The following is a 42,500-nucleotide window of genomic DNA, read 5'->3' on the forward strand; positions in this document are numbered from 1 at the left end:
AAAACACAGGTCTCTGCTAAATCGCAAGATGAAGTATAGGGGCTGACGCCTGCCCGGTGCTGGAAGGTTAAGGGGATGTGTCATCGCAAGAGAAGCACTGAACCGAAGCCCCAGTAAACGGCGGCCGTAACTATAACGGTCCTAAGGTAGCGAAATTCCTTGTCGGGTAAGTTCCGACCCGCACGAAAGGCGTAACGATTTGGGCACTGTCTCAACGAGAGACCCGGTGAAATCATAGTACCTGTGAAGATGCAGGTTACCCGCGACAGGACGGAAAGACCCCATGGAGCTTTACTACAGCCTGATATTGAGGCTTTGTACGCGATGTACAGGATAGGTGGGAGTTTGTGAAGCCGGAGCGCCAGCTTCGGTGGAGACACCCTTGGGATACCACCCTTTGCGTATAGAGTCTCTAACTCGCAGCCGTGATCCGGCTGGAGGACCGTGTCAGGCGGGTAGTTTGACTGGGGCGGTCGCCTCCTAAACAGTAACGGAGGCGCCCAAAGGTTCCCTCAGAATGGTTGGAAATCATTCGAAGAGTGCAAAGGCAGAAGGGAGCTTGACTGCGAGACCTACAAGTCGAGCAGGGACGAAAGTCGGGCTTAGTGATCCGGTGGTTCCGCATGGAAGGGCCATCGCTCAACGGATAAAAGCTACCCTGGGGATAACAGGCTAATTCCCCCAAGAGTCCACATCGACGGGGAGGTTTGGCACCTCGATGTCGGCTCATCGCATCCTGGGGCTGGAGTAGGTCCCAAGGGTTGGGCTGTTCGCCCATTAAAGCGGTACGCGAGCTGGGTTCAGAACGTCGTGAGACAGTTCGGTCCCTATCCGTCGTGGGCGCAGGAAATTTGAGGAGAGCTGTCCTTAGTACGAGAGGACCGGGATGGACGCACCGCTGGTGTACCAGTTGTTCCGCCAGGAGCATCGCTGGGTAGCTACGTGCGGACGGGATAAGTGCTGAAAGCATCTAAGCATGAAGCCCCCTCCGAGATGAGATTTCCCTTTGAGCAATCAAGAAAGACCCCTCAGAGACGATGAGGTAGATAGGTCATGGGTGGAAGCGTGGTGACACGTGGAGCTGAATGATACTAATCGGTCGAGGCTTTGATCTAGTCTACGGTTTGTGTTGATGAATCCTCAGTTTTCAGGGAACAAGCCCTAAAGTCTGGTGGCGATAGCGAGACGGCCACACCCGTTCCCATGCCGAACACGGAAGTTAAGCGTCTCAGCGCCGAAAGTAGTTGGGGGATCTCCCCCTGTGAGGATAGGACGTTGCCAGGCAACAACGCAGTAGACGATCAAGCATATGCTTGATCGTCTTTTTTTCATAGTCAATAGTTAAGGAGGAATAACAGATGGCTCCTTCTCGGAAAAATCCTTTTACATTTCTAGAGACTCTAGAACAGCATGTGAGTGAACATCGCGTATCTTTTCACGTCCCGGGGCATCATAATGGTACCGTGACTGATCATACGTTACCGAGTGCATTTGCCAAGGTGATGCCATATGACCTGACGGAACTGGCACATTTAGATGATTTGCATGACGCTTCTGGGATTATCGATCAAGCTGAAAAAGCATTGGGTAAACTGTATGAAAGTAAAAGTAAGTGGCTCGTCAATGGTTCAACTGTTGGAAATTGGAGCATGCTTGCGGCAACTGTAAAACGTGGTGAGCGAGTATACGTTCAACGAAACTCACATAAGTCGGTGTGGAACGCAATTGAATGGTTAGGGTTAAAACCAATCCTATTGACACCTACAATTGAACGTGGTACAGGAATTCCAACCGTGGTGACATTAGAAACGATTGAACAGGCTTTTCAAGAATTCCCGGGAGGACGAGCCGTCATGTTAACGTCTCCTACGTACTATGGAGACATGGCCGATATTCGTGCGATTTCAAATTATTTGTCTTCACTTGAGATTCCATTACTCGTCGATGAAGCACATGGTGCCCATTTAATTCATCCTAAATTGCTTCAGCGTTCTGCGATTTTTGAGGGAGCGAGTGCAGTTGTACAGTCTGCACATAAAACACTACCTGCATTGACGATGGGAGCTTGGATTCACTATAAAGAAGACATCGATGAAATTCGGTTAAAGCATGCATTATCTTCATTTCAGACATCAAGTCCTTCTTATCTTATTATGGCTTCATTAGACTATGCACGGTCCTATTTAGAAAGTCTAACGGACGAAGCATGGTCTTCTATTCAAAAGAGTCATGCTCATTTTGTACTTGAGCTGAAGCGTGCAGGTTTTACTGTCAAAGTGGGGGACGATTTTACGAAAGTAACTGTCATGACGTATCCGAAAAATGGATTAGTCTTTAGTGAACATCTTGCATCAATCGGAATCGATATTGAATTAGCTGCAGTGGATCATGTGTTATTCTGTTTGCCATTAAGGGAAATAACAAAGCAGGAAATTGAGCATTGGATTAAATTGATTAAAAAGGCAGCTACACATGTCCCGATCATTGATGAGGATGAAACGATTTTTCCTTTCCCTCAAACACAACGTGTATCTGAACTCTATACGTTAGTTGGGAATGAACAAGTGCAACGTTTATCCTTCAAACAAGCAATCGGATTTGTTTCAGCAGAAACGGTGATTCCATATCCACCAGGGATTCCATGGATTCTAAAAGGAGAGCGGATTACTGAGGAAAAAATACGAGTGCTCATGGAATGGATTTCTTTAGGGAGGAAGCTTCAAGCAAGTAAGCATGTTATGATAGAGCAAATTGACGTTATTGTAGAGGAGTTTTAAAAAGTGAGCGGAATGTTTATAACGGTTGAAGGACCAGATGGATCAGGTAAGTCTACGCAACTTCAACTATTAGTCGAGAGTCTAAAACAAAAAGGATATGACATCGTTGTGACCCGTGAACCTGGAGGAACAACTGTGGGAAATCAAATCCGCGAAGTCTTATTATCCCCGGATCATCATGAGATGACACCACGAGTGGAAATGATGCTTTACGCTGCTTCACGAGCACAGAATGTGGAACAAGTGATTCGTCCGGCATTGGAGCGAGGGGCAATCGTTCTGTGTGATCGATTCATCGATGCATCTATTGCTTATCAAGGATACGGTTTACAATATGACCTTGATCAAATCCAATCGCTGAATGAATGGGCAACGAACGGTTTGACACCGGATTTGACTTTCTTGTTTGATTTAAGCCCTGAAAGAGCGAGTGCACGAATGAAAGATCGAGGGCAACTCGATCGGATTGAAAGTCGTGATCAAGCGTTCCATGAGCGTGTTTACGAAGGATTTCAAACGTTACTTAAACAGTACCCAGAACGAATCATCCGAATTGATGCCGATCAATCGATTGAATGTATTCAAGATGAGGTACTCGATTATACAATAGAACGATTACAACAAGGAGGCGTACAACAATGATGAAAATGGTAATTGCAATTGTACATGATAAGGATAGCGCACGTTTGTCTGACGCATTGGTCGAACAAGATTTTCGTGCAACGAAATTAGCTACAACAGGTGGATTTTTAAAAGAGGGGAATACAACGTTTATGATGGGTATTCCACAGGAACGCCTCGATGATTTAATGGATGTGATTCAATCGAACTGTTCGAGTCGTGATCAAATGATTACGCCAATCTCTCCAATGGGAGGACATGCTGATTCGTATATTCCTTACCCAGTCGAAGTACAAGTTGGAGGTGCGACTGTATTCGTCTTGCCGATTGAAGGATTCCATCAGTTTTAATGGGAGTTGGGCATATGCGTTTTCAGGAATTAAATGAGTCGCAAACAGTGGTTGCTCGAATCATTCAAAATTCAATCATTTCGAATAAAGTTGGGCATGCGTACATCTTTTCGGGCGATTATGAACCCTACTTAATTGAAACAGCCACATTGTTTGCGAAAGCCTTGTTTTGTGAATCACCACAGGGAGCAGAACCGTGTGGAGTGTGTCGAAACTGTCGACGCATGGATTCAAAAAACATTGTTGACTATATCGAAGTGGAGCCGGATCGGGCTAGCATCAAAAAAGAACAGATTCAACAATTACTCAGTGACCTATCGTTACGAGGTGCTGAAGGAGATCGCCAAGTGTATGTCATCCATCAAGCTCATAAGATGACGACTCAAGCGGCAAATAGTTTATTGAAGTTCTTTGAAGAACCAGGTGTGGGGAAACTTGCTATTTTGGTGACGACACAACCACAGTTACTTCTTCCGACGATTCGTTCGCGAGCTCAACAACTTGCTTTTCGCCCGATTGACCGCGCGAAGTTAGCACAAACGATGTCAGAAGAATTGTCGTGTACGTACGATTTGGCTTACCTTGCTTTGACCGTTTATCCAAAATGGGATGATGCGAAAGAAGCAGTTGAGCAGGAGTGGTTTGTACAGGCGTATGGGCTAGTGGTACAATTAATTGAAGTATTGACGAAACGACCTCAAGAGTTGCTCTTGTTCGCCCAGGAAAAATGGTTAGGACATTTCAAAGGACGAAATGAGTTACGAGTTGGTCTCGAATTATTCGAACATTGGCTAGAGGAGGCACTTCATTTAAAAGTGCGAGATACGTATACTCCAAAGCTATTTAAGAACGAGGCTGCTTTATATCACGCATTTATTCAGAATCGATCTGTCTCTAAACTCACACATGCAATTGAAAGTGTGCATGCGGCAATTCGACGACTCGAGGCAAACGTCAATCCTCAATTAACTTTCGAACGACTTTCGTTCGATTTGCAGAAAGGATAGAAGCGCGTGCTTGAAGTAGTTGGAGTCCGCTTTAAAGAAGCGGGAAAAATCTATTACTTTTCACCAGGCGATGCAACGCTTAAACGTGGGGAACATGTCATCGTTGAAACGGTACGTGGCATTGAGTATGGCGAAGTCGTCCAAGTCGATAAAAAGCTCGGCGAAGATGAAGTCGTCATGCCGTTGAAGACAATCCTTCGCGTCGCGGACCAAAAGGATGCGGATATCGTACGCGATAATCGACTGGCAGCCGTTGATGCTCACGCCGTCTGTGAAGAAAAAATTCGAGAACATCAATTAGACATGAAGTTAGTCGATGTTGAGTATACATTTGATCGCAATAAAGTGATCTTTTATTTTACTGCCGAGGGTCGCGTCGACTTTCGAGAATTGGTAAAGGACTTGGCTAGCGTGTTTCGGACACGAATCGAACTCCGACAAATCGGTGTTCGTGACGAAGCGAAGCTACTAAGTGGGATTGGACCATGTGGTCGAGTTCTTTGTTGTTCGTCATTTCTTGGGGAGTTTGAACCAGTCTCCATCAAAATGGCCAAAGACCAGAATCTTTCGTTAAATCCGAATAAAATTTCTGGAGTGTGTGGTCGTTTGATGTGCTGTTTAAAATATGAGAATGACACATACGAAGAATTAAAACGCGATTTACCAGACGTCGGCAAGCGAATCAAAATTCCAGAAGGTGATGGTCGTGTAATCGGTCTCAACATTTTGGACCAACTTATTCAAGTTGAACTCCACGATCGGACGCGTGTCGTCACATATACGATTGATGAACTTGTTGAAGTGGGTGCGATTAAACGAAAACCGTCAAAACAGTGATGGGGTGCTGAGCAGTGGAAAGAATGGACAAAAAAGAAGTGATGATGCGTGTAGATGCGATCGAGCAACAGATGCAACTCTTGACGGAGCACTTAGGCGTATTAAAAGAACAGCTCGCCTATTTGCTTGAAGAGAATCAGCATATGTATCTAGAGAATCATCACTTGCGCGAAAAAGTCGAACAATTGGCAGAAGTTGATACGACAAATGGTGATTCACAAATCGCATTGTCTGGAAAAGGGCAGAACAATTTGGCTGCGCTGTATCAAGAAGGATTCCATATTTGTAACCTCCATTACGGACAGGTACGAAAAGATGGGGATTGTCTCTTCTGTTTGTCGATGCTCAATAAACATTAATACGGGGCGATAGATAGGGATTCCCTATCCGTCGCCTTTCTTTTATAGAAGGAGGAAACAATGGTAACGGTAAAGGATGGAGAGCGCCTCGATGATTTGCTTGGACGCCCTGGCAAGATTATTCAAAGTGACGATGTGTTCTCGTTTTCATTAGATGCGGTACTACTGGCGGAATTTGTATGGGTACCGATTCAAAAAGGACAATTGGTCGATTTGTGCGCCGGTACGGGAGCAATCCCACTTTTCTTGTCGTATCGTACAAAAGGAACGATTACAGGTGTAGAGATTCAATCGAAGCTCGTTGATATGGCGAATCGAAGCATGGCGGTCAATCGCCTCGAGAATCGCATTCAAGTTGTAGAGGGGGACGTCAAAGCGGCAGCGGCACAACTCGGGCACGCTCGTTATGATGTGGTCACGTGTAATCCCCCGTATTTTCTAGCAAATGAAACGTCATTGCGGAATCAAAACGAACATCATACCATTGCACGCCATGAGGTGTTGTGCACGCTAGAAGATTGTATTAAAACGGCTAGTCAACTCGTCAAACCAGGAGGGAAAGTGGCGTTCGTGCATCGGCCAGAACGTTTACTCGATATCCTGACATTGATGCGTACCTACCGAATTGAACCGAAGCGAATGCAGCTCGTATATCCGAAAGCTGGACGCGAAGCGAATACGTTATTAATCGAGGGATCGAAAGATGGAAAAGCAGGTCTTAAAATTTTACCACCATTTGTTGTATATGAAGAAGACGATACGTATACGGAAGCGATGCGAGCCATTCTCGATGCCTAAACATTATACGTATATCGTGGAATGTCAGGACGGGACGTATTATACAGGCTATACAACGAACGTGGAAAAGCGAATCATTGCACATAATGCCGGGAAAGGGGCGAAGTATACGAAAGCTCGACTTCCCGTACGACTTCGGTATGTGCAATCGTTCGATACGAAACGGGAGGCCATGCAATACGAATGGTCCATTAAACAATTGACCCGCGCGCAAAAAGAGAAGTTGATGGAGGGGACGACTAATGAATTCACAGAAGAGTTATCAAACTGAACAACCAACATTGTATGTCGTACCAACGCCAATCGGCAATTTGGAAGATATGACATATCGAGCGGTGCGAACGCTTCAAGAAGTGGATTTGATCGCAGCGGAAGACACTCGCCAAACGATGAAGCTTTGTCGCCATTTTGAAATTCCAACAAAACTGATTAGCTATCATGAACACAATAAAGAAGTAAGTGGACCGAGACTGATTGAAGATTTGTTAGCCGGAAAGTCAGTTGCGGTGGTTTCGGATGCTGGAATGCCTGGTATTTCAGATCCGGGGAGTGATCTCGTACGGTTAGCCATCGAGACAAACATTCCAGTGGTCGTCTTACCAGGTGCCAATGCAGCACTTACGGCGTTGGTTGCTTCAGGTCTTCCGACAGAACGTTTCCTCTATTACGGTTTTTTACCACGTAAAAAGAAAGATCGCGTCGATGTCCTCGAGTCGATTCGATATGAGCAGGGTACGATTATTTTCTATGAAGCCCCTCATCGATTAAAGGAGATGTTAACGGCGATTCGACAAGTGTTTGGTAACCGTCAGCTTGTATTAGGTAGAGAGTTAACCAAAACGTTCGAAGAGTTTTTGAGAGGATCAGTCGATGAAGCGTTACAGTGGTGCGAAGGTGAAGTACGCGGAGAGTTCGTCGTTCTTGTGAGCGGTGCGACAGAAGCGGCACCTACGACAATGTGGTGGGAAGCGCTCTCTGTCTATGAACATGTTGTTCATTATATAGAAGAGGGATTGAAGCCAAACGCGGCCATTAAACAGACCGCAAAAGATCGTGGTGAATCACGAAACGATGTCTATGATGCGTATCATCAACTGCACAAAAAAGAGTAAGCAAGGAAATCCTTGCTTACTCTTCGCTGTAGTAGTTTTCGAGCATGTTCTTCAATTCAACGAGAACACGTTGTGCACCTTCTGGTGACAAGATAAGTTTGCCGTCTGCCAATTTGAAGTTATCGTCTGATACTTCACCTGTAACTTGGCAAGTCATGTTTGGCTTATATTTTTTCAAAACGATTTGATCGTTGTCGACGTAAATCTCGAGAGCATCTTTCTCTGCGATCCCAAGTGTACGGCGCAATTCGATTGGAATAACGACACGACCAAGCTCATCAACCTTACGAACAATACCTGTAGATTTCATTTGTGTTTCCTCCTCCAATGGTGTCGAAATCTCATGGTGACATGAATCGTCAAAATTCGACAATGTGACTACAGCAAAAAGCATACTAAACTTTCCAATTGCAGTCAACTGCTTACTATCTGGAAAAGCAATTTTTCGAAATTTGTCGAATCAAGAGCTATATATACCTAAATTTCCCCGATAGTTTGAACTTGAAACAAAGAAAGGGTATTTTTGGAACATTTATGACGAACTAAACGCAAAATAATTCCAAACAATTAGGTTTGGAAATTCTTTTGTCGAACCGTGTATAATGAGAATTGCATATGTCGAAAGGATGGAGAATAAATCATGGCGAAGCCGACTTTTTATATTACAACCCCAATTTATTATCCGAGTGCAAAATTGCATATCGGACACGCATATACCACGGTAGCAGGTGATGCGGTTGCTCGCTACAAACGTTTAAAAGGATTTGACGTCCGCTATTTGACGGGAACGGATGAGCATGGTCAAAAGATTCAAGAAAAGGCGAAAGAAGCAGGCGTGACGCCACAAGCCTTCGTCGATGAAGTTGTCGAAGAAATCAAAGTCCTATGGGACCGTCTTGAGATCTCATACGATGATTACATCCGTACGACAGAAGACCGTCATAAGAAGGTTGTCGAACACGTCTTTGAAACGTTACTTAAAAATGGAGACATTTATCTTGGTGAATACGAAGGATGGTATTCTGTACCAGATGAGACGTATTATACAGAGTCTCAGCTTGTCGATGGAAAAAGTCCTGACAGCGGACATCCGGTCGAGCTCGTGCGCGAAGAGTGCTATTTCTTCCGTCTCAGCAAATATGCGGATCGCTTGATTGAATATTTCGAGTCACATCCTGATTTCATCTTGCCAGAATCTCGTAAGACAGAGATGATCAATAACTTCTTGAAGCCAGGTCTTCAAGATTTAGCGGTATCACGTACGACGTTTGACTGGGGCGTACAAGTCCCATCGAACCCAAAACACGTTGTTTACGTATGGGTCGACGCGCTCACGAACTATATCTCGTCACTCGGGTACGGGACAGACAACGACGAGCTCTTCAATCGCTATTGGCCGGCTGATGTCCATTTAGTCGGAAAGGAAATCGTTCGTTTCCATACGATTATTTGGCCAGCTCTCTTGATGGCGCTTGACCTTCCGTTACCAAAACAAGTGTTTGCGCATGGTTGGTTGCTCATGAAAGACGGGAAGATGTCGAAATCAAAAGGAAACGTGGTGGATCCGATTCCGTTGATTGACCGCTACGGATTGGATTCTGTTCGTTACTACCTTCTTCGTGAAGTACCATTCGGAGCAGACGGTACGTTCACACCGGAAGCGTTCGTCGATCGCTTGAACTTTGATTTAGCGAACGATCTCGGGAACTTATTGAATCGTACCATCGCGATGATTAAAAAGTATTTCGATGGGAATATCCCGGCGTACACCGGAAATGTCACAGCGTTTGATGACGCGTTATTGAGCATGGTGAAAGAAACGACTCGTAAAACAGAAGAAGCCATGGAACACATGGAGTTTTCGGTCGCCCTCACAAACATCTGGCAACTCGTCAGCCGTGCGAATAAATATATTGATGAGACGCAGCCGTGGGTACTCGTGAAAGATGAATCGAAACGCGAAGAACTCGCTTCTGTCATGACACACCTCGCGGGCGTACTTCGTCACGTTGCCATCATGATTCAACCGTTCATGACACGTGCACCGAAAGAAATGTTCCGTCAACTCGGACTCGAAGGGGAAGACATGTCTTGGGAAGCGTTAGAGACGTTTGCCGACTTCAATAACGCTGTCGTGACAGACGGGACACCAATCTTCCCACGTCGTGACGTGAAGGAAGAAGTGGATGCGATCCAAGAAATGATGCGTCAAGCATCGAAAGCGCGGATTGAGGAAACGGAGACAGCGACAGAAGAAGTCGATGAAGACGTTCGTCCTGAAATCACGATCGATGTCTTTGATCAGGTCGAATTCCGTGTCGGTCAAATCGTAGAAGCCGATAAGATCAAAAAAGCGAAAAAACTGTTGAAACTTCAAGTTGATCTCGGGAAAGAGACGCGTCAAATCGTGTCAGGTATTGCTGAATGGTATGCCCCTGAAGATTTAGTTGGCAAGAAAGTGATTGTTGTCGCAAACTTGAAACCAGTCAAGCTCCGTGGAGAATTATCACAAGGAATGATTTTAGCTGCGGACCGTGACGGCAAGTTAGAACTTGCGACAGTCTCGGATCAAATGCCGAACGGTGCCATCGTCAAATAATGAAATGGGGGAGACCACGGTCTCCCTCTCTTTTTCTAAGGAGGAACCAAGATGTTGATTGATACACACACGCACATTAATGCGGAGCAGTTCAATGAAGATGTGGAGGAGACGATTGAGCGGGCAAGAGAAGCCGGCGTTTCTCCGCTACTCGTCGTCGGATTTGATACGCCGACCATCGACCGAGCCATCGAGCTAGCCGAAACACATGAAGACATCTATGCCATCGTCGGATGGCACCCGGTCGATGCGATCGACTGTACGGATGCAGATTTAGAACGGATCGAGACTCTCATGAGTCACCCAAAAGTGATGGCACTCGGTGAAATCGGTCTCGACTATCATTGGGATAAGTCACCGAAAGATGTACAACAGCGCCTATTCCGTCAACAGATTGCCATCGCGAAACGGACAAATATGCCAATCGTCATCCATAACCGCGAAGCAACGGCAGACGTGCTTGATATTTTGGAAGAAGAACATGCGGAGGAAGTCGGCGGGGTCTTCCATAGTTACAGCATGTCAGTAGAACTTCTCCCTCGTTGCCTAGACTTGAACTTCTATATTTCTTTAGGAGGACCGGTCACGTTTAAAAATGCGAAAGTTCCAAAGTTAGTCGCACAAGAAGTACCCTTAGATCGTCTTCTTGTCGAAACCGACTGCCCATACTTGACGCCGACTCCGTTCCGCGGAAAACGAAACGAACCGGCCTATGTGAAGTACGTTGCGGAAGAAATCGCGTCACTTCGAGACATCTCGTATGAGGAGTTGGCAGAAGCGACGACGGTCAACGCGAAGAAACTGTTCCGCCTCCCATGATCAAGCGTGTATTCGCCAGTATAGGCGTGATTGTGACTGCAGCTGTCGCATACGTCATGTTGCAACCTGAACCGATCAAGGTCATCGATGATGGTGTGGTAATTGAGCATGAGACACGGGCTGATTCCGTCCTTGAGGTACTCGAGGAATTGAATATCACATTAGACGAAACGGATTATGTTACTCCGGCATTGAGTGAGGACGTTCCAGAAGATCGACTCATTCGAATCGAACGTTCACATGAGGTTTCGCTTCAAATCGGATACGGACAAACAGAAGTCATTCAAACGAGAGAGCGGACCGTAGAAGATGTCTTATTGCGGTACGGGGTGACTGTACGGGACGGAGATACGGTTTATCCGTCTGTACGCACTGCCGTCACGAATGGGATGACAATTCGCTACCAGCCGGTTGTTGCCGTCAATTTAATCGTCGGGCAAGATGCGTCGACCATCTATACGATGGCAACGGATGTAGCGCAATTACTGAGGGAAGCGAATGTTGACGTGACAGAACGTGACACAGTGCTACCAGACGCATCGACACCGATACGGGATGGCCTGACGATCACGGTCAATACGAATCGTGATGTCGTTCAATACGAGAGTCAATTGATTCCGTACGATATGGTCGAGGAAGAGGATGACACGCTAGAAGAAGGTGTGAAGCAAACCGTGCAGGTCGGAGTTCCTGGACTCGAACGGACAAGGTATGCACTTACTGTGGAAAATGGTACAATTACAAATCGTACGAAAACGGATGTCGAGACGTTACGTAAAGCAATGCCACAGATCATCAAAGTCGGGACGAAAAAGGTCACAGAGCCCGTTACAGAGCCTACGACAGCGGACGAGTCGAGCCCGTTCATCCCGGAAGCTGAAGTCGAGATAGCAGAGCCACCGAAAACGGACGATGTGTTAGATTTCTCATCCGCGAAGCAGTTACTCGTAGAAGCAACAGCTTATACGAACAATCCAGAAGACACGGTGACGTATGACGGACGAGTACTGACAAGAAGCGGTTATGATGTGACGGATACGATTCTCTTCGAGGGTATGCGCATCATTGCCGTCGACCCGGCAATCATTCCTCTCGGTACCCGCGTGTATGTGGAAGGGATTGGCATGGCGATTGCGCTAGATACGGGAAGTGCGATCAAAGGTCAAAAAATCGACATCATGATGGATGAAAAGGAGGAGGCCGTGACGTTTGGTCGCAAGCCGCTTACCATTTGGGTCATTCCAAAGCAGGAAGAAGAGAAAGAAGGAACAGACAATGCGTGAGAAAATACAAGAAATTATCGTCGTAGAAGGTCGTGACGATACGGCGCGGCTTCAGGAAGTGTTTGAGGTCGATACGATTGAAACGAACGGCTCTGCCGTATCCAATCAGACGATTGAACGAATTCGCCGTGCGCAAGAGAAGCGTGGGGTCATCATTTTGACCGATCCGGATTATCCAGGAGACCGTATTCGGGCAATCGTCGAAGAGCGGGTCAAAGGGTGTAAGCATGCCCATCTGCCACGTGCTGAGGCAAAAGGGAAACGTGGGAAAATCGGGGTGGAACATGCGACCCCGGAGTCGCTTCGTCGAGTCTTACGCGCCGTATTTGAACCACGTGTTGAAACGAACCAGCCGATTGTCACGCGAAAAATGGTGTTGGACGCGGATTTAATCGGTGGAGAAGCGGCAGCGAAACGTCGAAAGCGACTCGGTGTATTGCTTCGAATCGGTGAGCCGAATGCGAAACAATTCGTGAAACGAGTCGAGGCGCTCGGCGTCACAGTCGAAGAGTGGGAGCAAGCACTTGCTCAATTAGAGGAGGAACAGGGTTGAAAGATATTGCAACAATCCAACGAACGAAAGCCATTTTAGAGCGACATGGTTTTTCATTTAAAAAATCGCTCGGTCAAAACTTTTTAATCGATTTAAATATTTTAAGTAAGATTGTCGGTGCGGCGGAACTCAGTGAATCGAGTGGTGTCCTCGAAATCGGCCCCGGGATCGGTTCGTTGACTGAACAATCGGCCAAGCGCGCCAAGAAAGTTGTAGCACTTGAGATCGATCAGCGTCTTTTACCGATTCTGGAGGATACGATGTCTCCGTATCCTCACGTGAAAGTTATCCATGGAGATGCTTTAGAATTAAATTTACGTGAGATTGTAGAGCAAGAATTTTTGAAAGAAGGCATTGAAGACATCTCGGTTGTTGCCAACTTACCATACTATGTCACCACACCGATTATCATGCGATTGCTTGAAAGTGGTGTGAAATTCCGCTCGCTCGTGATGATGATTCAAAAAGAAGTGGCAGAACGGATTGGGGCAAAACCTGGGACGAAGGCGTACGGTTCGCTATCGATTGCGATTCAGTATTATGCAGAGGCCGAAGTCAGTTTTGTCGTTCCAAAGAACGTGTTTATTCCGGCGCCGAACGTCGATTCGGCAGTCATTACACTCCGTATGCGCAAAGAGCCGGCGGTGCAGGTGAAAGACGAAGCCTTTTTCTTTGATATCGCACGCGCAAGCTTCGCACAACGCCGTAAAACCATTCTGAACAACTTAACAAACTATATTGGAAAAGAACACAAAGTCGAACTTGAACGCGCGCTTCATGAGGCAGGGATCGATCCGAAACGTCGGGGAGAGACGTTAAGCCTAGAAGAATTCGCACGATTGTCTGACACAATTTTACCACTTAAAAATAGTTGACGACCTTAAAACGAGTCGTTATAATATTAAACTTTATTTTCATATTCAATTATGCTATACTTGTAACAGTGAGGTGAAGCGTATGCCAAAGACGTTACAAGAAATCAGACAGAAACTCGAATCGCATGTTGGTGAACGATTGACGTTGAAAGCAAACGGCGGTCGTAAGAAAGTCGTTACTCGGTTTGGAACGCTCGTTGAGACATATCCTGCGGTGTTCGTTGTGAAATTGGATGAAGACCTGCATAATGTGGAACGTGTCTCGTATAGCTACGCTGATGTCCTAACGGATACAGTTAAAATTGAATTCGGCAATTGATTTATAAATGAGGGGCGGATGCATTGGCAGCTGCTTCTTTTTTTGTGCGCCTGTTTACGGTACAATGTCGAACAGGAGACAAATGGGAAGGGTGAACGTGATGCGCACGATCAGTGTGAAAGCGCCGGCAAAAATTAATTTGACGCTCGATGTCCTCGGAAAGCGTCCGGACGGCTATCATGAAGTAGAAATGGTAATGACGACAGTCGATTTAGCAGACCGCTTAGAGTTGACGATTTTAGATTCGGATGAGATTCGGATTCAATCAGAGCACGCCTATGTGCCGAATGATCATCGGAACTTGGCATATCGTGCAGCAGAGTTGTTGCGGGAGCGTTTTAATATTCAACAAGGTGTGGAGATTGTACTCGATAAACAAATTCCAGTGGCAGCTGGGCTTGCTGGTGGCTCGAGTGATGCAGCGGCGACGCTTCGTGGGATGAACGAGTTATTCTCGTTAAACCTGTCATTAGAAGAGCTAGCAGAGCTCGGTGCGGAGATCGGGTCTGACGTTTCATTTTGTGTCATCGGTGGGACAGCCATTGCCCGAGGTCGTGGTGAACAGTTAGAAATGATTCCGGCACCACCGCCATGCTACGTCGTACTCGGAAAGCCCAAGCTAGGAGTATCGACTGCAGATGTGTATCGCGCCGTGCGTATGGATGAAGTTCATCATCCGAACACAGGTGCGATGGTGGAAGCGATTCGTCAAAAAGATTTTCATGGGATTTGCGAAAATCTTGGAAACTCACTCGAGAGTGTGACGCTTAAGCTTCATCCGGAAGTAAAACAAATCAAAGAAACGATGCGGCATTGTGGGGCAGAAGGTGTGCTCATGAGCGGTAGTGGACCGACTGTCTTTGCGCTCATTGAGCATGAGCAAAAGGCGCATCGCATCTATAACGGTCTAAAAGGATTTTGCCCAGAAGTGTTCGTCGTTCGGATTCTCGGCAAAAGACATTGAACAAAAACGAATGAAAGTGATATATTCTCAATAGAACATTCGTTTATTATTGAAGATGTGAAGGAGAATCCGTATGAAAATTCGTAGAAGTGGTCGTCTCGTCGATATGACCCGTTATTTGCTTGACCATCCGCATCAGCTTGTCTCGTTGTCGATGTTTTCAAGTCGCTATAAAGCCGCAAAGTCGTCGATCAGTGAAGATCTTGTCATCGTGAGTGAGATGTTATCTCATGATGGGATCGGAAAGCTTGTGACCGTTCCTGGTGCAGCGGGTGGTGTGATGTTTATCCCAGGCTGGAGTAAGGAAAAATCGCTTGAGATGATTGATACGCTCTGTGAGCAATTATCAAAACCGGAGCGTCTCTTACCAGGGGGTTATCTCTACCTCACAGATGTACTAGGTAATCCGAGTCAGGTGAAGCCGATGGGACAAGTCTTTGCGTCTGTATTCGCCGATCGTAAAGTCGACGTGGTCATGACGATTGCGACGAAAGGAATCCCCCTTGCTTATGCTGTCGCAGAACAATTAGGTGTACCATTCGTCATCGTCCGTTCAGATAGTCGTGTAACGGAAGGATCGACGGTCAGTATCAATTATGTATCAGGTTCTTCGAAGGCGATTCGCACAATGGCGCTCGCACGTCGTAGCCTGCCGCGTGGCGCGAATGTGCTCTTGATCGATGACTTCATGAAAGCGGGGGGAACGATTCGGGGGATGATGAGTCTCTTGAACGAATTCGAGGCGAACCTGGCAGGTGTCGGTGTGTTGATGGAAGCAGAAGGCGCCGAGAAGAAGATGGTCAGCGAATACGTCAGCTTGATGAAATTGACGAATGTTGACCCGGATGAAGGGCTTGTCACCATTTCACGGGGGAATGTGGAACAGTTCCTAAAATGATTGGCAAAATTTTGATTTCGATTTATGATTAAAGGGTATAGAGTTATCAATATCGAGTCATGACGTTCGTTCGAAACCAACTGAACCTTACAGAAGACCACACCATGGCATAGACAACGATGAAAAAGGGGATGCGAAACATGCAGATCACAGACGTAAAAATTCGCAAAGTCGCGACAGAAGGCAGAATGAAAGCGTTGGCCTCAATCACACTTGACCATGAATTCGTTGTACATGACCTTCGAATCATCGAAGGAAGTAGCGGTCTATTTGTCGCCATGCCGAGCAAACGGACACCAGAAGGTATTTTTCGGGACATCGCGCATCCGATTAACGGGGAGATGCGACAAAAAGTTGAAGCGGCTGTATTGGAAGCCTATTCCAATATGGAAGTGGAGGTGCTGGACCCTCAGCACGTGTCGTCCGGCACGAATGAATGACAGCAAACAGCGGTTAGGTTACCTACCGCTGTTTTTTTGCGTTTCATTGGTTAAGGAACGGTACAACTATTGAAACGAAGGCATGGTTTCGATATAGTAGAAACGGTGTAAATAGGATTTAGTTGCAGAAAAGCCGAACTATACAGACCAATCACAGCTGTTGTGAGATAGGAGCGAATGAAGAATGGAGCGTTTTGCAGTCATTTTGGCAGCAGGAAAAGGGACGCGAATGAAGTCGAAGCTTTATAAAGTACTTCATCCGGTTCTAGGAAAACCGATGGTCGAGCACGTTGTCGACCAGTTAGACCAAATCGGTGTCAGTCGTCAAATCGTGATCGTTGGCCATGGGGCGGAAGCGGTACAAGATACGCTCGGCACACGAGTGGAATATGCGGTCCAAGAAGAACAACTTGGAACAGGGCATGCTGTTCAAATGGCGGAAGCAGAGCTTGCGGGTAAAGCAGGGGCGACACTTGTCGTCTGCGGAGATACACCGTTACTAACGGCAGAAACGTTGGAAGCCCTTCTCGCTCATCACGAAGCGCAACAAGCGAAAGTTACTGTGTTGACTGCGATTGCAGATGATGCGACAGGATACGGTCGCGTTGTTCGTGGTGAAGATGGGAACGTGACGAAAGTCGTTGAGCATAAAGATGCTTCTGAGACAGAACTTGCCATCAATGAAATCAATACGGGAACGTACGTGTTCGATAACGAGTTATTGTTCGACGCGCTCAAACAAGTCGGAAACAATAACGCGCAAGGTGAATACTACTTGCCTGACGTCATCTCGATTGCAAAAGAAGCTGGCGAAGTCGTCGCAGCACATACAGCGCCAACGTTTGATGAGACAATCGGGGTCAATGACCGCGTTGCCTTGTCACAGGCGGAAGCGATCATGCGCAAACGCACGAACGAACGTCTTATGCGTGAAGGCGTCACGTTCATGGACCCGGCATCGACGTATATTTCTCCAGATGTGGTGATTGGTTCGGATACAATCATCTATCCGGGTACGGTCATCCTTGGGAAGACGACAATTGGTTCGGAATGTGTCATCGGACCGAACTCAGATATCCGCAACAGTGTGATTGAAGATCATGCAGTCGTGCGTCAGTCTGTCGTGACAGATAGCAAAATCGGTGAAGCGGCTCAGGTCGGACCGTTCGCTCACTTGCGCCAACAAGCTGTACTTGGTGCGAACACACGCGTCGGAAACTTCGTCGAGATTAAAAAATCGTCGTTTGGTGACGGTGCGAAAGCTTCGCACTTGAGCTACATCGGGGATGCGTCAATTGGCGAACGTGTCAACTTAGGTTGTGGATCAATCACGGTCAACTATGACGGCAAAAACAAGTTCGAGACAGTGGTAGAAGACGATGCGTTCGTCGGCTGTAACGTCAACTTGATTGCCCCGGTAAAAGTCGGAAAAGGTGCGATTGTCGCAGCCGGTTCGACAATTACAAATGACGTACCGGAAGAGGCGCTCGCGATTGCGCGTGAACGCCAAACAAATAAAGAAGGTTACACAAAACGATAACTTGCTGCCAATCACTATGGAAAACGATGAAGGAGAATCCTAAACATGTCTACTGTATACGAACGAGAAATTCGTCTATTTAGCTTAAACTCGAACCGCCCGCTTGCTGAAGAAATCGCGAAAGAAATTGGTGTCCCGCTCAGTGATTGCCAAGTCAAACGTTTCAGCGACGGTGAACTCTATATCAACATCGAGGAAAGTGTTCGTGGAGATGATGTGTATGTCATCCAATCAACAAGCTCACCTGTAAACGAAACGCTCATGGAATTGCTCGTCATGATTGATGCACTCAAACGTGCTTCTGTCCGTACGATCAACATCGTGATGCCGTATTACGGGTATGCACGTCAAGACCGTAAAGCGCGTTCGCGTGAGCCGATCACGGCGAAACTTGTCGCTGACCTTCTGACGGTAGCAGGTGCGACACGCGTCATCACAATGGACTTGCATGCAGCGCAAATCCAAGGATTCTTCAATATTCCGGTTGATCAATTACTCGGTGTGCCGCTCATCTCGACGTACTTTGAAACAGAAGAGTTTCAAGCGAAGGATATCGTGGTTGTCTCTCCAGACCACGGTGGCGTGACACGTGCGCGTAAATTGGCAGAACGTTTGAAAGCTCCGATTGCCATCATTGATAAGCGTCGTCCGAAAGCTAACGTCGCTGAAGTGATGAACATCGTCGGAAGCGTTGAAGGGAAAACAGCAATTTTGATTGATGATATCATCGATACAGCGGGAACGATCACGCTTGCAGCGGATGCAATCGTCCAAGCTGGCGCGAAAGAAGTATATGCGTCTTGTACGCACCCAGTCCTTTCTGGTCCAGCGATGGAGCGTATCGACAACTCATCAATCAAAGAATTGGTTGTTTTAAATACAATCGATTTGACGGGTCGTCCATGCTCGAGCAAAATCAGACAGATGTCGGTTGCCCATTTGCTTGGGGAAGCGATCATGCGTGTCCACGAGCACAAATCGGTCAGTACCCTATTCGATTAAAAAACGAGGCCCGGAGGCATTCGCCTTTGGGCTTTTTTGTTCAGGAGGAAATGATATGAAATGCATCGTCGGTCTTGGAAACCCTGGGAAAAAGTTTGAGATGACCCGACATAACATCGGTTTTTTGGCAATTGATCGCCTCGCTGAAAAGCATGGGATCTCGCTGAATGAAGCGAAGTTTAACGCCCTCATGGGAACGGGAAGAATCAATGGTGAACGCGTTGTACTTGTTAAACCCCTTACGTATATGAACTTATCGGGTGAAGCCGTCCGTCCAATTTTAGATTATTATAAGATTGAGATTGACGATTTACTTGTCATCTATGACGATTTGGATATGGTGCCAGGAAAACTGCGCTTCCGTCCAAAAGGGAGTGCAGGTGGTCACAACGGAATCAAATCGCTCATTCAACACTTAGGAACTGCAGAATTCAAGCGATTGAAACTTGGGATTGGACGTCCGCCTCACCCGATCAAAGTCGTCGACTGGGTGTTGATGAACTATCGGAAAGAGGACTTGCCGGAGTTGAACGAAACACTCGACAACGCCGTAACCGCAGCCACTGATTTCATAGATACAGATTGGCTAGCGCTGATGAATCGATACAACTAAAGGGTCATAGCACCCTTTTTTGTCGTATGAGTTGGAGGAAAACAAATGAATGCTTTAGAGAGATTTATGGTGGCGCTCCCGGAGACGAACGTGATTCGTGAGCGGCTACAAAAAGTAGACCGTCAATTGGTGACGGGACTGACAACAAGCGCGAAAGCTCTCGTCCTCGCAGGACTTGTGAAATCGTCATCGAGACGTCTCGTCGTCGTGACGCATAACATGTATCAAGCACAAAAAATGTTCGATCAACTCGAATCACTCATCGGACCGGACAAAACATTGCTTTATCCGATTGATGAGACGCTGGCCGCTGAATTGTCACTGACGTCTAGTCCTGAGCTGTTGGCCGCTCGAATCGATGCCCGTACTCGTCTCCTTGACCAAACAGGAGGCGTCGTTGTCGTGCCGCTCGGTGGATTACGACGCTATATGCCGAGCCCGGAAGCGTGGCAACACAGTCGTGTCATGCTAAAGCCGGGAAGTGATCTCGAGTTGGCAGACTTTGCGAAACAATTGACGGACATGGGATATGAACGGACAGCTACTGTGACGACGCCTGGAGAGTTTTCCGTACGAGGCAGTATTTTGGATGTCTACCCGCTTACGGAAGCGCGTCCGTACCGGATTGATTTATTTGATACCGAAATCGATTCCATTTTCACGTTCGATGCCGAGACGCAACGTTCGCTCGGTGTGGTAGGAGAAGTGTGCATCACGCCTGCCACCGAGTTCATCGCCACTGACGATCAGTTGAAACAAGCCGGGCGTTCACTCCGGAAACAATATGACCGGACCGTCGAGTTGATTGAGAACGAAGTGATTCGTCAAGCGCTTGAGGAAGGAGTCGTAACGGACATCGAGCGCTTAGAGCGTGGTGATTTCCCGGATAAAGTTGGAAAGTATTCGCCACTCCTTTATACGTCCACGCTCTTAGACTACGTCGGCAAAGACGCCGTACTTATTTTAGATGAAGTGGCGCGAATCGATGATGCCGCGGACGTACAGGAGCGGGAAGAGGCGGAATGGTTCTCTTCACTCATCGAAAAAGGGGAAGCCGTCAGCAATTACACGCTTGCTGTCCCGATGCACAAAGTGTTTCGTGACTTGAAACAGGTGGCGTTCTCGTTACTTCCATCTCGTCGCTCAGGGATTCCGGAAACCGCGACGGTACATTTGAGCTGTCGTCCACTCCCGGCATTTCATGGGCAGATGCACCTGTTAAAGCAAGAAGTGGAACGCTGGCAAAAAGGGGATCAACGCATTGTCGTGCTTGCGGGAGATAAGTCACGCGCGGACAAGATTGAAGCGCTCCTTTCGGACTACGGCATTCATTCGACGTTCACGAATGTCGATGGAGAATTAGAACCGAGGCGCGTATCCGTCATCATCGGTCAAATCGAAGGTGGATTTGAATTGTCGACGAGTCGCCTCGTCGTCGTATCAGAAGAGGAATTGTTTAAACGTGTGACGAAACGGAAGCGTCAGACGAAAAACTTAACGAACGCAGAACGGATTAAGAGTTATCAAGAGTTGAAGCCGAACGACTATGTCGTCCATGTGCATCATGGGATTGGGAAGTACTTAGGCATTAAAACCATCGAGGTCGGAGGAATTCATCAGGACTATCTCCATCTCGTGTATGCCGGTGATGATGCGCTCTACGTGCCGGTCGATCAAATTGATCTCGTTCAAAAATATGTCGGCGCCGAAGGGAAAGAACCGAAGATTTATAAACTTGGGGGCACCGAGTGGAAAAAAGTTAAATCGAAAGTCGCCAAGTCGGTTGAAGATATCGCCGATGAGCTCATTAAATTGTATGCGGCACGAGAAGCTTCGGTCGGATTTGCGTTTCCACCGGATGATGAGGAGATGGGGCAATTTGAATCCTCCTTCCCTTATGCAGAGACAGAGGACCAGGTCCGTTCGATTGCTGAAATTAAAGCAGACATGGAACGTTCACGTCCGATGGATCGTCTTTTATGTGGGGATGTCGGCTATGGGAAAACGGAAGTGGCAATCCGAGCGGCATTTAAGGCGGTGCTCGCCGGAAAACAAGTCGCGTTTCTCGTCCCGACGACAGTCCTCGCCCAACAACATTATGAAACGATGCTCGAGCGATTCAGTGAATTTCCGATCAACGTTTCTGTCATGAGTCGTTTCCGCTCAAAGAGTGAGATGGCTGCGACGAAGAAGGGCTTGAAGGAAGGGACGATTGATATCGTCGTCGGGACACACCGAGTGTTGTCAAAAGACGTGACGTTCGCGAACCTCGGTCTCGTCATCATCGATGAAGAGCAACGGTTCGGCGTCAAGCATAAAGAGCGTCTGAAACAGTTGAAGACGAACATCGACGTCCTCACGTTGACGGCTACACCGATTCCGCGAACGCTTCATATGTCGATGATTGGAATCCGCGACTTGTCTGTCCTCGAAACACCACCAGAGAACCGCTACCCGGTTCAGACGTATGTTATGGAATATGACGGCATCGTCTTACGTGAAGCGTTAGAGCGTGAACTTGCTCGTGGAGGACAGGCGTTCTTCCTCTACAACCGTGTCGAGGGCATCGAGCGGAAAGCGGAAGAGATTCGAGCTCTATTGCCTGAAGCGCGTATTGCGACGGCACACGGTCGCATGACCGAGAGCGAACTCGAAAGCCAGTTGATCAGTTTCCTTGAAGGGGAAGCGGATATTTTAGTCTCGACGACGATTATCGAGACAGGAATCGACATTCCAAACGTCAATACACTTATCGTCCATGATGCTGACAAGATGGGACTTTCCCAACTGTATCAACTTCGTGGTCGAGTCGGACGTTCGAATCGAATTGCGTATGCTTACTTCACGTATCGAAAAGATAAGCGCTTGACCGAAGTGGCAGAAAGTCGTCTTCAAGCCATTAAAGAATTCACCGAACTCGGAAGCGGCTTTAAGATCGCGATGCGCGACTTGTCGATTCGAGGTGCCGGTAACTTGCTAGGCGCACAACAATCTGGATTCATCGATTCAGTCGGTTTCGACCTGTATTCTCAAATGCTCTCCGAAGCAATCGAGGAACGGAAAGACCGGATGCGTGGACAGGCGAAACAAGTCGTCTTCAAGCCGGAAATCGCCTTCCAAGCGGATGCTTACATCCCGGACGACTATTTGTCGGATAGTGAGCTGAAGATTGAGATGTATAAGCGTTTCAAATACGTCGATACACCAAACGCGTTGTTCGCCTTACAAGACGAGTTGATTGAGCGATTCGGGGAATTCCCGGAACCAGTCGCCCTTCTCATTCAGCTGACACGTCTACGGATTTACGGAGAACTGGCGAAAGTGAGCCGAATCAAACAAACGCCTGGACGGATTGAAATTGTCTTATCGAAAGATTCGACGACAGCCCTCGATGTACCATCCTTTATGGAATGGACGATGCCGCTCGGTCGTAAATTAGGAATCGGTCAAGAAGACGGAGCCTTGAAATTGTCACTCAGTGGTCGAATGCCACTCACAGAGCTCTTGAATGATGCCGATACTGTATTAGAAGAACTGACGAAGCGGTTGGTGGGCGATGCGGTCGCCAAGTAAGTTTGCGCAAGGTGTCGTCCTGTTCGCCCTTGCCGGTTATGTCTCGAAACTGATCAGCTTCGCGTATCGCGTCCCATATCAAAACTTGGCGGGTGACTTTGGACTCTATGCTTATCAAACCGTCTATCCGTTCGCTGCGATTGTCGCATCGCTCGGAATTTATGCGATGCCGGTCGTCATTGCGAAAATAGGAGTCGGCGCGAAGGGGGCGAACCAGAAGCTAGAAGTGTTATGGAGCAGTTTTTATGCGTTACTTCTTCTTTCTATCACGCTTGTTGTCACGATGTGGATCTTCGCCCCGACACTCGCAATGTGGCTCGGGGATGAACAGTTGGCCCCGGCGCTTCGCGTAATCAGTTTGAGTTACTTACTCATGCCGGCGTCCGCCGTGTTACGTGGTGCCTTTCAATCAAGGGATGATTTACGACCGAGCGCGTGGTCACAAGTGTTAGAAAATTTTGTACGCGTGACGGTCATGCTGTCGCTCTTATGGATTGGCGTACGTCTTGGAAAAGATGCATACACGCTCAGTCAATACGCGTATGGCGCGACGCTTGTCGGTGGGGTTGTGGCGATTGCCTTTTTAATCTATCAGGCGCGCGGCTTACGAATCGTAAAAGTACGACGTGTCACGTTTCAACATGGATTGCGCCTATTGTTGACGACAGGGCTCGCGGTCGGATTTGCCTCGCTCGGAATCTTATGGATGCAACTCGTCGACTCCTTTACAATCGTCAATTTAATGGGGGGGACGTACGAGGCGAAAGTGAGCAAAGGCGTGTTCGACCGGGGATACCCACTTGTCCAATTTGCAATCCTGTTCGCAACGACCATCGGTATGGCCAACGTCCCAACACTCGTCCGACACTATCGAGCGGGACATCTGCAAAAAACGACACAAGGGCTCCGTTCGATGATTCGGGTGACAACAGCTATTGCGGGTGCTGCGACCGTCGGATTGATGGGGGTGATGTTTTTCTTAAACGTTGCCTTGTTTGAAGATGGGTCAGGTACGCGGGCGCTCGTGTTATTGGCAACGAGTACGTTTGCGGCATCGTTAGCGATTGCAAGCATGACTTGCCTTCAAGCAATCGACCGTGAATGGATTGCGGCTCGCAGTATGATTGTCGCGATTTTGGCAAAAGGTGTCGTGAACGTGGGGCTTGTCCCCTTCTATGGGATTGAAGGAGCGGCCATCGGCACCTCACTCGGCTTTTTGGCGATGGCGTTCTATAACTTTCGGGCGCTCGACCGTTCGATTCCACTCGGGTCGTTTCGGTCGAAGCATTACAAATCGCTATCGAAAGCGCTGGTGCCCATGTTATTCCTCGTTGCCGTGTTAAACTGGGTGGGTCAGATGTGGGTCGATTCGCGAATCGCAGCCTTCGGATGGTTAATCGGGATGGTATGTAGCGGAGCCGTCCTTTATATATGGAGATTATGGAGCACGCGAATGCTATCACTTGCGGAATGGGAGTTCATCCCGTTCGGTGGTCGCCTCCTCGATGTGCTCGAAAAAAAGGAGAACTAGTATGGGTTATACAATCACGGTGGTCGGTCTTGGGTCTGGTGAGCTGAATCAATTGCCACTTGGAGTGTACCGTCATTTGAAGCAGCAACCGCTCGTCTGGTTACGGACGAAAGAACACCCTGTCGTACGAGAGTTAGAGTCAGAAGGACTCACATTCGAGTCATTTGATTCGATTTATGAATCGAGTGATACGTTTGAAGAGGTGTACGATCAAATTGTCGAGACGTTGATGAACAAAAGTGAAGAGATGGCAATCACGTATGCCGTCCCCGGTCACCCGTTCGTCGCCGAGCGAACTGTCGAGCTTTTAGTGGAACGTGGAGCGGACCTTCACGTGCTCGGCGGGCAAAGTTTCTTAGATGCGATGTTCCAGGCACTGCAAATCGATCCAATCAACGGCTTTCAGTTGTTGGATGCGACGGCGCTCGACCTTGAACGTCTGCAGGTGACGCAACATGTGTTGATTGGCCAAGTGTACGATGGATTTGTAGCGGGGGATGTAAAAGTGCAGCTGATGGAACGATATCCGGATGAGCACCCTGTCACCCTCGTAACAGGTGCCGGTACCACACAAGAACGAATCGAACACATTCCATTGTTCGAGATGGATCGCATGGCGGAAGTGAACAACTTGACGACGCTCTATGTTCCGCCACTCACGGATGAAGCTTATTTGGCGAAAGACTTTGCAACGCTCAAACAAATCATCGCCACACTTCGTGGACCGGACGGTTGCCCATGGGATCGCAAACAAACGCATGAGTCGCTTCGGAAGTATTTATTAGAAGAAGCGTATGAACTCATTGAAGCCATCAATGCAGAAGATGACGATGCTATCATCGAAGAACTCGGTGACGTGTTGCTTCAAGTCATGTTACATGCCCAAATTGGTGCAGACGAAGGGTATTTCGATATTCGTGATGTCATCGGGGCAATCAGTGAAAAGATGGTCCGCCGTCATCCGCACGTCTTCGGAGATGTCACCGTCGAAGATGCTTCTGATGTGGTAAAAAATTGGAATACGATTAAACAAGCGGAAAAAGGGGAAAAGAAACAATCGCAACTCGATGGTGTACTCGTCGACCAACCTTCATTGATGCGTGCTGAACAACTTCAAAAGAAAGCCGGCCATATCGGATTCGAATGGGATGACGTGTCGGGCGCTTTCGAAAAATTGGAAGAAGAACTGCACGAGTGGCGTGAAGAGTTGAGTGACGAATCAGAACTTGGCGATGTATTATTCTCCATCGTCAACATCGCGCGATACGTTGGGCTAAATGCCGAGCAAGCGTTAGAACAGACGAACCGAAAGTTCAAACGTCGATTCGAGTATATAGAAGCGAATGGTGACCTTCAGCAGATGACGCTCGAACAGATGGATGCTCTTTGGAACGAGGCAAAGGAGAAAGGGTTATGAGATTAGATAAATTTTTGAAAGTATCCCGCTTGATCAAGCGACGCACGCTCGCAAAAGAAGTGGCAGATCAAGGGCGGATTCAGCTAAATGGTCAAGTGGCGAAGGCAAGTACCGATGTTAAAGTCGGAGACGAGCTGCAAATTCGATTCGGAAACAAGCTTGTCACGGTCGTCATTGACTCGATTGCGGAACATGCACGTAAAGAAGATGCGAAAGAAATGTATCGTTTACTTAAAGAAGAGAAGATGGACGGTAGTATCGACTCGTAAAAAAAAGTATACTTAATGTATTAAGAGGAGGGGGATGAGGCGATGAACGGACGTAATCCGATGGATCGACAACGGCGCATTCGAGCGCTAGATGAGCGTAGAGAACAGCTGGAAAAAGACACACATCGCCGAAGAGTTCATCTTCGACGTCGTTTGGCGGCAGCCTCACTCCTATTTTTATTCGTCATGGTATTAATTGGACAAAGTTACTTTTCAAAGGTAGGCTATGTATCGGACCAACAACAAGCTTACGCACAAGCAAAAGTGGAGTTGCAAGAGCAGAAAGCCGAGCAAGATGAGTTGAAGGAACAAGTGGAACGTTTGCAGGATGAGGATTATATCGCGAACTTGGCGCGAAACGAGCTCCTCTTCTCCAAAGATGGAGAGATTATTTTCTACTTCTCCCCAGAGGAATAAGTCGGTTCGTTGACCGCTAGGGAAACGACTCGTATAATTGAAAAGAATCAATCAAAAAAGGAGTACATTATTTTATGTCAATTGAAGTAGGAAGCAAGGTACAAGGTAAGGTTACAGGGATTACGCATTTCGGAGCGTTCGTCGAGCTCCCAAACGGCAAGACAGGATTAGTACACATCAGTGAAGTGGCGGACTCTTACGTCAAAGACATTAACGAAGTGTTGACAGTCGGTCAAGAAGTCACGGTAAAAGTGTTGAACGTCGAAAATGATGGGAAAATCGGGTTATCCATCAAGAAAGCAGTCGATCGTCCTGTAAGTGAACGCCCTGAACGTCCAGAGCGTCCCGCCGGTGAGCGTTTCTCTCGTGGCCCACGCCCAGGTGGCCCAGGTCAAGGGGGTCCACGCGGTGGCGGTGGCCCACGCGGTGGCGGCCCACGTGGCGGCGGTCGTCGTGGTGAACAACGTCGCGAACCAGAAACATTCGATACGTTGATGAGCAAATTCTTGAAAGACAGCGACGAGCGTCTTTCGACGTTGAAACGTCAAACAGATTCGAAACGCGGTGGACGTGGAGCCAAACGCGGGTAATCCTTCGATACCAATTAGCTTCTACTCGTAACCATATAGGTCTTGTAACAAGACAAGTCGTGAACATTTTTGTTCGCGGCTTTTTTTGTTTAAAAAATTTTATAAAAAATAACTAAATATAGTTGATTTTTTTTGAGGAAGAGAGCAAAATAGGGAACATGAAAAAATAGTTATGTTTTATAAGTGAAGGTGGAGAGAAAAAATGAATGGATGGAAACTATGGATGGCGGAGTGGCGGAGTATCTTTAAGAACCCACATGTGTTGATTCCGATTCTCGCAGTCGCGCTCGTACCGTTAATGTATGCCGGCATGTTTTTGTGGGCTTTCTGGGATCCGTATGGACAGATGAAAGATTTACCGGTCGCCATCGTCAACGAAGACAAAGGGGCATCATTTGAAGGGGAGTCACTTGAAATCGGGAACGATCTGGTTGATAAGTTACTAGATTCGGAAGCCTTCGAGTTTGTCGAGACGACAAAGAAGGAAGCAGAATCTGGATTGAAAGACCATGATTATTACATGGCAATCGAGATTCCAGAAGACTTTTCGGAGAAGGCGACGACTGCTCTAGATGAACATCCAGAGCAACTTGAGTTGAAGTACATTGCGAATGAATCGTATAACTTCTTAGCCGCACAAATCGGTGGCTCTGCAATGGAGCAAGTGAAAGCAGAGCTTTCGACCGAGGTATCGAAACAGTACGTCAGTGCATTGAAAGATGGACTGAATGACGTGGCGGACGGACTTGGTGAAGCCGCGGATGGTGCGACAAAACTTGCCGACGGTTCTACGTCAGCGAAGGATGGTGCCGTCAAATTGGCGGATGGAACAGAACTTCTCGCCACGAAACAACGCGAACTTGCAGATGGTGCAAGTGAGTTAAACGACGGAATCGCTCAGTTGTCCGATGGTTCATCTGAACTCGCGGACGGGACGAAACTACTCGCCACGAAACAGCGTGAGCTCGCTAACGGTGCAAGCCAGTTAAACGATGGTGTGACTCAATTGGCAGAAGGTTCATCTGAACTCGCGGATGGAAGTCAGCAAGTGTACGACGGGTCAACCGCTTTGTCAGACGGGGTACACCGCGTGAATGATGGCGCATCCGCCTTACAAGACGGAACGAGCCAGCTCGTCGAAGGAACAGGGGCATTCGCGTCCAAATTAGATGAACTTCACACGGGTGCGAAAACGTTGAATCAAGGTGTTCAAGACCTTGCTGCTGGCATCGAGCGCTCAAAAGAAGGGGCGTCTGCATTGAATGACGGCGCAAACCAACTAGCAGGTGCATTGACGAAAGCGAAAGAAGGAAACACTGCTCTCATCGCGGGTCAAACTGAAGTGGTCAATGGAATTGGACAAATGAAATCTGAATTGACGGCGAAACAGGATGAATTGATTGGACAATTAACGGCACTTGCTGAGTCCGGTCAATCTGCGTCACCTGAAATGCTTCAAGCCATCGCAGCACAACTCACTGAAGGAAAACAAGCGACAGCGGCTGGGTTTGATCAATTAGCTGCAGGGGCGACGCAAGTGAAAGAGGGACAGACCTCATTGGCGGCAGGTCTTGCACAAGCAGAAACAGGTGCAGGACAACTTTCGTCAGGACTTTCTGAACTGAACACGGGTCAAACGAAGTTAGCGGAAGGTGCTCAGGCGTTAGCAAGTGGTTCGAGTCAAATCGAGCAAGGGACACAAACCGCAGCTGATCGCTCACAAGAACTCGTGTCAGCGAGTTCAAAACTCAATCAAGGTGCAACACAACTTCAAGACGGGACAACTGAACTTACGGCAGGCAGTGACAAACTCGTAGCTGCGACTGGACAGTTGTCTGAAGGTAGTGTGAAGCTTGCCGATGGTGCGAAAAGCGCAAGTTCGGGAACGAGTGAGTTGGCGAATGGCGCTACTCAATTAGCGGACGGTGGACAAAAACTTCAAGAAGGTAGTCGTGAACTTGCTGATGGCGCGAAGGCTGCCGGGGCAGGAACAAGCAAGTTGACGGACGGTGCGAATCAGCTCGCGGACGGCGGACGAGAACTTTCAGATGGTAGCGGAGAACTCGCAGATGGAATGACAGATCTCGCATCAGGTAGCGATGAACTTCGTGACGCTCTAGTCAAAGGTGCGAAAGATGCAGACATCGGATTGAATGATGAGAATGTCGAGATGATGGCAGGACCAGTGTCACTCGTCGATAACTCGATTCACGAGGTACCGAACTATGGTACAGGATTTGCTCCATACTTCATGTCACTCGGACTCTTTGTCGGGGCGCTTCTCTTATCAATCGTCTATCCATTGTACGATCCAGCTGGACGTCCAAAACGTAGTCTATCATGGGTATTGTCGAAGTCTGGTGTTCTCATGGTCGTTGGATTCCTTCAAGCGCTCATTTTAGACGTGGCGATGGTGCAACTATTAGGACTTGAAGTAAGCGAACCATTGAAATTCTTCGGATTCAGTTGGTTGACGAGCATCACATTCCTCTTTATTGTGCAGTTACTTGTCACCACGCTCGGGAACCCGGGACGTTTTGTTGCAATCGTCTTATTGATTTTACAATTGACGACTTCTGCTGGAACGTTCCCGCTCGAGTTGATTCCACGAGCATTGCAACCGTTCAATGCGCTTCTTCCTATGACGTATACGGTTGCCGGATATAAAGAAATCTTGTCGGCAGACGGTGCGCAGTATTTGCAGACCGCGACAACTTATCTAGTGTTTGTAGCTGCTGGATGTTTCGCGTTACTGTGGGCATACTTCCGAATCGCCTGGAAGAAAAAATATCGTCAAGTTGTATCCGAAGCATGATGTAAAAACGTAATGAAATCGTGTATAGTGATGAAGATGACACTATGCACGATTTTTTTATTAAAAAAATTCAAAAAAGAATTGACACTCGAATGGTGACTGGTTATTATAGAAAATGTGCTTAGGACACAACAATAACATGGCGGTGTAGCTCAGCTGGCTAGAGCGTACGGTTCATACCCGTGAGGTCGTGGGTTCGACTCCCTCCGCCGCTACCATTTTATTTAGGCCCGTTGGTCAAGCGGTTAAGACACCGCCCTTTCACGGCGGTAACACGGGTTCGAATCCCGTACGGGTCACTTAGCCTAAGCGAAAAGAAGCCATCTCGATTTGAGATGGCTTCTTTTGTTATATCAAGGAGGAAATTCATGAAAAAAGTGCTCGTCGCAGTGTCTGGTGGGGTGGATTCCATTGTCTTATTGGATCGTCTTGTCAAAGAGGGCTGGGATGTGGCGGTGGCGCATGTCCATCATGGCGTACGAGAAGCTTCAGACGAAGAGTATAGGTTCGTCGCCCGCGTCGCAGAAACCTACCATATTCCGTTTCATGGAACGCGTCTCTGCTTTCAAGAGGGAGGATCACAAGCCCGATATCGGGAAGCGCGCTATCAATTTTTTGAAGACGTCATGAACACATATGGATACGACACATTGGTCACAGCGCACCATGCGGATGACGAGTTAGAAACAGTGCTCATTCAGCTACATCGAAACGTGGTCGAAGTAAAAGGGATTCCCGAAAGCCGGCAATTTAGTAACGGGAGGCTCATCCGTCCGTTGTTACATGAGTCGAAAGCTCAACTGATCGAGTATGCACGACAGAATGAATTAGAGTGGCGCGAAGACGTAACGAATCAAGAACGTACTTACTTAAGGAATCAAATTCGCCACGAGATCGTGCCACGACTGAAACAGATGCGGCCACAGATTGTGAGAGAAGTCAGCGAAGCAGCAAAAATGGCCCGTGCCGATTGGGATAGCAGGTATCAATCGTGCGAACGATGGGTGGAGGCATATGTCGAACTTGAAATGAAAGCGTTTCATGTGAAACTCGAGGATTTCGAGCGCTTATCATTCCTTGAACGGTATACGGTCGGTCGATTGCTGTCCACTCGTTACGAGGTGAATGTGAACGAGGCGATGGAGAAGCTACTCCAGAGTCAAAAAGATACAGGAGCCTATCATCTGACAGGCGAGTGGTTCATGACGAAGCAGAATAGGGTACTGAATCTTGTGCAGCGTTCTGCATCAGGTTCACTCCATCCCATTCAAATTGATTCGTTGCCGGCCGTTGTTGAATTCGGAGACCGAACCATCTCTTTATCTGTCGAGGAGGGGAGAGAGGGCATTCCGTTACATGAGATCACTTATCCGCTTACGATTCGGACAAGTGCACCAGGTGACCGAATGCGATTGGCCGTGGGGACAAAGAAAGTGTCCCGTATCCTGATCGACGAAAAGATTGAGCGGACGGTTCGCCCGTCGCTCCCCCTGCTTGAAGACGCCTCAGGACGAGTTCTCGCGATTGTCGGGGTACGAGTTTCAGAATTTCTAGACAAGTCGGATGCGATTTGCCTACGATTAATGGTAAAATGATGATTGTGTCGAAACAGAAAGAGGAGGATTTCAAGATGTCATTAATGAGCGATATGGAGAAAATTTTAATCTCACGTGAAGAGATTCAAGAAAAGGTGAAAGAGCTCGCTGGAACGCTTAGCGAAGACTATAAAGAAGAGTTTCCGCTTCTCGTGTGTGTATTGAAAGGCGCGATGCCATTCATGTCTGATCTCGTCAAAGAAATGGATATCCATTTAGAAATGGATTTCATGGACGTGTCGACGTATCACGGAGGTACTTCTTCAACAGGTGAAGTAAAAATCGAGAAAGATTTAAATACATCTGTAGAAGGACGCGACATCTTGATTGTAGAAGATATTATTGATAGTGGATTGACGCTTGGCTATCTTGTCGATCTTCTTAAATACCGTAAAGCGAAGTCTGTGAAGATTGTCACGCTTCTCGACAAACCGACAGGACGCAAAAATGGTTTATCAGCAGACTATAGCGGTTTCGTGATTCCACACGAATTCGTTGTCGGTTACGGTCTCGATTATGAAGAGAAATATCGTAACCTTCCTTACGTCGGTGTGCTCAAACCGAGCGTTTACGGGGGCTAACGTTTTTCTTTTGAAAATGTGACGTGGTAAGATAAAAGAAATCCCCAAAGTATAGGCATATACTGAATGGGCGAGAACATCGTTTCTCGGAATAGGAGGCAGAGAATGAATCGTGCAGTGAAAAACACATTGGTTTTTGGTGTGATTTTCCTAGCCTTGATCTTGTTCCTTCAATATTTGCAGAATCCGAATAGTCAGAGTGAAACGCTCTCGTATTCGAAATTCCTAGAATATGTGGAAGATGATCGGATTGAGACGGCAACCGTACAAGAAATCCCGGGGGCTATCTCGATTACAGGCGACCTTACAGGAGATGACGACCAGCGTTACGAAACAAACATTCCAGCGAACGAAGCTGAATATGCGGATGTATTGACGCAGCTTCGAGCGAATACGGATATTCAAATCGAGGAGGCTGAATCGAACAGTAGCTGGTTCAGCATCGTCTTCGCGATTTTACCGTTCATTATCATCTTCATCTTGTTCTTCTTCTTGTTGAACCAGGCGCAAGGTGGTGGCGGTGGTGGTCGTGTGATGAACTTCGGGAAATCGAAGGCAAAACTATACGACCAAGAAAAACGTCGCGTCACGTTCAAAGACGTGGCCGGAGCAGACGAAGAGAAACAAGAACTCATCGAAGTTGTTGAATTCTTGAAAGACCCTCGTAAGTTCTCGAAACTCGGTGCGCGTATTCCGAAAGGGGTCTTACTCGTAGGTCCTCCAGGGACAGGTAAAACACTTTTGGCCCGTGCTGTTGCGGGAGAAGCCGGGGTACCATTCTTCTCGATCTCAGGTTCTGACTTCGTTGAGATGTTCGTCGGGGTCGGTGCGTCACGTGTCCGTGACTTGTTCGAAAACGCGAAAAAGAATGCTCCATGTATCATTTTCATCGATGAAATCGATGCAGTTGGACGCCAACGTGGTGCCGGTCTCGGCGGTGGTCACGATGAGCGTGAACAAACATTGAACCAATTGCTCGTTGAAATGGATGGATTCAGTGACAATGAAGGGATTATCATGGTTGCGGCGACAAACCGTCCGGATATTCTCGACCCAGCCCTCCTTCGTCCAGGTCGTTTTGACCGTCAAATCACGGTCGATCGTCCAGATGTAAAAGGGCGCGAAGAAGTGTTGAAAGTCCATGCACGCAACAAGCCACTTGACTCAACTGTAGACTTGAAGTCGATCGCACAGCGTACACCTGGTTTTTCTGGGGCTGACTTGGAAAACCTCTTGAACGAAGCAGCACTCGTTGCAGCACGTTCAAACCGTACGGCAGTATCGGTTGTCGATGTCGAAGAAGCAATTGACCGTGTCATTGCAGGACCTTCGAAGAAGAGCCGAATCATTTCTGAAAAAGAACGTAACATTGTCGCTTATCACGAAGCGGGTCACACAATCATCGGTCTCGAGCTTGAGAACGCGGATGAAGTACACAAAGTGACGATTGTTCCACGCGGTAACGCTGGAGGATACGTCGTCATGCTTCCAAAAGAAGATCGTTACTTCATGACAAAACCTGAACTCGAAGATAAGATTGTCGGACTTCTTGGTGGACGCGTCGCCGAAGATGTCATCTTTGGTGAAGTGTCAACAGGAGCGAGCAACGACTTCCAACGTGCAACAGGGATTGCGCGGAAGATGGTCATGGATTACGGGATGAGTGATAAGCTCGGACCGCTCCAGCTCGGTTCAAACCATGGCGGACAAGTCTTCCTTGGCCGTGACTTCCAGACAGAGCAGAACTACTCGGATGCGATCGCTCAAGAGATCGATTTAGAGATTCGTGACATCATCAACCGCTGTTACGCGAAAGCGAAACAGATTTTGACAGAGCGTCGCGAAGACCTCGAGCTCGTTGCGAAGACATTGCTTGATGTGGAAACGCTCGACTCGAAACAGATTCGTCACTTGATCAAGACACGCGAATATCTCCCGCATGAGCCGGAAGAAGATGTGGACGCATCAACGGACTCGGACGATGCAGCGAAGAAAGATGATGCGGCCGTGCAACACGGACAAATCGTCGATCAACCTGAAGTTGTTCAAGACAGCCAACCGGATGTCGTACCTGAAGGCGATAAGCCAGAGGCGACTCCAACGGAACGTCCGAATAACGAATCACGTTAATGAATGAGACGAATGCCCTTGACGAGGCATTCGTCTTTTTTCGTGTTATAATTCGAGCGAACTGCAATTGACAACAAAGTGAGGAACTATATCATGATTTTAGTGATTGATGTTGGAAATACAAATATTGTTCTAGGGATGTACGATGGAGACCATCTCGTACACCATTGGCGAATTTCAACGGACCGGACGAAAACGACGGATGAGTATGGCATGTTAGTGAAATCGCTCTTTGACCATTCGAACGTCTCCTTCGATCAAGTCGACGGTGTCATTTTGTCCTCTGTCGTACCTCCTGTTATTTTCCCACTTGAACAAATGTCACAACGATACTTCAATGTACGTCCAATCGTTGTGGGCCCAGGTGTGAAGACAGGATTAGACATTCACGTCGAGAATCCCCGCGAAGTCGGGGCCGACCGAATTGTCAACGCGGTGGCAGGAATCGCCAAGTATGACGGTCCGCTCATAATTGTTGATTTTGGAACGGCAACCACGTATTGTTACATCGATGAGAAGCGTCGCTACCATGGCGGCATCATCTCACCAGGAATCATGATTTCAGTGGAAGCACTTTATCAACGTGCTGCGAAATTACCACGGATTGAACTGGCAACCCCACCAACGGTTATTGGGAAAAATACGATTCAAGCGATGCAATCGGGGACGTATTATGGCTATGTCGCCCAAGTGGATGGCATCGTGAATCGGATGAAGCGTGAAGTTGGTGAAGCGACCGTCATTGCGACTGGAGGATTGGCACGATTGATCAGTGAACATGCAGAAACGATTGACCATGTAGATTCGTTCCTGACACTCGAAGGTCTCCGCCTCATTTACGAGCGCAATCAAAAGTAAACTAAAGGAGTTAATTCATATGATTCATTCAGAACAACAAGTATTACTCGATCAAATGAAAGACGATTATCTCGTTCGGGCCCTCGGCTTTAATGGAGAGGTGCGTGCCTTTGCAGCCCGTACGACAAAAACAGTGTACGAAACACAACTTCGTCATCAAACGACACCGGTTGCCTCAGCCGCCCTCGGACGGACGATGACAATCGGTTCGATGATCGGAGCCATGCAAAAAGGTGCGGCACGCGTCACACTTAAAGTGGAAGGTGATGGTCCAATCGGGAAAATCATCGTAGACGCAGATACAGCAGGAGATGTCCGTGGATATGTGTCTTACCCTCGTGTCGATGGCGGGACGTTCGTCAATGAGCAAGGATTGACGAAGTTGAAAGTCGGCGAAGCGGTCGGAAAAGGAACGGTCTCGGTCATTAAAGACTTAGGTTTGAAAGATTATGTCGGTGGTTCTTCAGAGATTCAAACAGGTGAAATCAGTGAAGACTTCACATACTACTTTGCAACATCTGAACAAGTACCATCAGTCGTCGGAGCAGGTGTTCTCGTCTTACCAGAAGATGAATCGATTCTTGCTGCAGGTGGTGTCATCGTTCAGTTGCTGCCGAACGCTTCCGAAGCGACGGTACAAGCGCTTGAAAAAGCTCTTCAGACGTTCCCGCCGGTATCTGTTTTAATCGGTGAAGAAAAAACACCGGAAGAAATGTTGCAATTACTTCTCGGCGATAGCCTCGATGTCCTCGATACGAACCCAATTCAGTTCAATTGCACATGCAGTCGTGAACGAATGGAAAGCGCCATTATCGGTCTTGGAAAAGAAGAGATTCGCCAAATGATCGAAGAAGACGGTGGAGCCGAAGCGGTTTGCCATTTCTGTGGTGAAAAGTATCATTTCTCGGCTGAACAGTTGGAAACGATGAAAGAACAAGCACAATCGTAAGCAACGTTCCAAATTGCATATTTTCAATTCGATAGGGTATGATAACAATATCGGAATAGTCGGAATTATGAAGGAGGAAATGTAATGCGAATCGTAAACTCAGTGACAGACTTGATTGGAAAGACTCCGATTGTGAAATTGAACGGAATGACTGGACCAGAAGATGCCGATGTGTATCTCAAGCTTGAATATATGAACCCAGGGTCAAGCGTCAAAGACCGAATTGCTCTCGCCATGATTGAAGCGGCAGAAAAAGACGGAATCTTGAAGCCGGGTGATACCATCATCGAGCCGACGAGCGGGAACACAGGGATTGGTTTGGCGATGGTCAGTGCCGCGAAAGGATATAAAGCCATTCTCGTCATGCCTGAGACGATGAGCATGGAGCGTCGTAACCTCCTTCGTGGATACGGGGCTGAGCTCATCTTGACACCAGGACCAGAAGGAATGGGTGGAGCGATTCGTCGTGCTACTGAAGAAGCTGAGAAAAATGGCTACTTCCTTCCGCAACAATTCAACAACGCAGCGAACCCGAACGTGCATGAGATGACGACGGGACCTGAAATTGTCGAAGCGTTCGAAGAGTCAGGTCTTTCGGTGGATGCTCTCATCGCGGGAGTCGGTACAGGTGGTACAATCACCGGTGCAGGAAAAGTCGTGAAAGCGAAATATCCAGACGTGAAAATTTTGGCGGTTGAACCGGTTGATTCCCCAGTCTTGTCGGGTGGGAAGCCGGGACCTCATAAGATTCAAGGGATTGGTGCCGGCTTTGTCCCATCTATTCTGGATACTGAGATTTATGAGGGTGTCCTTCAAATCACGACAGACCAGGCGTTTGAATACGCGCGCCAAGCGGCACGCACGAACGGTGTCCTCGGTGGAATTTCTTCAGGGGCTGCCATTGCAGCGGCACTCGATACGGCGAAACGCCTCGGTAAAGGGAAAAACGTATTGGCGATTATCCCGTCAAACGGAGAACGTTACTTGAGCACACCGCTTTATCAATTTGATGAAGAATCAAACGAGAGTCGAGTATAACATTTCAGGCAGTAATCGAGAGACATTCTCTTTCGGTTGCTGCCTTTTCTTGTGTACAATAAAAGGCATGAATGAATAGACGGAGGAATGACAAGTGAGATCGACAGCGTTCAGAACGAAGCGGATGACGAAAGAAAAGATGTATGAGGCATACATGACGTTGACAGCAGACCAGCCGTACCACGCATGGCTAGAAAGTGGTAGGGCAGGACGGTATACGATTGCGGGAATCGAACCGTTCGGTCGCTTCCATGTAAAAGACGGTGTCGGTCTCTTACAAATAGGGGAAACGACTGAAACGATGTATGGGAAACCGCTCGAGATGGTCAGTGAAGTGCGGAAACGATTTGAAGCTGAGCGTCCGGAAGGGGCACCTCCCTTCTTCGGTGGCATGATTGGTTATGTCAGCTATGACGTTTCTCGAACAATTGAGCGACTCCCTAGCCAGGCAGAAGATGATTTAGCGACGCCGGACGTCTCGTTTCTGTTGTTTGATGAAGTGGCTGTGTTCGACGAAGAGAGTTCGACTCTCTATTTGATGGTCACAGCAGAAGGCAATGTCGAACGTAAAGCGGATCGCTTAGCGGCCATGTGGAACGTCGAATCACACTACGCATTCAACCCGACTGAACAATTGCCTGTCGAGCGTTCGCGTTCCATGTCTCAAGACGAATTTGTGGAGGCGGTCAAACGAATTCAGTCTTATATCGTGGAAGGTGACGTGTTCCAAGTGAATTTGAGTGTTCGTCAATCCGAACCGTTACGCGCCGACCCACGTCGTGTTTACGATACGCTTCGTCAAATGAATCCCTCTCCGTACATGGGATACTTTGTGGATGACGCACTGACAATGGTCTCCGCTTCACCGGAACTATTGCTTGAGAAACATGGATCTGACATTTCAACGCGACCGATCGCGGGTACGCGTCCACGTGGAAAAGACGATGTTGAGGACTTGGAATTGGCGAACACTCTACTTGAAAACGAGAAGGAGCGAGCGGAACACGTCATGCTCGTCGACTTGGAACGGAACGATCTCGGGAAAGTCGCGGCATACGGTAGTGTTCATGTGGACGAGTTGATGGTGATTGAAAAGTATTCACATGTTCAGCATATCGTCTCGAATGTACGGGGTACGATTCGTGATGAAGTATCAGGAGCGGAGGCGCTAGCCGCGATGTTCCCTGGTGGTACGATTACCGGTGCACCGAAAATTCGAACGATGGAAATTATCGAGGAACTTGAACCAGTTCGCCGGGGATTATACACCGGGTCATATGGATGGTTAAGTTGGGACGATGATCTCGTCTTCAACATCACCATTCGAACGATGGTCGTGAAAGATGGGATTGCATACGTTCAAGCGGGAGCGGGCATCGTCATCGATTCGGATCCGGTCTCAGAATATGAAGAATCTCTGTCCAAAGCGAAGGCGCTATGGGCGGCGAAGCAAATGACGGAGGAGACGACATGATTGTACTAATCGACAACTATGACTCATTCACATACAACTTAGTGCAGTATTTTGGAGAACTCGGTGAAGAACTGGTCGTTTATCGAAACGACGAAGTGACGATTCAAGATATTGAGAAACTTGCTCCGAGCTACCTGGTCATTTCCCCTGGACCTTGTACACCGAACGAAGCCGGGATTAGCGTCGAAGCGATTCAAGCGTTCGCAGGGCGTATTCCAATTTTAGGTGTGTGTCTCGGTCATCAAGCGATTGCGCAAGCGTTCGGAGGAGACGTCGTTCATGCGGAGCGGCTGATGCATGGGAAAACGTCGAAGATTCAACATGACGGGAACTCGATTTTCAAAGATATTCCTCAGCAGACGGTCGTGACCCGTTATCACTCGTTATCTGTGGAGCGTTCTACCTTACCGGAATGTTTGATGGTCACAGCAGAAACAGAAACGAAAGAAATCATGGCACTCCGACATCGGACGCTCCCGATTGAAGGCGTTCAGTATCACCCTGAAGCGATTTTGACCGAGCATGGAAAAGAGATGATTCGAAACTTTATCGAGGAGTACTGCCATGTGGTATTGGCATAACGGGGACCTTGTCGAGCGAGAGGATGCATGGATTCCCGTCGAGGATCATGGATTCTTATATGGGATGGGTTTATTCGAGACGTTTCGAACATATGATTTCATTCCGTTCTTGTTCGATGCGCATTGGGAACGATTGATGAAGAGTCTAAATGAGCTGTGGATTGATTTTCCGTACACAAAGGAAGAAATCGAGACGGCGATTCAGCAATTGTGTCTTCAAAATGAAGCTCCTGACTTGTATATCCGATTGAACGTATCGGCAGGAGTCGCGCCGCTCGGTCTGTATGCCGGACGATATGAAAAACCGAACGTCACGTTGATTGCCAAACCGCTCTCCTCAGAAGTTGTGCCACAGGAGAAGCGAGTCGAACCGATCCCTTTCCCAAGAAGTCGTCCTGAAGCGGCTTTTCGATTAAAATCGCATCATTACATGAACAATATCCTCGGAAAACGCACCTTGCAAGACCAGGATGCTGAAGGATTATTTGCAGATGAACAGGGCTACGTGGTGGAAGGGCTCGTGTCGAACATCTTTTGGGTCGGATCTGATGATGTGTTGTATACGACACCACTTTCGAGTGGAGCACTCGCGGGCGTGACGCGACAGTGGGTGATCGATTGCTTTCCCGTGGTGGAGCAAGCGGTGACATTTGATGAATTAACCGCAGCGAAAGAGATTTGGATGACGAACTCGATTCAGCAAGTCGCTCCGGTGACGCATTATGGAAATCTGAGATACCCTGGTAAAGATGGGGAACGATTTAACGAAGTGTGGACGGAACTCGTTCGTTCACTTGGATAGGAGGCTGAAGCATGACGAAGATCATGGGTATTTTAAACGTGACCCCGGACTCGTTTTCAGACGGAGGACGATATACAGCGGTTGAAGAAGCCGTACGTCACGCAAAGCAACTCGTACGAGAAGGAGCGGATGCGATTGATGTCGGTGGTGAATCGACGCGACCCGGTGCGACGCTTGTTTCTGCAGAAGAAGAAATTGAACGTGTCGTCCCGATCATCGAACGATTGGTACAAGAAATTGATGTGCCGATTTCGATTGACACGTATAAACCTGCTGTTGCGAGGGCGGCATTAGAAGCGGGTGCGACAATCATCAATGACGTGTGGGGCTCGAAATGGGGAGATCGGTCGATGGCGCGTGTCGCCTTTGAGTATGGCGTCCCCATCATTTTGATGCATAACCGAGAAAATCGAGACTACCATCATTTTATTGAAGATGTGGTGAGTGATTTGCAGGAGTCGATTGAGATTGCTCATGCAGCGGGTGTGAAAGATGAGCATATTTGGCTAGACCCAGGAATCGGGTTCGCAAAAGACGTGGCGCAAAATCTAAAGCTCATGAATCACCTCGATGTGATCACGCGTCTTGGCTATCCGGTGTTACTAGGTACGTCCCGTAAATCGTTTATCGGCCAAACGCTCGATTTACCAACCGAAGAACGCGTGGAAGGGACGATTGCGACGACGTGTTTAGGCATCATGAAAGGGTGCGATTGGGTACGCGTCCATGACGTGAAAGAGAATATGCGTGCAGCGAAGATGATGGATGCGATGATGAGGGGGAACGGACATGGATAAGATTTTTGTGAACGGCATGCGCTTTTATGGATATCATGGTGTGTTTGAAGAGGAGAACCGTCTCGGTCAACGGTTTCACGTGGATTTAATGTGTGAGTTAGACCTTGCACCTGCTGGGAAGTCAGATGATTTACAGGATGGAGTCAGCTACGCGGGGTTATATCAAGTCACAGAAGACATTGTGACAGGAGAACCGGTCAATTTACTCGAAACACTCGGAGAACGAATCACGACGGCCATTTTGGCACATCATGATTTGATTCAAAGCGTAACAGTAAAAGTAATCAAGCCGGACCCACCAATCCCAGGACATTACGACTCGGTGGCAATCGAGATGACAAGGAGACGCACGTCATGATTTTTATCGCATTAGGAGCAAACATCGGGGAGCGGGCCGCACAATTGTCTGACGCGATTGATGAAATGGGAAAAATGGGTGTTACGGTCACGAAACAATCATCGGTTTATGAGACCGCCCCTGTCGGTTATACCGATCAACCATCATTTTATAATATGGTGGTCGAAGTGGAGACTCATCAATCTGTAACGGACTTATTAAACACCCTTCAACAAATTGAACGGCAGTTAGGTCGAGAGCGTCTCTTTAAGAACGGTCCGCGCACCATCGACCTTGACATCCTCTATTATAATGGGGAAGATATACAATCGGAACACTTGACGGTACCACATCCGCGGATGCAGGAACGTGCGTTTGTGCTCGCTCCATTAGCTGAGATTGCGCCAGAACTCATCGTCCGAGGACGAACGGTCGCATCATGGCTAGCAGATTTACCGATGGCAGACCGCCAAGATGTCGTTCGGTTACAGTTGCTAACGAATTTGGTGAAATGAAGGATGTGTTGTCTTGACAGGCTTTAAGATTGGAAATATAGATATTAAAAACCGTGCAGTCCTTGCGCCGATGGCTGGCGTGACCAACCCGGCATTCCGATTGATTGCAAAAGAATTCGGGGCGGGACTCGTCTGTGCTGAAATGGTCAGTGATAAAGGGATTTTGCTCGAGAACGCGCGGACGATGCGCATGCTATATGTCGATGAACGAGAAAAACCGCTCAGCTTGCAAATTTTTGGTGGTTCTAAAGATACACTCGTCAAAGCGGCGCAGTACGTCGATCAAAATACGAATGCCGACATCATTGATATCAACATGGGTTGTCCTGTGCCGAAAGTAACGAAATGTGACGCAGGTGCAAAGTGGCTACTTGATCCGGATAAAGTGTATGAGATGGTCAATGCCGTCACGAATGTGGTCGAAAAACCGGTCACGGTGAAAATGCGCCTTGGTTGGGACGATGA

At 47.8% G+C, this 42,500-nt stretch carries 42 protein-coding genes, 2 tRNA genes and 2 rRNA genes (2 of these 46 cut by a window edge); 45 read left to right on the plus strand and 1 reads right to left on the minus strand.

Going from position 1 to position 42,500, the window contains the following annotated elements; genetic code table 11:
* The 11 genes from AC5LIL_RS00230 to rsmI all read left to right on the plus strand — a co-directional run.
* A 23S ribosomal RNA gene (locus tag AC5LIL_RS00230) occupies positions 1-1,115 on the plus strand (it extends 1,796 nt beyond the left edge of the window).
* A 52-nt stretch (positions 1,116-1,167) separates the two neighbouring features.
* Positions 1,168-1,284, plus strand: a 5S ribosomal RNA gene (gene rrf / locus AC5LIL_RS00235).
* 74 nt (positions 1,285-1,358) lie between these two features.
* Complete coding sequence (locus tag AC5LIL_RS00240; protein ID WP_499824528.1) at positions 1,359-2,777, plus strand: aminotransferase class I/II-fold pyridoxal phosphate-dependent enzyme; 1,419 nt, start codon at positions 1,359-1,361, stop codon at positions 2,775-2,777.
* Positions 2,778-2,780: 3 nt separating this feature from the next.
* Positions 2,781-3,419, plus strand: coding sequence for a dTMP kinase (tmk, locus tag AC5LIL_RS00245; protein WP_214761660.1), 639 nt, complete (start codon positions 2,781-2,783; stop codon positions 3,417-3,419).
* Positions 3,419-3,748, plus strand: a complete 330-nt coding sequence (gene darA / locus AC5LIL_RS00250; RefSeq protein ID WP_031421800.1) for a cyclic di-AMP receptor DarA — start codon at positions 3,419-3,421, stop codon at positions 3,746-3,748. Before tmk ends, darA begins: the two co-directional genes overlap by 1 nt.
* A 14-nt stretch (positions 3,749-3,762) precedes the next feature.
* Entirely contained in the window at positions 3,763-4,755 is a 993-nt protein-coding gene (locus AC5LIL_RS00255) for a DNA polymerase III delta subunit-related protein (protein ID WP_499824529.1), read from the plus strand.
* Between the two features lie 6 nt (positions 4,756-4,761).
* Positions 4,762-5,592, plus strand: a complete 831-nt coding sequence (locus AC5LIL_RS00260) for a PSP1 domain-containing protein (protein ID WP_074036570.1) — start codon at positions 4,762-4,764, stop codon at positions 5,590-5,592.
* Positions 5,593-5,615: 23 nt separating this feature from the next.
* A complete protein-coding gene (yabA, locus tag AC5LIL_RS00265) occupies positions 5,616-5,951 on the plus strand; it encodes a DNA replication initiation control protein YabA (protein WP_012727746.1) in 336 nt (111 codons plus the stop codon).
* Between the two features lie 60 nt (positions 5,952-6,011).
* A complete protein-coding gene (locus tag AC5LIL_RS00270) occupies positions 6,012-6,749 on the plus strand; it encodes a tRNA1(Val) (adenine(37)-N6)-methyltransferase (RefSeq protein ID WP_214697164.1) in 738 nt (245 codons plus the stop codon).
* Complete coding sequence (locus AC5LIL_RS00275; RefSeq protein ID WP_074036574.1) at positions 6,742-7,020, plus strand: GIY-YIG nuclease family protein; 279 nt, start codon at positions 6,742-6,744, stop codon at positions 7,018-7,020. Before AC5LIL_RS00270 ends, AC5LIL_RS00275 begins: the two co-directional genes overlap by 8 nt.
* A complete protein-coding gene (rsmI, locus tag AC5LIL_RS00280; protein ID WP_214786189.1) occupies positions 6,992-7,861 on the plus strand; it encodes a 16S rRNA (cytidine(1402)-2'-O)-methyltransferase in 870 nt (289 codons plus the stop codon). The genes AC5LIL_RS00275 and rsmI overlap by 29 nt, the downstream gene beginning before the upstream one ends.
* 16 nt (positions 7,862-7,877) lie before the next feature.
* Here rsmI and abrB read toward each other — a convergent pair whose 3' ends face one another.
* Positions 7,878-8,171 carry a transition state genes transcriptional regulator AbrB gene (gene abrB / locus AC5LIL_RS00285; RefSeq protein WP_012727742.1) on the minus strand — a complete coding sequence of 98 codons (294 nt, stop codon included), beginning with the start codon at positions 8,169-8,171 and terminating at the stop codon, positions 7,878-7,880.
* 330 nt (positions 8,172-8,501) lie between these two features.
* Between abrB and metG the strand changes: the two genes are divergently transcribed.
* The 34 genes from metG to dusB form a co-directional block, all read left to right on the plus strand.
* Positions 8,502-10,460 (plus strand): methionine--tRNA ligase, encoded by a 1,959-nt coding sequence (gene metG, locus AC5LIL_RS00290; protein WP_214786191.1) that lies wholly within the window; start codon positions 8,502-8,504, stop codon positions 10,458-10,460.
* Between the two features lie 51 nt (positions 10,461-10,511).
* A complete protein-coding gene (locus AC5LIL_RS00295; protein WP_274664919.1) occupies positions 10,512-11,279 on the plus strand; it encodes a TatD family hydrolase in 768 nt (255 codons plus the stop codon).
* Entirely contained in the window at positions 11,276-12,562 is a 1,287-nt protein-coding gene (locus AC5LIL_RS00300) for a 3D domain-containing protein (RefSeq protein WP_214761666.1), read from the plus strand. Before AC5LIL_RS00295 ends, AC5LIL_RS00300 begins: the two co-directional genes overlap by 4 nt.
* The gene (gene rnmV, locus AC5LIL_RS00305; protein WP_427373820.1) at positions 12,555-13,115 is read left to right on the plus strand and encodes a ribonuclease M5; all 561 of its coding nucleotides are present in this window, start codon (positions 12,555-12,557) and stop codon (positions 13,113-13,115) included. The genes AC5LIL_RS00300 and rnmV overlap by 8 nt, the downstream gene beginning before the upstream one ends.
* Positions 13,112-13,990: a 16S rRNA (adenine(1518)-N(6)/adenine(1519)-N(6))-dimethyltransferase RsmA gene (rsmA, locus tag AC5LIL_RS00310; RefSeq protein WP_214761670.1), complete on the plus strand. Its 879-nt coding sequence runs from the start codon at positions 13,112-13,114 to the stop codon at positions 13,988-13,990. The genes rnmV and rsmA overlap by 4 nt, the downstream gene beginning before the upstream one ends.
* An 82-nt stretch (positions 13,991-14,072) precedes the next feature.
* On the plus strand, positions 14,073-14,309 hold the full coding sequence (locus AC5LIL_RS00315; RefSeq protein ID WP_012727736.1) for a Veg family protein: 237 nt from the start codon (positions 14,073-14,075) through the stop codon (positions 14,307-14,309).
* 100 nt (positions 14,310-14,409) lie between these two features.
* The gene (ispE, locus tag AC5LIL_RS00320; RefSeq protein ID WP_214761693.1) at positions 14,410-15,273 is read left to right on the plus strand and encodes a 4-(cytidine 5'-diphospho)-2-C-methyl-D-erythritol kinase; all 864 of its coding nucleotides are present in this window, start codon (positions 14,410-14,412) and stop codon (positions 15,271-15,273) included.
* 73 nt (positions 15,274-15,346) lie between these two features.
* Entirely contained in the window at positions 15,347-16,171 is an 825-nt protein-coding gene (gene purR / locus AC5LIL_RS00325; RefSeq protein ID WP_012727734.1) for a pur operon repressor, read from the plus strand.
* 140 nt (positions 16,172-16,311) lie between these two features.
* Positions 16,312-16,611, plus strand: a complete 300-nt coding sequence (spoVG, locus tag AC5LIL_RS00330; RefSeq protein WP_499824532.1) for a septation regulator SpoVG — start codon at positions 16,312-16,314, stop codon at positions 16,609-16,611.
* Positions 16,612-16,795: 184 nt separating this feature from the next.
* Entirely contained in the window at positions 16,796-18,151 is a 1,356-nt protein-coding gene (glmU, locus tag AC5LIL_RS00335; RefSeq protein ID WP_214761674.1) for a bifunctional UDP-N-acetylglucosamine diphosphorylase/glucosamine-1-phosphate N-acetyltransferase GlmU, read from the plus strand.
* Positions 18,152-18,196: 45 nt separating this feature from the next.
* Positions 18,197-19,153: a ribose-phosphate diphosphokinase gene (locus AC5LIL_RS00340; RefSeq protein ID WP_214697188.1), complete on the plus strand. Its 957-nt coding sequence runs from the start codon at positions 18,197-18,199 to the stop codon at positions 19,151-19,153.
* 55 nt (positions 19,154-19,208) lie between these two features.
* Positions 19,209-19,766 (plus strand): aminoacyl-tRNA hydrolase, encoded by a 558-nt coding sequence (gene pth, locus AC5LIL_RS00345; RefSeq protein ID WP_214749835.1) that lies wholly within the window; start codon positions 19,209-19,211, stop codon positions 19,764-19,766.
* A 45-nt stretch (positions 19,767-19,811) separates the two neighbouring features.
* Positions 19,812-23,339 carry a transcription-repair coupling factor gene (gene mfd, locus AC5LIL_RS00350; RefSeq protein WP_499824533.1) on the plus strand — a complete coding sequence of 1,176 codons (3,528 nt, stop codon included), beginning with the start codon at positions 19,812-19,814 and terminating at the stop codon, positions 23,337-23,339.
* A complete protein-coding gene (locus AC5LIL_RS00355) occupies positions 23,323-24,870 on the plus strand; it encodes a polysaccharide biosynthesis protein (protein ID WP_499824534.1) in 1,548 nt (515 codons plus the stop codon). Before mfd ends, AC5LIL_RS00355 begins: the two co-directional genes overlap by 17 nt.
* A 1-nt stretch (position 24,871) precedes the next feature.
* Positions 24,872-26,287 carry a bifunctional methyltransferase/pyrophosphohydrolase YabN gene (gene yabN, locus AC5LIL_RS00360; RefSeq protein ID WP_499824536.1) on the plus strand — a complete coding sequence of 472 codons (1,416 nt, stop codon included), beginning with the start codon at positions 24,872-24,874 and terminating at the stop codon, positions 26,285-26,287.
* Complete coding sequence (locus AC5LIL_RS00365) at positions 26,284-26,556, plus strand: RNA-binding S4 domain-containing protein (protein WP_214697198.1); 273 nt, start codon at positions 26,284-26,286, stop codon at positions 26,554-26,556. Before yabN ends, AC5LIL_RS00365 begins: the two co-directional genes overlap by 4 nt.
* Before the next feature lie 42 nt (positions 26,557-26,598).
* Entirely contained in the window at positions 26,599-26,973 is a 375-nt protein-coding gene (locus AC5LIL_RS00370; protein ID WP_074036621.1) for an FtsB family cell division protein, read from the plus strand.
* Between the two features lie 74 nt (positions 26,974-27,047).
* The gene (locus tag AC5LIL_RS00375) at positions 27,048-27,563 is read left to right on the plus strand and encodes a S1 domain-containing RNA-binding protein (RefSeq protein ID WP_339963800.1); all 516 of its coding nucleotides are present in this window, start codon (positions 27,048-27,050) and stop codon (positions 27,561-27,563) included.
* A gap of 202 nt (positions 27,564-27,765) precedes the next feature.
* Complete coding sequence (locus AC5LIL_RS00380; RefSeq protein ID WP_499824537.1) at positions 27,766-30,378, plus strand: YhgE/Pip family protein; 2,613 nt, start codon at positions 27,766-27,768, stop codon at positions 30,376-30,378.
* Between the two features lie 141 nt (positions 30,379-30,519).
* Positions 30,520-30,596, plus strand: a tRNA-Met gene (locus AC5LIL_RS00385).
* 9 nt (positions 30,597-30,605) lie between these two features.
* Positions 30,606-30,677 (plus strand) — tRNA-Glu (locus AC5LIL_RS00390).
* A gap of 69 nt (positions 30,678-30,746) precedes the next feature.
* Positions 30,747-31,973: a tRNA lysidine(34) synthetase TilS gene (tilS, locus tag AC5LIL_RS00395; RefSeq protein WP_499824538.1), complete on the plus strand. Its 1,227-nt coding sequence runs from the start codon at positions 30,747-30,749 to the stop codon at positions 31,971-31,973.
* Positions 31,974-32,008: 35 nt separating this feature from the next.
* Positions 32,009-32,554, plus strand: a complete 546-nt coding sequence (gene hpt, locus AC5LIL_RS00400) for a hypoxanthine phosphoribosyltransferase (protein WP_499824539.1) — start codon at positions 32,009-32,011, stop codon at positions 32,552-32,554.
* 105 nt (positions 32,555-32,659) lie between these two features.
* Positions 32,660-34,684: an ATP-dependent zinc metalloprotease FtsH gene (gene ftsH, locus AC5LIL_RS00405; protein WP_074036633.1), complete on the plus strand. Its 2,025-nt coding sequence runs from the start codon at positions 32,660-32,662 to the stop codon at positions 34,682-34,684.
* A gap of 93 nt (positions 34,685-34,777) precedes the next feature.
* The gene (locus AC5LIL_RS00410) at positions 34,778-35,542 is read left to right on the plus strand and encodes a type III pantothenate kinase (RefSeq protein WP_074036636.1); all 765 of its coding nucleotides are present in this window, start codon (positions 34,778-34,780) and stop codon (positions 35,540-35,542) included.
* Between the two features lie 19 nt (positions 35,543-35,561).
* Positions 35,562-36,491, plus strand: coding sequence for an Hsp33 family molecular chaperone HslO (gene hslO, locus AC5LIL_RS00415; RefSeq protein ID WP_499824540.1), 930 nt, complete (start codon positions 35,562-35,564; stop codon positions 36,489-36,491).
* Between the two features lie 84 nt (positions 36,492-36,575).
* Complete coding sequence (gene cysK / locus AC5LIL_RS00420; protein WP_074036641.1) at positions 36,576-37,529, plus strand: cysteine synthase A; 954 nt, start codon at positions 36,576-36,578, stop codon at positions 37,527-37,529.
* Between the two features lie 94 nt (positions 37,530-37,623).
* Entirely contained in the window at positions 37,624-39,003 is a 1,380-nt protein-coding gene (locus AC5LIL_RS00425) for an anthranilate synthase component I family protein (protein ID WP_074036642.1), read from the plus strand.
* The gene (pabA, locus tag AC5LIL_RS00430) at positions 39,000-39,584 is read left to right on the plus strand and encodes an aminodeoxychorismate/anthranilate synthase component II (RefSeq protein WP_499824541.1); all 585 of its coding nucleotides are present in this window, start codon (positions 39,000-39,002) and stop codon (positions 39,582-39,584) included. The genes AC5LIL_RS00425 and pabA overlap by 4 nt, the downstream gene beginning before the upstream one ends.
* Positions 39,568-40,386, plus strand: coding sequence for an aminotransferase class IV (locus AC5LIL_RS00435; RefSeq protein ID WP_499824542.1), 819 nt, complete (start codon positions 39,568-39,570; stop codon positions 40,384-40,386). The genes pabA and AC5LIL_RS00435 overlap by 17 nt, the downstream gene beginning before the upstream one ends.
* An 11-nt stretch (positions 40,387-40,397) precedes the next feature.
* The gene (gene folP / locus AC5LIL_RS00440; protein ID WP_074036647.1) at positions 40,398-41,183 is read left to right on the plus strand and encodes a dihydropteroate synthase; all 786 of its coding nucleotides are present in this window, start codon (positions 40,398-40,400) and stop codon (positions 41,181-41,183) included.
* Positions 41,176-41,541, plus strand: a complete 366-nt coding sequence (gene folB, locus AC5LIL_RS00445; protein ID WP_074036649.1) for a dihydroneopterin aldolase — start codon at positions 41,176-41,178, stop codon at positions 41,539-41,541. Before folP ends, folB begins: the two co-directional genes overlap by 8 nt.
* On the plus strand, positions 41,538-42,035 hold the full coding sequence (folK, locus tag AC5LIL_RS00450) for a 2-amino-4-hydroxy-6-hydroxymethyldihydropteridine diphosphokinase (RefSeq protein WP_274665397.1): 498 nt from the start codon (positions 41,538-41,540) through the stop codon (positions 42,033-42,035). The genes folB and folK overlap by 4 nt, the downstream gene beginning before the upstream one ends.
* Before the next feature lie 70 nt (positions 42,036-42,105).
* Positions 42,106-42,500: the 5' portion of a tRNA dihydrouridine synthase DusB gene (gene dusB / locus AC5LIL_RS00455; RefSeq protein ID WP_499825340.1), read on the plus strand. The gene runs 544 nt beyond the window's last position; only the first 395 of its 939 coding nucleotides appear in the window; the start codon lies at positions 42,106-42,108; its stop codon lies beyond the right edge, outside the window.

The organism is Exiguobacterium sp. RM11 (assembly GCF_059821525.1).

Excerpts from the sequence above, each read along its gene's own strand:
- AC5LIL_RS00380 (WP_499824537.1), top strand. The coding sequence starts at position 27,766 with ATGAATGGATGGAAACTATGGATGGCGGAGTGGCGGAGTATCTTTAAG.
- AC5LIL_RS00340 (WP_214697188.1), top strand. The coding sequence starts at position 18,197 with ATGTCTACTGTATACGAACGAGAAATTCGTCTATTTAGCTTAAACTCG.
- yabA (WP_012727746.1), top strand. The coding sequence starts at position 5,616 with ATGGACAAAAAAGAAGTGATGATGCGTGTAGATGCGATCGAGCAACAG.
- spoVG (WP_499824532.1), top strand. The coding sequence starts at position 16,312 with ATGCAGATCACAGACGTAAAAATTCGCAAAGTCGCGACAGAAGGCAGA.
- AC5LIL_RS00315 (WP_012727736.1), top strand. The coding sequence starts at position 14,073 with ATGCCAAAGACGTTACAAGAAATCAGACAGAAACTCGAATCGCATGTT.
- AC5LIL_RS00275 (WP_074036574.1), top strand. The coding sequence starts at position 6,742 with ATGCCTAAACATTATACGTATATCGTGGAATGTCAGGACGGGACGTAT.
- AC5LIL_RS00375 (WP_339963800.1), top strand. The coding sequence starts at position 27,048 with ATGTCAATTGAAGTAGGAAGCAAGGTACAAGGTAAGGTTACAGGGATT.
- folK (WP_274665397.1), top strand. The coding sequence starts at position 41,538 with ATGATTTTTATCGCATTAGGAGCAAACATCGGGGAGCGGGCCGCACAA.
- cysK (WP_074036641.1), top strand. The coding sequence starts at position 36,576 with ATGCGAATCGTAAACTCAGTGACAGACTTGATTGGAAAGACTCCGATT.
- AC5LIL_RS00300 (WP_214761666.1), top strand. The coding sequence starts at position 11,276 with ATGATCAAGCGTGTATTCGCCAGTATAGGCGTGATTGTGACTGCAGCT.
- folP (WP_074036647.1), top strand. The coding sequence starts at position 40,398 with ATGACGAAGATCATGGGTATTTTAAACGTGACCCCGGACTCGTTTTCA.
- ftsH (WP_074036633.1), top strand. The coding sequence starts at position 32,660 with ATGAATCGTGCAGTGAAAAACACATTGGTTTTTGGTGTGATTTTCCTA.
- hpt (WP_499824539.1), top strand. The coding sequence starts at position 32,009 with ATGTCATTAATGAGCGATATGGAGAAAATTTTAATCTCACGTGAAGAG.
- folB (WP_074036649.1), top strand. The coding sequence starts at position 41,176 with ATGGATAAGATTTTTGTGAACGGCATGCGCTTTTATGGATATCATGGT.
- rsmI (WP_214786189.1), top strand. The coding sequence starts at position 6,992 with ATGAATTCACAGAAGAGTTATCAAACTGAACAACCAACATTGTATGTC.
- hslO (WP_499824540.1), top strand. The coding sequence starts at position 35,562 with ATGATTCATTCAGAACAACAAGTATTACTCGATCAAATGAAAGACGAT.
- ispE (WP_214761693.1), top strand. The coding sequence starts at position 14,410 with ATGCGCACGATCAGTGTGAAAGCGCCGGCAAAAATTAATTTGACGCTC.
- pth (WP_214749835.1), top strand. The coding sequence starts at position 19,209 with ATGAAATGCATCGTCGGTCTTGGAAACCCTGGGAAAAAGTTTGAGATG.
- AC5LIL_RS00370 (WP_074036621.1), top strand. The coding sequence starts at position 26,599 with ATGAACGGACGTAATCCGATGGATCGACAACGGCGCATTCGAGCGCTA.
- yabN (WP_499824536.1), top strand. The coding sequence starts at position 24,872 with ATGGGTTATACAATCACGGTGGTCGGTCTTGGGTCTGGTGAGCTGAAT.
- pabA (WP_499824541.1), top strand. The coding sequence starts at position 39,000 with ATGATTGTACTAATCGACAACTATGACTCATTCACATACAACTTAGTG.
- mfd (WP_499824533.1), top strand. The coding sequence starts at position 19,812 with ATGAATGCTTTAGAGAGATTTATGGTGGCGCTCCCGGAGACGAACGTG.
- AC5LIL_RS00355 (WP_499824534.1), top strand. The coding sequence starts at position 23,323 with ATGCGGTCGCCAAGTAAGTTTGCGCAAGGTGTCGTCCTGTTCGCCCTT.
- AC5LIL_RS00410 (WP_074036636.1), top strand. The coding sequence starts at position 34,778 with ATGATTTTAGTGATTGATGTTGGAAATACAAATATTGTTCTAGGGATG.
- AC5LIL_RS00435 (WP_499824542.1), top strand. The coding sequence starts at position 39,568 with ATGTGGTATTGGCATAACGGGGACCTTGTCGAGCGAGAGGATGCATGG.
- AC5LIL_RS00255 (WP_499824529.1), top strand. The coding sequence starts at position 3,763 with ATGCGTTTTCAGGAATTAAATGAGTCGCAAACAGTGGTTGCTCGAATC.
- AC5LIL_RS00295 (WP_274664919.1), top strand. The coding sequence starts at position 10,512 with ATGTTGATTGATACACACACGCACATTAATGCGGAGCAGTTCAATGAA.
- rnmV (WP_427373820.1), top strand. The coding sequence starts at position 12,555 with ATGCGTGAGAAAATACAAGAAATTATCGTCGTAGAAGGTCGTGACGAT.
- tilS (WP_499824538.1), top strand. The coding sequence starts at position 30,747 with ATGAAAAAAGTGCTCGTCGCAGTGTCTGGTGGGGTGGATTCCATTGTC.
- purR (WP_012727734.1), top strand. The coding sequence starts at position 15,347 with ATGAAAATTCGTAGAAGTGGTCGTCTCGTCGATATGACCCGTTATTTG.
- AC5LIL_RS00365 (WP_214697198.1), top strand. The coding sequence starts at position 26,284 with ATGAGATTAGATAAATTTTTGAAAGTATCCCGCTTGATCAAGCGACGC.
- glmU (WP_214761674.1), top strand. The coding sequence starts at position 16,796 with ATGGAGCGTTTTGCAGTCATTTTGGCAGCAGGAAAAGGGACGCGAATG.
- AC5LIL_RS00270 (WP_214697164.1), top strand. The coding sequence starts at position 6,012 with ATGGTAACGGTAAAGGATGGAGAGCGCCTCGATGATTTGCTTGGACGC.
- AC5LIL_RS00240 (WP_499824528.1), top strand. The coding sequence starts at position 1,359 with ATGGCTCCTTCTCGGAAAAATCCTTTTACATTTCTAGAGACTCTAGAA.
- abrB (WP_012727742.1), bottom strand. The coding sequence starts at position 8,171 with ATGAAATCTACAGGTATTGTTCGTAAGGTTGATGAGCTTGGTCGTGTC.
- metG (WP_214786191.1), top strand. The coding sequence starts at position 8,502 with ATGGCGAAGCCGACTTTTTATATTACAACCCCAATTTATTATCCGAGT.
- darA (WP_031421800.1), top strand. The coding sequence starts at position 3,419 with ATGAAAATGGTAATTGCAATTGTACATGATAAGGATAGCGCACGTTTG.